General features: G+C 40.2%; 57 protein-coding genes and 2 tRNA genes (1 of these 59 only partly in view). 25 read left to right on the forward strand and 34 right to left on the reverse strand.

Going from position 1 to position 56,415, the window contains the following annotated elements; genetic code table 11:
- The first annotated feature begins 15 nt into the window (after positions 1-15).
- Together rplU and rpmA are read left to right on the forward strand one after the other, a co-directional pair.
- Positions 16-327 carry a 50S ribosomal protein L21 gene (gene rplU, locus ACR2F3_RS05185; RefSeq protein ID WP_432709005.1) on the forward strand — a complete coding sequence of 104 codons (312 nt, stop codon included), beginning with the start codon at positions 16-18 and terminating at the stop codon, positions 325-327.
- A gap of 53 nt (positions 328-380) precedes the next feature.
- Positions 381-683 carry a 50S ribosomal protein L27 gene (gene rpmA / locus ACR2F3_RS05190; protein ID WP_432708914.1) on the forward strand — a complete coding sequence of 101 codons (303 nt, stop codon included), beginning with the start codon at positions 381-383 and terminating at the stop codon, positions 681-683.
- 86 nt (positions 684-769) lie between these two features.
- On the opposite strand, the gene ACR2F3_RS05195 is transcribed toward rpmA, so the two are convergent.
- The 3 genes from ACR2F3_RS05195 to rnr all read right to left on the reverse strand — a co-directional run bounded on the left by ACR2F3_RS05195 (position 770) and on the right by rnr (position 4,634).
- On the reverse strand, positions 770-1,381 hold the full coding sequence (locus tag ACR2F3_RS05195; protein ID WP_432708915.1) for an HAD family hydrolase: 612 nt from the start codon (positions 1,379-1,381) through the stop codon (positions 770-772).
- Positions 1,382-1,518: 137 nt separating this feature from the next.
- Complete coding sequence (locus tag ACR2F3_RS05200) at positions 1,519-2,490, reverse strand: polyprenyl synthetase family protein (RefSeq protein ID WP_432708916.1); 972 nt, start codon at positions 2,488-2,490, stop codon at positions 1,519-1,521.
- 17 nt (positions 2,491-2,507) lie between these two features.
- Positions 2,508-4,634: a ribonuclease R gene (gene rnr, locus ACR2F3_RS05205; RefSeq protein ID WP_432708917.1), complete on the reverse strand. Its 2,127-nt coding sequence runs from the start codon at positions 4,632-4,634 to the stop codon at positions 2,508-2,510.
- A 105-nt stretch (positions 4,635-4,739) separates the two neighbouring features.
- On the opposite strand from rnr, the gene ACR2F3_RS05210 reads away from it, so the two are divergent.
- Entirely contained in the window at positions 4,740-5,657 is a 918-nt protein-coding gene (locus ACR2F3_RS05210; protein WP_432708918.1) for a mechanosensitive ion channel family protein, read from the forward strand.
- On the opposite strand, the gene ACR2F3_RS05215 is transcribed toward ACR2F3_RS05210, so the two are convergent.
- Entirely contained in the window at positions 5,619-7,334 is a 1,716-nt protein-coding gene (locus tag ACR2F3_RS05215; RefSeq protein WP_432708919.1) for an ABC transporter ATP-binding protein, read from the reverse strand. The genes ACR2F3_RS05210 and ACR2F3_RS05215 overlap by 39 nt on opposite strands.
- 62 nt (positions 7,335-7,396) lie before the next feature.
- Here ACR2F3_RS05215 and ACR2F3_RS05220 point away from each other — a divergent pair, with 62 nt between their 5' ends.
- Genes ACR2F3_RS05220 through ACR2F3_RS05230 form a run of 3 tightly spaced genes read left to right on the forward strand, consistent with a single transcriptional unit; the run spans position 7,397 to position 10,186 of the window.
- Positions 7,397-8,710 (forward strand): nicotinamide mononucleotide adenylyltransferase, encoded by a 1,314-nt coding sequence (locus ACR2F3_RS05220; RefSeq protein WP_432708920.1) that lies wholly within the window; start codon positions 7,397-7,399, stop codon positions 8,708-8,710.
- Between the two features lie 60 nt (positions 8,711-8,770).
- Positions 8,771-9,067 (forward strand): ArsR/SmtB family transcription factor, encoded by a 297-nt coding sequence (locus ACR2F3_RS05225; RefSeq protein WP_432708921.1) that lies wholly within the window; start codon positions 8,771-8,773, stop codon positions 9,065-9,067.
- Between the two features lie 18 nt (positions 9,068-9,085).
- Positions 9,086-10,186 carry an NADH:flavin oxidoreductase gene (locus ACR2F3_RS05230; RefSeq protein WP_432708922.1) on the forward strand — a complete coding sequence of 367 codons (1,101 nt, stop codon included), beginning with the start codon at positions 9,086-9,088 and terminating at the stop codon, positions 10,184-10,186.
- A gap of 53 nt (positions 10,187-10,239) precedes the next feature.
- Here ACR2F3_RS05230 and ACR2F3_RS05235 read toward each other — a convergent pair whose 3' ends face one another.
- Positions 10,240-10,731, reverse strand: coding sequence for a YajQ family cyclic di-GMP-binding protein (locus tag ACR2F3_RS05235; protein WP_432708923.1), 492 nt, complete (start codon positions 10,729-10,731; stop codon positions 10,240-10,242).
- A 91-nt stretch (positions 10,732-10,822) separates the two neighbouring features.
- Between ACR2F3_RS05235 and ACR2F3_RS05240 the strand changes: the two genes are divergently transcribed.
- The 3 genes from ACR2F3_RS05240 (at position 10,823) to ACR2F3_RS05250 (ending at position 14,396) form a co-directional block, all read left to right on the forward strand.
- On the forward strand, positions 10,823-11,374 hold the full coding sequence (locus ACR2F3_RS05240; RefSeq protein ID WP_432708924.1) for a hypothetical protein: 552 nt from the start codon (positions 10,823-10,825) through the stop codon (positions 11,372-11,374).
- An 80-nt stretch (positions 11,375-11,454) separates the two neighbouring features.
- Positions 11,455-13,515, forward strand: coding sequence for a polyphosphate kinase 1 (ppk1, locus tag ACR2F3_RS05245; protein ID WP_432708925.1), 2,061 nt, complete (start codon positions 11,455-11,457; stop codon positions 13,513-13,515).
- Positions 13,515-14,396: an exopolyphosphatase gene (locus ACR2F3_RS05250; RefSeq protein ID WP_432708926.1), complete on the forward strand. Its 882-nt coding sequence runs from the start codon at positions 13,515-13,517 to the stop codon at positions 14,394-14,396. Before ppk1 ends, ACR2F3_RS05250 begins: the two co-directional genes overlap by 1 nt.
- On the opposite strand, the gene ACR2F3_RS05255 is transcribed toward ACR2F3_RS05250, so the two are convergent.
- The 11 genes from ACR2F3_RS05255 to ACR2F3_RS05305 are packed head-to-tail and all read right to left on the reverse strand — an operon-like array spanning position 14,365 to position 24,220.
- Positions 14,365-14,856 (reverse strand): 4'-phosphopantetheinyl transferase family protein, encoded by a 492-nt coding sequence (locus ACR2F3_RS05255; RefSeq protein WP_432708927.1) that lies wholly within the window; start codon positions 14,854-14,856, stop codon positions 14,365-14,367. The genes ACR2F3_RS05250 and ACR2F3_RS05255 overlap by 32 nt on opposite strands.
- On the reverse strand, positions 14,843-15,106 hold the full coding sequence (locus ACR2F3_RS05260; RefSeq protein WP_432708928.1) for an acyl carrier protein: 264 nt from the start codon (positions 15,104-15,106) through the stop codon (positions 14,843-14,845). The genes ACR2F3_RS05255 and ACR2F3_RS05260 overlap by 14 nt, the downstream gene beginning before the upstream one ends.
- A complete protein-coding gene (locus ACR2F3_RS05265) occupies positions 15,093-16,376 on the reverse strand; it encodes a beta-ketoacyl-[acyl-carrier-protein] synthase family protein (protein WP_432708929.1) in 1,284 nt (427 codons plus the stop codon). Before ACR2F3_RS05265 ends, ACR2F3_RS05260 begins: the two co-directional genes overlap by 14 nt.
- Entirely contained in the window at positions 16,369-16,815 is a 447-nt protein-coding gene (locus tag ACR2F3_RS05270) for a 3-hydroxyacyl-ACP dehydratase FabZ family protein (protein WP_432708930.1), read from the reverse strand. Before ACR2F3_RS05270 ends, ACR2F3_RS05265 begins: the two co-directional genes overlap by 8 nt.
- A 12-nt stretch (positions 16,816-16,827) precedes the next feature.
- Positions 16,828-17,877, reverse strand: a complete 1,050-nt coding sequence (locus ACR2F3_RS05275; protein WP_432708931.1) for a type III polyketide synthase — start codon at positions 17,875-17,877, stop codon at positions 16,828-16,830.
- On the reverse strand, positions 17,855-18,589 hold the full coding sequence (locus ACR2F3_RS05280; RefSeq protein ID WP_432708932.1) for a methyltransferase domain-containing protein: 735 nt from the start codon (positions 18,587-18,589) through the stop codon (positions 17,855-17,857). The genes ACR2F3_RS05275 and ACR2F3_RS05280 overlap by 23 nt, the downstream gene beginning before the upstream one ends.
- Positions 18,579-19,694, reverse strand: a complete 1,116-nt coding sequence (locus tag ACR2F3_RS05285; protein ID WP_432708933.1) for an NAD(P)/FAD-dependent oxidoreductase — start codon at positions 19,692-19,694, stop codon at positions 18,579-18,581. The genes ACR2F3_RS05280 and ACR2F3_RS05285 overlap by 11 nt, the downstream gene beginning before the upstream one ends.
- A gap of 57 nt (positions 19,695-19,751) precedes the next feature.
- A complete protein-coding gene (gene pgl, locus ACR2F3_RS05290) occupies positions 19,752-20,477 on the reverse strand; it encodes a 6-phosphogluconolactonase (protein ID WP_432708934.1) in 726 nt (241 codons plus the stop codon).
- Positions 20,478-20,482: 5 nt separating this feature from the next.
- The gene (gene zwf / locus ACR2F3_RS05295; protein ID WP_432708935.1) at positions 20,483-21,994 is read right to left on the reverse strand and encodes a glucose-6-phosphate dehydrogenase; all 1,512 of its coding nucleotides are present in this window, start codon (positions 21,992-21,994) and stop codon (positions 20,483-20,485) included.
- Between the two features lie 9 nt (positions 21,995-22,003).
- Positions 22,004-23,416 (reverse strand): NADP-dependent phosphogluconate dehydrogenase, encoded by a 1,413-nt coding sequence (gene gndA / locus ACR2F3_RS05300; protein ID WP_432708936.1) that lies wholly within the window; start codon positions 23,414-23,416, stop codon positions 22,004-22,006.
- A 39-nt stretch (positions 23,417-23,455) separates the two neighbouring features.
- A complete protein-coding gene (locus tag ACR2F3_RS05305) occupies positions 23,456-24,220 on the reverse strand; it encodes an ROK family protein (RefSeq protein WP_432708937.1) in 765 nt (254 codons plus the stop codon).
- Between the two features lie 350 nt (positions 24,221-24,570).
- Between ACR2F3_RS05305 and ACR2F3_RS05310 the strand changes: the two genes are divergently transcribed.
- Together ACR2F3_RS05310 and ACR2F3_RS05315 are read left to right on the forward strand one after the other, a co-directional pair.
- Positions 24,571-24,927 (forward strand): response regulator, encoded by a 357-nt coding sequence (locus tag ACR2F3_RS05310; protein WP_432708938.1) that lies wholly within the window; start codon positions 24,571-24,573, stop codon positions 24,925-24,927.
- Entirely contained in the window at positions 24,928-27,120 is a 2,193-nt protein-coding gene (locus tag ACR2F3_RS05315) for an ATP-binding protein (protein WP_432708939.1), read from the forward strand.
- A gap of 73 nt (positions 27,121-27,193) precedes the next feature.
- Here ACR2F3_RS05315 and ACR2F3_RS05320 read toward each other — a convergent pair whose 3' ends face one another.
- The 3 genes from ACR2F3_RS05320 to ACR2F3_RS05330 form a co-directional block, all read right to left on the reverse strand.
- Positions 27,194-29,749, reverse strand: coding sequence for a TonB-dependent receptor (locus ACR2F3_RS05320; protein ID WP_432708940.1), 2,556 nt, complete (start codon positions 29,747-29,749; stop codon positions 27,194-27,196).
- 440 nt (positions 29,750-30,189) lie between these two features.
- A complete protein-coding gene (locus tag ACR2F3_RS05325; protein ID WP_432708941.1) occupies positions 30,190-31,050 on the reverse strand; it encodes an aldo/keto reductase in 861 nt (286 codons plus the stop codon).
- 226 nt (positions 31,051-31,276) lie between these two features.
- On the reverse strand, positions 31,277-31,669 hold the full coding sequence (locus tag ACR2F3_RS05330) for a hypothetical protein (RefSeq protein ID WP_432708942.1): 393 nt from the start codon (positions 31,667-31,669) through the stop codon (positions 31,277-31,279).
- 320 nt (positions 31,670-31,989) lie between these two features.
- Between ACR2F3_RS05330 and ACR2F3_RS05335 the strand changes: the two genes are divergently transcribed.
- Positions 31,990-32,634, forward strand: a complete 645-nt coding sequence (locus ACR2F3_RS05335) for a hypothetical protein (protein ID WP_432708943.1) — start codon at positions 31,990-31,992, stop codon at positions 32,632-32,634.
- Positions 32,635-32,917: 283 nt separating this feature from the next.
- Here the strand turns inward: ACR2F3_RS05335 and ACR2F3_RS05340 are convergent.
- Together ACR2F3_RS05340 and ACR2F3_RS05345 are read right to left on the reverse strand one after the other, a co-directional pair.
- Positions 32,918-33,005: transfer RNA gene (locus ACR2F3_RS05340), tRNA-Ser, on the reverse strand.
- 92 nt (positions 33,006-33,097) lie between these two features.
- The gene (locus tag ACR2F3_RS05345) at positions 33,098-35,140 is read right to left on the reverse strand and encodes a M13 family metallopeptidase (protein WP_432708944.1); all 2,043 of its coding nucleotides are present in this window, start codon (positions 35,138-35,140) and stop codon (positions 33,098-33,100) included.
- Between the two features lie 149 nt (positions 35,141-35,289).
- Between ACR2F3_RS05345 and ACR2F3_RS05350 the strand changes: the two genes are divergently transcribed.
- Entirely contained in the window at positions 35,290-35,562 is a 273-nt protein-coding gene (locus ACR2F3_RS05350; RefSeq protein WP_432708945.1) for a hypothetical protein, read from the forward strand.
- A 71-nt stretch (positions 35,563-35,633) separates the two neighbouring features.
- Here ACR2F3_RS05350 and ACR2F3_RS05355 read toward each other — a convergent pair whose 3' ends face one another.
- Together ACR2F3_RS05355 and ACR2F3_RS05360 are read right to left on the reverse strand one after the other, a co-directional pair.
- Positions 35,634-36,008: a response regulator gene (locus ACR2F3_RS05355; RefSeq protein WP_432708946.1), complete on the reverse strand. Its 375-nt coding sequence runs from the start codon at positions 36,006-36,008 to the stop codon at positions 35,634-35,636.
- Positions 36,009-36,197: 189 nt separating this feature from the next.
- On the reverse strand, positions 36,198-36,635 hold the full coding sequence (locus ACR2F3_RS05360) for a hypothetical protein (RefSeq protein WP_432708947.1): 438 nt from the start codon (positions 36,633-36,635) through the stop codon (positions 36,198-36,200).
- Positions 36,636-36,901: 266 nt separating this feature from the next.
- Between ACR2F3_RS05360 and ACR2F3_RS05365 the strand changes: the two genes are divergently transcribed.
- Entirely contained in the window at positions 36,902-37,435 is a 534-nt protein-coding gene (locus ACR2F3_RS05365; protein ID WP_432708948.1) for a DinB family protein, read from the forward strand.
- A 184-nt stretch (positions 37,436-37,619) separates the two neighbouring features.
- Positions 37,620-38,324 (forward strand): hypothetical protein, encoded by a 705-nt coding sequence (locus tag ACR2F3_RS05370; protein ID WP_432708949.1) that lies wholly within the window; start codon positions 37,620-37,622, stop codon positions 38,322-38,324.
- 293 nt (positions 38,325-38,617) lie between these two features.
- Here ACR2F3_RS05370 and ACR2F3_RS05375 read toward each other — a convergent pair.
- The 5 genes from ACR2F3_RS05375 to ACR2F3_RS05395 form a co-directional block, all read right to left on the reverse strand.
- Positions 38,618-38,705, reverse strand: a tRNA-Ser gene (locus ACR2F3_RS05375).
- Positions 38,706-38,789: 84 nt separating this feature from the next.
- Entirely contained in the window at positions 38,790-39,785 is a 996-nt protein-coding gene (locus tag ACR2F3_RS05380; protein WP_432708950.1) for a YihY/virulence factor BrkB family protein, read from the reverse strand.
- Positions 39,786-39,794: 9 nt separating this feature from the next.
- Positions 39,795-40,202: an acyl-CoA thioesterase gene (locus ACR2F3_RS05385; protein WP_432708951.1), complete on the reverse strand. Its 408-nt coding sequence runs from the start codon at positions 40,200-40,202 to the stop codon at positions 39,795-39,797.
- Between the two features lie 3 nt (positions 40,203-40,205).
- Positions 40,206-41,243, reverse strand: a complete 1,038-nt coding sequence (mltG, locus tag ACR2F3_RS05390; RefSeq protein WP_432708952.1) for an endolytic transglycosylase MltG — start codon at positions 41,241-41,243, stop codon at positions 40,206-40,208.
- A 7-nt stretch (positions 41,244-41,250) separates the two neighbouring features.
- Positions 41,251-42,039 carry a PASTA domain-containing protein gene (locus tag ACR2F3_RS05395; protein ID WP_432708953.1) on the reverse strand — a complete coding sequence of 263 codons (789 nt, stop codon included), beginning with the start codon at positions 42,037-42,039 and terminating at the stop codon, positions 41,251-41,253.
- Between the two features lie 210 nt (positions 42,040-42,249).
- Here ACR2F3_RS05395 and ACR2F3_RS05400 point away from each other — a divergent pair, with 210 nt between their 5' ends.
- The gene (locus tag ACR2F3_RS05400) at positions 42,250-43,236 is read left to right on the forward strand and encodes a D-alanine--D-alanine ligase (protein WP_432708954.1); all 987 of its coding nucleotides are present in this window, start codon (positions 42,250-42,252) and stop codon (positions 43,234-43,236) included.
- Here ACR2F3_RS05400 and ACR2F3_RS05405 read toward each other — a convergent pair.
- Positions 43,233-44,636 (reverse strand): MATE family efflux transporter, encoded by a 1,404-nt coding sequence (locus ACR2F3_RS05405; protein ID WP_432708955.1) that lies wholly within the window; start codon positions 44,634-44,636, stop codon positions 43,233-43,235. The genes ACR2F3_RS05400 and ACR2F3_RS05405 overlap by 4 nt on opposite strands.
- 25 nt (positions 44,637-44,661) lie before the next feature.
- Entirely contained in the window at positions 44,662-45,081 is a 420-nt protein-coding gene (locus ACR2F3_RS05410; protein WP_432708956.1) for an acyl-CoA thioesterase, read from the reverse strand.
- 118 nt (positions 45,082-45,199) lie between these two features.
- Here ACR2F3_RS05410 and rpsO point away from each other — a divergent pair, with 118 nt between their 5' ends.
- The 5 genes from rpsO (at position 45,200) to ACR2F3_RS05435 (ending at position 50,653) form a co-directional block, all read left to right on the forward strand.
- Complete coding sequence (rpsO, locus tag ACR2F3_RS05415) at positions 45,200-45,478, forward strand: 30S ribosomal protein S15 (protein ID WP_432708957.1); 279 nt, start codon at positions 45,200-45,202, stop codon at positions 45,476-45,478.
- A 116-nt stretch (positions 45,479-45,594) separates the two neighbouring features.
- Entirely contained in the window at positions 45,595-47,742 is a 2,148-nt protein-coding gene (gene pnp, locus ACR2F3_RS05420) for a polyribonucleotide nucleotidyltransferase (protein WP_432708958.1), read from the forward strand.
- Between the two features lie 76 nt (positions 47,743-47,818).
- Complete coding sequence (gene rpe, locus ACR2F3_RS05425; protein WP_432709006.1) at positions 47,819-48,490, forward strand: ribulose-phosphate 3-epimerase; 672 nt, start codon at positions 47,819-47,821, stop codon at positions 48,488-48,490.
- A 140-nt stretch (positions 48,491-48,630) separates the two neighbouring features.
- Positions 48,631-49,698 carry a 3-phosphoserine/phosphohydroxythreonine transaminase gene (serC, locus tag ACR2F3_RS05430; protein WP_432708959.1) on the forward strand — a complete coding sequence of 356 codons (1,068 nt, stop codon included), beginning with the start codon at positions 48,631-48,633 and terminating at the stop codon, positions 49,696-49,698.
- A 4-nt stretch (positions 49,699-49,702) separates the two neighbouring features.
- Positions 49,703-50,653 carry a D-2-hydroxyacid dehydrogenase gene (locus tag ACR2F3_RS05435; RefSeq protein ID WP_432708960.1) on the forward strand — a complete coding sequence of 317 codons (951 nt, stop codon included), beginning with the start codon at positions 49,703-49,705 and terminating at the stop codon, positions 50,651-50,653.
- Between the two features lie 81 nt (positions 50,654-50,734).
- Here the strand turns inward: ACR2F3_RS05435 and ACR2F3_RS05440 are convergent, their stop codons facing one another.
- Genes ACR2F3_RS05440 through ACR2F3_RS05450 form a run of 3 tightly spaced genes read right to left on the reverse strand, consistent with a single transcriptional unit; the run spans position 50,735 to position 52,219 of the window.
- Entirely contained in the window at positions 50,735-50,890 is a 156-nt protein-coding gene (locus ACR2F3_RS05440) for a hypothetical protein (protein WP_432708961.1), read from the reverse strand.
- A 1-nt stretch (position 50,891) separates the two neighbouring features.
- Entirely contained in the window at positions 50,892-51,404 is a 513-nt protein-coding gene (locus tag ACR2F3_RS05445; protein WP_432708962.1) for a hypothetical protein, read from the reverse strand.
- A 29-nt stretch (positions 51,405-51,433) separates the two neighbouring features.
- Positions 51,434-52,219 (reverse strand): SAM hydrolase/SAM-dependent halogenase family protein, encoded by a 786-nt coding sequence (locus tag ACR2F3_RS05450; protein WP_432708963.1) that lies wholly within the window; start codon positions 52,217-52,219, stop codon positions 51,434-51,436.
- 101 nt (positions 52,220-52,320) lie between these two features.
- Between ACR2F3_RS05450 and ACR2F3_RS05455 the strand changes: the two genes are divergently transcribed.
- The 4 genes from ACR2F3_RS05455 to ACR2F3_RS05470 all read left to right on the forward strand — a co-directional run bounded on the left by ACR2F3_RS05455 (position 52,321) and on the right by ACR2F3_RS05470 (position 55,635).
- Positions 52,321-53,280 carry a PhoH family protein gene (locus ACR2F3_RS05455; protein ID WP_432708964.1) on the forward strand — a complete coding sequence of 320 codons (960 nt, stop codon included), beginning with the start codon at positions 52,321-52,323 and terminating at the stop codon, positions 53,278-53,280.
- Positions 53,281-53,309: 29 nt separating this feature from the next.
- On the forward strand, positions 53,310-54,266 hold the full coding sequence (locus ACR2F3_RS05460; RefSeq protein ID WP_432708965.1) for a phosphoribosylaminoimidazolesuccinocarboxamide synthase: 957 nt from the start codon (positions 53,310-53,312) through the stop codon (positions 54,264-54,266).
- Between the two features lie 65 nt (positions 54,267-54,331).
- The gene (locus ACR2F3_RS05465; protein WP_432708966.1) at positions 54,332-54,721 is read left to right on the forward strand and encodes an STAS domain-containing protein; all 390 of its coding nucleotides are present in this window, start codon (positions 54,332-54,334) and stop codon (positions 54,719-54,721) included.
- Positions 54,721-55,635, forward strand: a complete 915-nt coding sequence (locus tag ACR2F3_RS05470; protein ID WP_432708967.1) for a ribonuclease Z — start codon at positions 54,721-54,723, stop codon at positions 55,633-55,635. Before ACR2F3_RS05465 ends, ACR2F3_RS05470 begins: the two co-directional genes overlap by 1 nt.
- 75 nt (positions 55,636-55,710) lie before the next feature.
- On the opposite strand, the gene ACR2F3_RS05475 is transcribed toward ACR2F3_RS05470, so the two are convergent.
- A protein-coding gene (locus tag ACR2F3_RS05475) for an MlaD family protein (protein WP_432708968.1) crosses the window boundary here: on the reverse strand, positions 55,711-56,415 show its 3' portion. 246 nt of this gene lie beyond the right edge of the window; 705 of the gene's 951 nt are visible here — the last part of the coding sequence; the start codon falls outside the window, past its right edge; the stop codon is at positions 55,711-55,713.

A 56,415-nucleotide genomic window follows, 5' to 3' on the forward strand; every position in this document is an offset into this window, starting at 1 on the left:
AATAATTATTTAACAATGTACGCAATAGTAAATATAGCAGGACAGCAATTCAAAGTTGCAAAAGACCAGCACCTTTTTGTACACCGTTTGCAAGGAGATGAAGGCGCTAGTATTGAATTTGACAATGTATTGTTGGTTGAAAATGGTGGTACAATTTCTGTAGGAACTCCTGCATTAACTGGCGTAACTGTTACAGCTAAAATCGTGTCTCATTTAAAAGGTGATAAAGTTATCGTTTTCAAAAAGAAACGTAGAAAAGGTTACAAAAAGAAAAACGGACACCGTCAGTATTTCACTAAAATCCAGATCTCTGGTATCAGTTTATAATTATTGTTAAACATCAATTGCCAATTAATACGGTAGTTAATAAAATATAAATCATGGCACATAAAAAAGGAGCCGGTAGTTCCAGGAACGGACGTGAATCGCATAGCAAGCGTTTAGGTATTAAAATATTTGGTGGTCAAACTGCCATTGCTGGAAACATTTTAGTACGTCAACGTGGTACAAAACACCATCCTGATAAAGGCGTAGGTATTGGTAAAGACCATACTTTGTTCGCTTTAGTAGATGGTACAGTAATTTTCAAAAAGAAACAAGATAACAAATCTTACGTTTCTATCTTACCTGCAGCAGCTGTGACTGTTCCAGTGGTAGAATCTGAAGCTGCATCTGCAGAATAAGTTATTTTAAATAGCATAAAAAAGAGGCAATTTCCTATAAGGAAATTGCCTCTTTTTGTTTACAATCAGTGTCTAGCCATAAGCGCCTAAGAACGAGTTTCTTCAAGGATCTTTCTAGTGCTGAGGAAGCCTTGATGATGATAACTACATATACCAAGGTTTAAAGCTGTTTGTACAATCATTTGCCGGTCGTCAAAGTAAAGACACTCTTCGTGGCTTACCTGGGCAATCCCCATCGCTAAGGTAAAGATTTCTGGGTCTGGCTTGCGCATACCTACTTCGCAGGAGGAGATGAAAGCATCAAAACAATCATGTAAACCAAATTTCTGTATTCGGTAATTATTGATTTCTCGACCCTCATTGTTTATTGAAATTATACTAAAACCACAAGTCTTTTTCCATTCTTTTAGCCAAGGTAAAAAGTCTGGTAATGCAACGGACTGTGCGAAAATGAAGTCCTTAAATTCTTGTTTTGAAAAGCTTCGCGGATGATAAAATACAACTGTATCCAGGTAATCGTCAAGGGTGATTTTTCCTATCTCATAAATATTGAATATAAAATTATGGAGAATTTCCAATTCCTCATGATCGAGATTGAATTGCTTACATGCCAGTTTTCGGGAATGGTATCCCCAGCCGTTGTTTAGCAAAACACCACCAACGTCAAAAAAAAGAACTTTAATCTTGGAACCTTTCATGATAAAATAACAGTTATCCCACTTATAAGTTTGCGTTAGGCTGTTACGAATGTGAAACACATGTTAAATTAAGGGGGAGTAATTTTACAAAAAAAAGGCTTCTGCGTTATACAGAAGCCTTTTGTGAATGCTAAGATCTAACTCTCCCGGTGCATTAATGCATTTGCCAATGTGATCAATTCTTTCTTTTGTTCGTCTGGTACCTTGATCTTTGCTAAAGCAGCAAAAGCCTTGTCCAGATAATCTCGCATTTGCTGTGAGGCTAATTCTTTCACATCATACTCGTCATACAGCGCTTTAATGCTGTCAATTTTCGCTGGTAGGGTAGTGGTGTTTTGCGCATGAGATGCTAATGCAGCCAGGTCTTTCTGTTCTGCCAGTTCCTGTAGCTTTAGCAACAAGTATGTTTTTTTGTTGGCAATAATATCACCCCCTATTTGTTTACCGAATTTTTCAGGGTCTCCGTATACATCGAGGATGTCATCCTGTAACTGGAATGCAATGCCAAGATTTTCACCGAAGTCATATATAAGACAGGCATCTTCTTTACTGGCACCAGCAACGATGGCTCCAATTTTCATAGCGCCACCTACTAAAACTGCAGTTTTAAGCCTGATCATGTCTATGTATTCGGTAATGCCCACATCTTCACGCATTTCAAACTCCATGTCCAGTTGCTGGCCTTCGCAAACACCTTGTGCGGTAGCATTAAAGGTGTCAAGGACGTCTTTTAAGACCTCCACTTTCACTTTTGTTAGTTGTTTGTTGCTTTCTACCATCATCACATCGCCACTGAGGATAGCATTGTTGGTGCCCCATTTTTCATGTACTGTTTGCTTTCCACGACGAAGCGGCGCATTATCCATAATATCATCATGTATGAGTGTGAAGTTATGGAAGGTTTCAATGGCTAATGCCGCTGGTATTGCTTCCTCAATGTCGCCTTTAAATAAGTCGGCAGCGAGTAATACAAGTGCCGGGCGTATTCTTTTTCCGCCCAGGTTCATGATATACGCGATTGGGGCGTACAAGTTTTTCGGATGATTTGGATAGTCCATCGCTGCGATGGCTTTTTCAATCCGACTTTGTAATTCAAAAAGTGTGTACATTCTTTCTTGCCGTGTTCTTAATTAATCAGGGTGAAATCGATCATGCGTTTAGAAAGGTCTACTTTCTTCACTTTAACCTGCACTTCGTCGCCCAGTTGATATTTCTTCTTTTTGCGTTGTCCTATAATACAGTAGTTCTTCTCGTCTAACACATAAAAATCATCAGCAATATCTCTTAGTCTAACCATACCCTCGCATTTATTATCTGTAAGCTCTACATACATTCCCCATTCGGTCACACCCGAGATGATACCTGCATAGGTATTGCCAACATTTTCTTCCAGGTATTCTACTTGTTTATATTTAATGGAGGCACGTTCAGCATCAGCAGCACGTTTTTCCATTGCCGATGAATGCGATGAGGCGATTTCAAACTGCTCTTCATCTCCTGATTTTTCTCCATTTAAATAGCTTGCCAGCAACCTGTGCACCATTACATCAGGATAACGCCTGATTGGTGAAGTAAAATGTGTGTAATGGTCAAAAGCCAAGCCGTAATGACTGGTTTTTTTTGTGGTATAAATTGCTTTCGCCATTGAACGGATAGCGAGTTGGGTAAGTACGTTCTGCTCTTTTTTACCTTCCACATCTTCCATCAGGAAATTAAGTGATTTTGCAATCTCCTTATCTGATTTCATGTTAATTTTATAACCGAAACGCGCTGCAAATAAAGCGAAGTTATTCAGTGTTTCCAGGTTAGGTGAATCATGTGATCGGTAAACGAAGGTATATTTCTGTTTTCCTTTTCCTTTTTTTGACACAAATTCTGCAACCTTTTTGTTGGCCAATAACATGAAGTCTTCTATCAGTTTATGGGCATCTTTCCGCTCTTTTACGTAAACGCCAATGGGTTTTCCATTTTCATCCAGTTTGAACTTCACTTCAGTACTTTCAAAACTTATAGCGCCTGCTTTAAATTTTCTTTCTCTCAGGATATAAGCCAGTTCGTTTAGCTTTAGTATCTCCTCTACGTGTTTTCCCTCCTTGTTTTCAATTACTTCCTGGGCTTCTTCATAGCTGAACCTGGTATTGGAATTGATTACCGTTCGGCCAAACCATTCAGAGTGGATGTTTGCTTTGTCGTCAATTTCGAAAACTGCGGCAAAACAAAGTTTATCTTCATTTGGACGTAAGGAGCACACGCCATTACTTAAGCGTTCGGGTAACATAGGAATTACCCGGTCAACAAGGTATACTGATGTAGCGCGGGAATATGCTTCTTTGTCTAAAGCACTATTAGGAGTAACATAGTATGATACATCGGCAATATGCACTCCGATTTCATAATGTCCATTATCTAGTTTTTTGAAGGATATTGCATCATCAAAGTCCTTGGCATCCGCAGGGTCAATGGTGAAAGTTACGGTATCTCTGAAATCTCTACGACCCTCAAGATCCTTTTCAGAAACTTGTTCAGGTATGTTGTCGGCTTCCTTTTCTACTTCTGCAGGGAATGCCAAAGGGAAACCGTATTGTGCAAGGATCGCATTCATTTCTGTATCGTTTTCCCCTTGTTGACCAAGTATATGGATCACTTTACCAATAGGATTTTTTGCTTCCTCAGGCCAATCAGTAATGCTCACCTGTACCTTCTGTCCATTTTTAGCGCCATTAAGATCTGTCAAAGGAACAAAGATGTCGTGTAGCATTTTACGGTCATCGATAGCAACAAACGCGAAACGTTCTGAGATACGGATAACACCAATGAAGTCTGTTTTTGCACGCTCAATGATTTCAACCACTTCGCCTTCATTTTTACGGCCACTTTTCTTTGCAAAAATATAGACCTTTACTTTATCCCCGTGCAGGGCATTATGAAGCTTGCGAGCTGATACGTAAATGTCTTTTTCAAATTCGTCGTCTGGTACCACATAGCCGGAGCCATCTGCAGTAATATCCACCCTGCCAATGATGAACGTTTTCAGATCTTTTAACAGGAATTTCCCCTTTTCAGGTTCTATAAATATGCCTTTATGTGTTTGTTCTTTTAAAACTTCTAAAATCGTTTCTCTGGAAGCACTGTCAGTAATGTTTAATTGCGCAGATACTTGTTTGTAATTAAGTGGCTCTTTGCTTTTGCTCAACACATCGCCAATCAATTGTGTGAGGACCTGGGTTAAGTTTGATGTTTTGTTTTTTGCCATAACTAATTTATGAATCACCCGAAGGTAACAATTTGATGGGATATAATGCGGTTTTTGCTACATTTGTTAGTCTGTTTAAGGTACCTAAGTGGTTAATAATTCGATATGTTTACGGTAAAAGAAAGAAAGACAAGGAATGAATTTATAGTCATTCTTGTTAAAGCGGTTATCTATGCAGCGCTGGTTTATTTCCGGATTTACAAACCATCATTATATGATGAATCTATTTTTATTCAGCAGTTAACCAGTGGACTTTTTATTTTCCTGGGTCCAAGTCTGACAGTTTCGCTTTTGCGACTGGTTATCATAGTCTGGTATATTAAAAAGCACCGGCTCAAGTCAAATATCAAAGACAACTTTATCCTTGGCATAGATCGCATTGAATCTATTTTGAATGTTGTGTTCTTTGCACTTGCTTTTATAGTGTTTATGGGAAATGACCCTAAAGCATTTTTAACCAGCATCACTATCGTTGCAGCTGCTATTGCACTGACTTTTAAAGATTATATCACCAACATGATTAACGGATTAATTATCATGTTCTCAGACCAGTTGTCGTTAGGTGATCACATCAAAGTGGGGGAGATTGAAGGAAAGATTCTTGATATTACATTAATCAACATGATTTTGCAGAACGAAGACAATGATATGGTGATTATTCCAAACTCGGTGGTATTCAGTTCGGTTATTGTAAACCAAAGCAAACAAAATATCAGGAAACTGAGTGTCGAGTTTCACATTCTATTACACTTTGGTTACACTCCCGAATACTTGGAAAACTATCTGAAAAAGGTTGTGGTTGGTTATGCTGACTATTTGGTTCTGGATGGCTTGTCGATTAAAACCCTTTCTATAAATAAAGACGAAGCGACGTTTAAGGTTCAGGTATTACTAAACAAATACGACAAGCAGAAAGAGAGAGAAATCAGGCGTGAAATATACACTGCAATTATGAAGCTTTCTCAGAAACAAAACCAGGTTGGCTCAGCGGAAATAACCGATCCCGGGAATCGCATCAATTAACTTCCTGGTATAAGCCTCTTGTGGGCGATTGTAAATATCGTCAGGAAATCCTTGTTCTATTACCTGCCCTTTATTCATCACGATCATGCGGTCAGAAATATGTTTTACCACCGCCAGGTCATGTGAAATAAAAATATAGGTTAAGCCCATTTCCTGTTGCAGTTGTTTAAGCAGATTTAATACTTGCGCCTGTATCGATACATCTAATGCGGAGACCGATTCATCACAGATAATAAATTTAGGCTCAAGAGCAAGAGCACGCGCAATAACAATGCGTTGTCGCTGTCCACCAGAAAATTCATGTGGATAACGATCGTAATGCTCCTCTTTCAGGTTAACCTTGTTCATTAGATGTAATACATGTGCCTTACGTTGCTGGTCGTTGCCAAAAAGCTGGTGTACCTGTAAAGGTTCTATGATTGCTTGCCCTACGGTTAGTCGTGGATTTAAAGCAGAGTAAGGGTCCTGGAATATAATCTGCAGGTCGCGCCTGGTTTTACGAAGGTCGTTACCATTCAACTTCAATAAATCTTTGCCCAAGTACCTGACGGTTCCAGATGTAGGCTCCGTTAACCTTAATATACTTCTGCCAAGAGTGGTTTTACCACAGCCTGATTCTCCAACGAGTCCTAAGGTTTCACCAGGGTATACCTTAAAGCTGATGTTGTTAACCGCTTTTATGTAGATTTCGGTACGATTAAATAGCCCTTTGTTAACCGGGAACCAGGTACATAGGTTCTCTACTTCAAGCAGAGGCGCTTGCTGATACAGCTGCTTCCTTCTTTCCTTAATTTCTTCTGTAGTGTAGGTGTTACTTTCCAGAAGATGTTTTACACTTTTTTCCTCGCTACCCTGCATAAAATCAGTTATGGTAGGCAATACTTTAAGTTGACGTTCAGGTGCTGGCCGGCAGGCGAGCAAACCCTTGGTATAAGGATGTTTTGGGTTACTGAAAAGATCGGCCGAATTACCCTGTTCTACAATTTCGCCATGATACATTACTGCTACTTCATCTGCAACCTCATTAATCACAGCCAGATCATGAGATATGAAAATCATCCCCATTTGGCGTTCCTCCTTTAATTTCAGCAACAACTGCAAAATTGTTTTTTGAACGGTTACGTCCAAAGCAGTCGTGGGTTCATCTGCAATTAATAATTCCGGATTACAGCTTAAAGCCATGGCAATCATTACCCGCTGCTTTTGCCCTCCAGACAACTGGTGAGGGTAGCGTTCAAGCATCTGCTCTGGAAAAGGCAATTGCACTTCTTTAAACAAGCTGAGGGTTTTTGCTTTAGCCTGAGTTTTATCTATATGCTGGTGAAGCATTATTGCCTCAATCACCTGAAAGCCACAAGTAAACACCGGGTTTAGTGATGTCATTGGCTCCTGAAAAATCATAGAGATTTTGTTTCCCCGGTAATGCCTGAGGTCAGCTTCACTAATGTTTAACAGGTTAATGTCGTGAAATTTAATATCCCCCTTAATTTCCGTGTTACTTTGTGGAAGAAGGCGCATAATGGAAAAGGAGGTTACAGACTTTCCAGAACCTGATTCTCCAACAATACCGAGCACTTTTCCTGGATCAACTTTAAAGCTGATTTTTTTAACAGCCTTGACCAAAGTATGATCTTCCTCATTACGAAACTGAATTTCTAAATTGTTTACGTTTAACATCAGATTAGCAAGATAAACAAATTTCTGTCTGTAATTAGGCTGGTTTGTCCTATTTTTGCGCCATGGAAAGAGAAATTCTGGATACAAAGCGTAAAGCCTTAAAGATAAATTTAAATCAAAAGATTTACGGAACCTTTGCTGAAATAGGTGCAGGACAGGAAGTTGCCAGGAACTTTTTTACCGCCGGTGCAGCATCAGGAACGGTAGCAAAAACAATGTCCGCTTATGACATGACATTTAGTGACGCTATTTATGGTGCAGAAAAAAGTGGTAGATACGTAAGTCAGTCGCGTTTGACCAAGATGCTTAACCACGAATACGACCTGTTAAACGAGCGGCTGAGCGGTGAAAAATACGATGATAGAACCTTTTTTGCCTTCGCAGATACGGTTACTACCTTAAATTATAACAAATCTAATGACCCTCATGGTTGGATTGGTATAAAGTTTCAGTCTGAGCGTGGGGGTGAGCCAAATGAAATATTTTTCCATGTTCGTCTACTGGATACTGATGCAGCTCTGCAACAAAATGTTTTAGGCATCATTGGTGTTAACTTGGTTTATGCGGCTTTTTACTTCAATCATGATCCTAAAACCATGATAGAGTCTCTTGCCGATAACCTGACAGTTGGCTCGGTAGAGATTGATCTAATCTCTGTTCATGGTCCGGCATTTAAGTCTGTTAACAACATCCTGTTGAACCTTTACCTTATTGTAAAGGACTTTTCCAACGCGGCTATCTTCAATTCGGATGGACACCCGTGTTTACCAAAGGATCTTTTGTATAAAAAAGATATTATGATTTTGCGTACTAAGTATGCTCAGAAATCAAACCCTAATTTTAGCATGCTAAATAAGGCGGTAGAACAATTCGTAAGAACCGAATCAGTGAAACAGGAAAATCTGAGGGTTTTAATTGAGGTACTTTTATCAAATGTTTTAACTACCGAGGAAAACTGGACGGAGAATCTCGATTTAGAAGCAGTAGCCAAACGTGCAGAAGAAATGTGCAAAACTGGTAACCTTGTTATTGTTTCCAACTTTGCACGTCACAATAAGCTGGCTAAGTATCTGGATCGTTGCAAACCTAAAAGTGTCGGCATTTCTACCAATATAAATAACCTTAAGTTTGTATTTAACTCCAGTAATTTCGGCGAAAACTACAGTAGTCAGCTATTAAGCTATGTGAGTGATATGTTTAGTAAAAACGTGAAACTTTTTGCCTATCCTTTCTTGGACAAAAAAACAAATAAAGTAATCACCAGCGCCAATATGCCGGTTACCCCTGATGCTAAACCTTTATTTGACTTCCTAATAATTAATGGATATATCACTGATATCAGAGATTATAGTGAAGGCGATGTGAAAACTGTTTAAATACTGTCATAACAATGCTGTTAATTGGGATATCGGAAAATATCGATATACATTTGTAGCATGGATCAATTAGAAATCTTTAAGGCATTGTCTAATAAATCCAGGTTGCAGATTTTGCAATGGCTTAAATCGCCGGAATTGCATTTTCCCGACCAGGAGAATGGATATGACCATGGGGTATGCGTTGGGCAAATACATAAAAAAGCTGGTTTAACCCAATCTACGGTATCTGAATACCTGGGCGTATTACAACGTACAGGTTTAATCGAAGCTACCAGGGTAGGCCAGTGGACCTATTATAAGCGAAATGAAGCCGCATTTCAGACCTTAACTAAGCTGATCGAAAAAGACTTATAAACAGTATTGAATATCATTATGAAAACAGATAGCTTATTTAGACCTTTTAGCTTCAAGTCATTAAATATAAAAAACAGAATCGTCATGGCCCCAATGACGCGATCTTTTTCCCCTGATGGGGTACCTACACCAGAAGTTGCCGCTTATTACCGTCGCAGGGCGGAAGGAGAAGTTGGTTTAATTCTTTCTGAAGGTACAGTGATCGACCGTCCGGCATCATCAAACGACAAAGACATCCCCCATTTCTATGGTGAAGCCGCTTTAAACGGTTGGCAACATGTAATCAATGAAGTACATGAAGGTGGTGCACAAATGGGGCCACAGATCTGGCATATGGGTGTGATGGAAAATCACTACTCAGGGTGGTTGCCAAGTGGGCCGTTTGAAGGTCCATCAGGATTGTTTAAACCAGGTGTTAAGCAAGGCGTAGCAATGACCGAAACGGATATTGCTGATGCTATTGCTGCCTATGGCCGTTCAGCCGCCGATGCAAAACGTCTGGGCTTTGATTGTGTAGAAATTCATGGTGCCCATGGTTATCTGATAGACCAGTTTTTCTGGGAAGGCACCAACGAGCGTACAGATGAATATGGCGGCGCAACTTTGCCATTACGCAATCGTTTTGCCATTGAAGTAATTAAAGAAGTTAGGAAACAAGTTGGTGAAGATTTTGCCGTTATCATTCGACTATCTCAGTTTAAACCTCAGGATTATAACTTTAAACTAGCAAAAACGCCTCAGGAAATGGAAGCATGGCTAAACCCATTGGCAGAAGCAGGGGTGGATATTTTCCATTGCTCACAACGCCGTTTCTGGGAACCTGAGTTTGCAGGTTCTGATTTAAATTTTGCCGGTTGGGCAAAAAAGATAACTGGTCAGCCAACCATTACCGTAGGTTCTGTTGGGTTAACTGGCGAATTTTTGGCTGCTTTTGCAGGGGAAAGTTCCGAACCAAGTTCTTTAGACGAATTGTTAAAAAGAATGGACCGTGGAGAATTTGATTTGGTTGCAGTAGGCCGTCCATTGTTGGCCGATCCGAATTGGGTAGAGAAGATTAAAGACAACCGTACAGATGAGCTGAGAGGCTTTACGAAAGCTGCGTTGTCAGAGTTAATATAAACAATAAACAAGTGAAATGCGGCTTTTCTACATCATGAAAAGCCGCTTTTTTATTAGTTTCGCATGTTGATAAATTGTAAAGGCTGACCAAAATCTTCGCTTTTACATAGAGCGATTACACGCTGCAAGTCGTCTATGTTTTTACTTTGTACACGCACCTGGTCATCCATCATAGAGGCCTGTACTTTTAATCCGCTGGCTTTAATTTTTGCCACTATTTTTTTTGCTGTTTCTTTATCGATTCCCTCTTTTACCGTAATCTCTTTTCTTATCATGTTTCCAGAGGCATATTGCTCTTTTCCGAAGTCAAGACTTTTTGCATCCAGGTTTTGTTTAGTCATCCTTGATATAATGGAGTCCTGAATGGCCTTCAGACGCATGTCATCTTCAGTAACGATGGTAATGATATTTGTTTTTTTATCATGTTCTATCGTGCTCTTTGAAGTACTGAAATCATAACGGTTTAAAATCTCTTTTTTTGCGTTGTTCATCGCGTTGTCGAATGTCTGTGGATCGACTTTACTTACAATGTCAAAAGTGGGCATGATAATAGCTTTAGAATGAAAAATTGTTAAATTTATAGTCAACGGGCAATCCTGTAAAAATATAGATCTTATGAAAACCAATAAGTCAAAAGTGCAAAAAAAAGTTGCCAAAAAAGCAGTAAAAAGGGATTTAGAAAAAACTTTAAGGAAAAGATTCCTGGAAGTAATTAGCCAGTTGGGCCTAGATGCCGAAAAAGTTGGTGATGATATTTCTAAAACTGGAAAAAAGATTGCGAAAAAATTAGCAAAAAGTGTAAAAAAGGTAAAACAGACAGTTGGTTTGGAAGAAACACCCAAAGTTAAAAAGGACAAAAGATTACCCAATACCCAAAAGGAAAAAACCGATGTTAACCAAGATAAGTGGACTACAAAACCTGAAGATGCCGGTAAACCAGTAAAAGCTAAAAGGGGCAGGAGGCGAGTTGAAAATGTTGACGGTGTAGTTCCTAAAGCAAAACCTATTGCACAAAGCGTTAAGGTTACGCCGATTAGCTCAGAAGCACATGTTAAAAAGGCTTTAACAAAAAATGGACCTGCTAATACAACTACCCCTGTAGTAAAAAAACGGGCTTCTAGAACCAAACCTAAAACTGAGGTATTTCCCCAAGATCCAGAGATGCCAGAAACGACCGAGCCTGCATAAGCCATAATTAATATATACTTAACATTAAAATATTCAGTTTTGAGACATTCGATATTGAACTGATATTATATTCTATCTACATGGCGAAAAAGAAAGTTCCTTTTCTAAACAGAGAAATCAGCTGGTTGTATTTTAACGAGCGGGTGCTCCAGGAGGCGGCAGACGAGTCGGTTCCTTTAATAGAAAGGATTAAATTCTTGTCTATATTTTCGTCAAACCTCGATGAATTTTATCGCGTTAGGGTGGCTACAATTAACCGGCTGGCCAACTTAAATGAAAAATCAAAAGCTTTGCTGGGATTTAACCCTAAAAAAGTACTCAATGAGATAAAAAATATTGTAGTTAAACAGGAACGTCGCTTTGAGCAACTCTTCCAGGCCACACTCATTAATGAGTTGGCTCAAAACCGAATATTTATTCTTAATGATACCCAGCTTAATGTATCAAGGGGCGAGTTCGTGCGAAATCACTTCAGAGACCGCATACTATCCAACCTGGTTCCAATTTTAATTGATCTGGACAAACCTTTCCCCGAGCTAAAAGACCGTTATTTATACTTTTTTGTACGGGTTTTTAAAAAAGGATCAAAACATCAGCGTTATGCTTTAATTGAACTGCCTCAGGATTTGCCAAGATTCTTAATATTACCGGAAACAAATGGTTTAAAATTTATTATCCTGGCTGAAGATATCATCAAATACTGCATGGATGATATTTTCTACATATTTGATTATGATGAACTTGATGCCTATTCTATTCAGGTAACGCGTGATGCGGAATTGGATATTGACAAAAATATCAGCGATAAATTTATTGAGGAGCTCAAAGCAAGTCTTGAAAAAAGGCGCAAGGGTAAACCCATGCGTTTACTTTATGATACCGAAATGCCATTTGATATGTTAAGCGTATTGGTGGCTAAAATAAAGATTGAAGCCGAAAGTTTAATTCCAGGTAACCGTTACCACCGTTTTGGCGATTTCATTCGTTTTCCTAACGTCGGCTCTCCTTCGCTGGAATACCCACCAACGCCTCCACTAAAAGTATTTGGTTTACACCGTACAGAAAGCATTATTAATAAAATTGCTGCCAAAGACTACCTTATCAATCTTCCTTACCAGTCGTACGATTATATTATTCTTTTTTTGAGAGAAGCGGCCATCGATCCTAAGGTTACAGAGATAAATATTACCCTCTACCGCCTGGCAGAGAACTCTAGGGTTATAAATGCCTTGATCAATGCGGCTAAAAATGGGAAATTGGTAAAAGTGGTTGTGGAGCTTAAGGCAAGATTTGATGAAAATGCAAATATTTATTGGTCAAACCGCCTCGAAGAAGAGGGTGTACATGTTAATTACGGTTTAACTGATTACAAGGTGCATTCAAAAATTTGCCTTGTTAAAAGAATAGAACGTGGTCGGGTGATGTATTATGCCAATTTAGCTACAGGGAACTTTAATGAAAAGACTGCTAAGCTCTATTGTGACCACAGTATTTTTACAGCAAAAAAGGAAATAACCCGGGACCTGGTGAAGTTGTTTAAGGCTCTAAACAACCATACCGTCGCTAAAGGCTTCAAACACCTCATTGTTTCCCCGTTGGAATCAAGAAATAAATTTTATCGGTTAATAGACCGTGAAATCAGGAGTGCCAAAGCAGGCAAACCAGCTTACTTGTTATTGAAAGTAAACAGCCTTGCTGATGAAGGCGTGGTGAATAAATTATACCAGGCCAGCAATGCAGGAGTAAAAGTGAAATTGATTGTTCGTGGTATATGTTGTCTGATACCAGGCATCAAAGGTTTCAGCGAAAATATTACTGTTATTAGTATTATTGATAAGTTTTTGGAACATGCGAGGGTTTACATCTTTGGAAATCAGGGTAAGGAAGAAATGTATTTATCCTCTGCTGATTTAATGAGCCGTAATTTTGAACACCGTGTAGAAGTAGGCTTTCCAGTACTTGACGATGATGTCCGCCAGGAAATCAGAGATATCATCGACTTCCAATTACAGGATAACGTTAAAGCAAGAGACATTACCAAATTGAACAATAATCGATACCATAAAAACAGGCTTGGCACCAAGGTTAGGGCGCAGGTGCAGACTTATAATTATCTAAAAAATAAACATCAACAGAATTAATGTTACGATACGCAGCAATTGATATAGGTTCTAACGCCGTAAGGCTTATGATTGCCGATATTACTCATGATGAAGGTGAATACGGTTATAAAAAAAATACGTTGGTTCGTGTACCCTTACGTTTAGGCGATGACGCTTTCCTTGACCATAATATCTCTGTACGGAAAGCAAACGACCTCGTGAAAACAATGGTGGCTTTCAAAAACTTAATGGACGTTTACCAAGTGTCGGCATACCTTGCCTGTGCTACATCAGCTATGCGCGAAGCTAGGAACGGGGCGGAGTTGATTGCAAGAGTTAAGGCAGAAGCAGGACTAGATCTGGAAATCATTCACGGACAAAGAGAAGCAAATATCATCTATCATAATCATATTGAAGATAATCTTGATATCCACAAAAGCTACTTGTATATAGATGTGGGTGGGGGTAGTACTGAGCTTTCAGTTTTTGTCAATAAGGTACCTGTTGCCTCGCATTCCTTTGATATTGGCACCATAAGGATTCTCGATAATCAAGATAAAGAGGAAACCTGGGAAGAGATGCGCGCGTGGATTAAAGAGCAAACTAAAGACCATAAAAACTTGATGGGGATTGGTACTGGAGGGAATATCAATAAATTGTTTAAGCTTTCGAAGGAAAAAGAGGGTACTCCTTTGTCCTTTTTAAAATTAAAGAGCTTGTACAACCATTTAAATAGTCATTCGCTTAAAGAACGCATACAGGTGCTGGGTTTGAATCCCGATCGTGCAGATGTGATTATTCCGGCAGCGGAAATCTTCATCACCATTATGAAATGGACAGGTATTAAGCAATTGCACGTTCCTCGTGTAGGTTTAGCCGACGGTATTATTAACCTATTGATCGAAGAGAACCTGGATTAAGATATACCTGTGCAAGGTAGGCCCCATGATGACTCTGGCAGATGGCTGGAGAAAACAAATCAGTAATATGGGTTGCACCCTGTATAGATACCTTAATTTGTCGCAACATAACCATGCTGTCGGCACATATGGTATGGATAAAAGTATTGTGAAGGCTGCTTCGGGAATAATACTTGCGACCTGCAATAGTAACCTCTCCACTGCTCCTCTGGCCGTCAAGGTCATGTAATGTGCATACTAAAGATGTAGGTGCATAGTTGCGGATGCCCGTCTCTTTAGAATAGATTTTGTAGGCCGCTTCCTTCATACTCCAGAGAAGCCAGACCAATATGTCTGGCGTGGCACTTTTTAAAATCAGATTTTGTTCTGCTGGTGTAAATACTTTGTTAAGGAAGCCTTTTCGCTGCCAATTGCTTTCTTGCTTTGCTGTGCGTAGATCCACGATATCATTTCCGATCATCTTCCTGTAGTTTAAGTTCAACAATTTCTATGGCTGCTTTAACAGTCAGCATTTTCTCCATCGCCGCATTGTCTATCTCAATGCCAAATTCTTCCTCTACATCCAGTACCACGTCAACCAGGTTGGCTGAATTGATTTTTAAGTCTTTTATGAAATCGGTATCCTCGTTTAAGGTATCCAATGCGGTCTTATCCTGCGTGTAAGTGGCTACGATTGGTTTTAGGCGTGCAAGTAATTCAGTTTTCGTCATGATTATATTTTTTTAATAGTAGACAAGCGTTCACATCTCCAAACCCAAAGCTTGCTTTCGCCAGCAGGTTAATTTCCATTGGTAGGCACTGCTGCGGTATTTTGTCACTGGCTACGCAAGCTTCAATTTCCGGGTTCAGATCTTCGCAATTTACATTTGGAAACAAAAAGTCCTCGTTTATCTGTAAAACGGAAGCCACACACTCTATACTGCCAGCTGCACTGAGGCAATGACCCGTCATGCCTTTTAGTGTGTTAATATACGGAAAATCCTGTCCTTTTCTATCAAGGGCGGTGCTCCAGTTTTTCAATTCCGTGCTATCCATCATGGTGGCAGTAAGGTGGCCGTTAATCACGTCTAATTCCCTGGAGTTTACACCTGCATTCTGCAGGGCACGCTTAATGCATTGTTGCACAGCTGTATGATTAGGGGCAGTCATTGTGCCGCCCCCACGTTGACCACCTGAGTTGATATGCCCCCCTAATACTTCTGCATATATATATGCGCCACGTTCTTGTGCGGTACGCAAATTTTCAAGCACAAGCGCTCCGGCGCCACTACCAGGAACAAAACCACTGGCGGTGGCACTCATGGGCCTTGAGCCCGTTGTAGGACTGTGATTGTGTTTAAATGTACAAACCTTCATGGCATCAAATCCAGCCCATATATATGGTCCACTATCGCTCGTGCTGCCGGCGAGCATGCGCAAAGCCTGCCCTGACTTAATCTTTTCGTAGCACATCAATATACTTTCTACGCCTGTGCTGCAGGCGGCCGAGTTGGTACTCACCTGGTTACCCAAGCCCAGCTTGCCGCCTAAGTATGCACTCACACCGCTGTTCATAGTTTGAATAACAACAGTGCTACCAATGCGGCGGGCGTTTAACTGGTCTACTTTATAGATGGCCTCCCTGAATTTGTCGATTCCAGATGTACCCGTACCGAAGATAGTACCACTTTCCCAATCGGGCGCTTCAGCAGGAGATATGGGCAAACCCGCATCGTTCCAGGCTTCCATGCCTGCAATTACACCATAGGTAATGCCGCTGCTATTAAAGTTGCGAAGTTCTAAATCATTGAAGTAGTTAGCGATCAGTGTAGAGGGGAGCGTTGGTATTCCTGCAATCTGGCAAGAAAAATTTAAATCTTCAAGGAGCGGCAGGTGTTGAATACCTGACTTACCTTGCTTAAGGGAGGTTGTGAATTGAGAAATCCCTGCTCCGTTTGGAGCTACCACACCAAGACCGGTTACAACTACCCGATTAGCCATTTAATTTAGTGGTTACCATGCCTGAGATTGTTCCTTTACAAACAACTTCACCTTCCTTGTTTTGCATCTGCACGTTGCAATGTAATTTCTTAAACCTAAAATACACTTTTTCTGCAATCACAGTTACTTTTTCTCCCGGAAAAACTGGCTTTACAAAATCAATAGCGGTAGAGGTTAACATGACATGGCTGCTGCTTCCGCTGGCAACTTCACCGGTAAGGAAAATACCAAGACATACTAAACCAATCTGTGCCATGGTTTCGGTTAGAATAACCCCTGGTGTAACTGGGTGATCTTTAAAATGGCCTTTATAAAAGTCAAGTTCTGGACTGTATGTATAAGTTCCGGTACAGCCATTTTCGTCAATACTTAACAATTCATCTACAAATAAAAAGGGAGGGCTGTAAGGTAACCGGGCTAAAATTTCTTCTTGTTTCATCGAGTATATAATTTACCATTGTAATAAAATACGCTGCGCCGTAAAGCCAGGTCCAAAGCTCAACATTAAACCTTTTTCGCCAGGCGCAGGCTTTTTGTCCATCATGCGTTCTAATACATAGAGTACTGTGGCACTTGACATGTTTCCGTACAAACGTAACACTTCTTTTGTATCATTTATATTTTTGCCTAGCTCGCTAAACAAAGATTCTACAACATGTATAATTTTCTTGCCCCCAGGGTGAAAAATGAGATGGTCGATATCGGCGATGCCAAGGCCATTTCTTTCAAGAAAAGGAAAAATAATAGCGGGAAAATTAGCCTCAATTACTTCGGGAACATCAATATCTAATATCATTTTTAATCCTGTATCCGTGAGCTTAAAACCCATCAGGTTGGTCGACTCGGTAAAATGATACATACTATCGTCAAGAATCACTGGACCTTCATCATCATCACATGATGAAAGCAGTGCGCAAGCCACACCGTCACCAAAAATGGCGGCACTAACCACATTGGTCATAGAATAATCTTTTAACTGGAAAGTGGCCGTTGGGGATTCAACTGCTATTAAGGCCGCTCGTTTACCTGGGTTGGCTTTGAGGAAGTTACGTGCATAGATCATGCCTGCAACACCTGCCGCACAACCCATTTCTGTAACCGGCAGGCGTACAACATCTTGTCGCATCTGCAGGTTATTGATGAGATGCGCATCCAGCGAGGGAATCATGATGCCTGTACAACTCACTGTAATGAGGTAGTCCAGATCCTTAGCCGTCCAATTGGCTTTAGTTAAGGCACCTTGAAGGCACTCGGTACCTAGCTCAATACTTTGTTCCATATAAAGATTGTTCCGGGCTTCAAAAGATGTAAGTGAAAACACCTCCGCTGGCGACATAAAGGAATACCTTTCATCTACGGCCGAGTTCTCAAAAATCTTTTTCACCTTTTTTATAAAGCGATCGTCCTGTCCGTGTAGCCATCCATCTAAAAAAGGGAGAATTTCTGATGTTGTTCTTTTGTTTCCAGGTAAGGTTTTGTTAACTGTGTTTATCTTGACCATAAGTTTTTACTATCCATTGATACCTGAATGCCCATTTCCATTTGATTCTGTCGTTCGCAAACTTCAACTGTTTGGAGTATGCCTGTAAATCTTTCTTTTTAAATCCTCGTAGAATGGAAATGAGTCCGTCCTCCCGCGACATATAATTCAACCTAAACATAAAACATAACGCTTTAAACAGGTAATAAGCAATTGCAGACCGGTGCAGGTCATTAATAACAAATCCCACACGGCTGTGTTTGCTGAAACCTTGCAGTAATGTTAATATATCTTCGTCTTTGAAGTGATGTAAGGTGAGAGTGCAAAGGATAACATCGTATTGCTGATTACCATTCAGGTCTTTAAAAATGTCAGCACAGCGATAGTTGATTTCCGGATAGTTGGTTGATAATTGTTGCGCATGGCTAATGGTAAACGCGTTGGCATCCATACCAGACAGTTCGCAACTTATATTATTATTCCGCGCATAATCTGCAATTGTACGTAGCATATCACCATTCCCGCATCCAACATCAAGTATACGGATTAGGCCTGTGGTTTCCGGTCTGTCTTTCAACAGCTTTTTTACACCGTCAAGGGTAACGGAGTTGCCACCAAGCAATCTGTTTATATCGGCAATTTTATCAAGTGCATCTTTTAAGGTTTCGCCTTCCAGATTAAAGTCGTCCATGATCTCTGGTTCCTGAGATCGGTAGGTAGTGTCAATGGCCATGGGTTTTTTTTATCAAATGGGGTAGTATGAAAGGAAACCTCGCCAAAGCGGCCGTTAGAAGCGAAGACAAGAAGTCGTTTCGCAAAATGGCAGATAGGTGTTTGCCCATGGCCAGTCTTTGGCTAAAATGCCTTTTCCATTCATGAGTATAATGCTGTTCCAAACTCGCACGCGAGGGTTGTTTGTTTTCGAAATGGCGTATGAGTTGGGTGGAGGCAATTTTAGCACCAAGGATGGCCATACTTAGCCCGTTTCCACATAATGGATGTATTAAACCTGCGGCATCACCCACCATTAGCACATGATTTTTGACGGCTTCTTTCTCTTCAAAAGAAATCTGACTAATACTCAAAGGTGCATCGAAAATCATCCGGCTGTTCTCCAGGATGTTTTGCAGATAAGCGTTTTTATACAATACCTGGTGCTGGAAGTCAGCGATGCTGCGGTAGGTTTTAAATGTTTTATAGTCGGTTAAATAACAGATGTTAATGACATCTTTTTCCACCGTCGAAACGCCACAATATCCACCCTCAAAATGGTGCAATGCTACAAGAGATGGGTCGAAACTACCACTGTAATGTGCTTTGACAGCAAGCCATGGAGATTTGTGTTTGATGAACTCCCGATCCAACTTTTGGTCCAGGCCAGCCCTTTTTCCATAGGCACCTATCACGTAAGGAGCTTTGTATATTCCATTTTGTGATGTTGTTACTTCAAAATGGTCTTGCTGGTACTCTATGGCAACAACCGTGTCCTGGACAATGTTGCAACCTTCCTTAAAAGCTTTTTGCATTAGGAATTGGTCTAAGGCATAACGACTTAATCCAAATCCTCCTAAAGGTAGCATTGAGGATATCAATGTGCCTTTGCGACTTGAAAACTCAAATCGGTTTAGCTGTGAAGGTTTTAAGACAGAAGGATCAGCGTTGAGTTCCCTCAAATAGGGCAAAACTTCATTAGAGATGTATTCTCCGCAGACTTTATGTTGTGGGTAGGGGTGTTTTTCGAATAGGGTTACCTTTATACCAGCACGCGAAAGGTGAGTGGCAGCGGTTAAGCCGGCAAGGCCGCCCCCAACAATGATTACGTCGTCTGTTTGAAGCATACCTGGAAAAATCTGTACACACAACACGGTGTGTACAGATTTTGTTTGGCATTACTATTAATTATCCAGTAAAGAGGCCGCGTCTTTGTCAACAAACCAGGTCACAAAACCGTCTACCGGTTTGATCATTTGGGCCGGGAATAAGCTGCTGTCTTTTTTTTCTTGTTCTACTACTTGTTTAACAGCTTTGGCTTTACTTTCACCAAATACCAGGAAAGCTATGTTCTTGGCTTTATTAATTAATGGAGCGGTAAAGCTTACGCGATAGGTAGACAATTTATCAACATAAACAGCATCAACCGCGGACTCTTTTACTTTGAGGATGTCAGTTTTCGGAAACAATGATGCCGTGTGGGCGTCGTCGCCCATACCCAATAAAATAAGATCGAAGTTCAGGTCGCTACCGTCAAAATGTTTGACAATTGCCTTCTGGTATTCAATGGCTGCTTTTTCTGGAGCAAGATCTGTAGGTACATAAAAGATATGATCAGCAGCAATGTTCAGAGGATCCAAGATACTTTCTTTTGCCATGAGTCCATTATAACTTTCATGGTTAGAAGGCACATTACGTTCGTCGCCAAAGAAGAAATAAACCTTAGTCCAATCAATAGCATCTCGATATTCCGTAGCTAAAAGGTGATACAATTCCTTTGGTGAATTACCACCAGTTAATACAAAATTGAAGCAATCCTGCTCCTGTATGCTCTTTTCTGCTATTTTAATAATGTACCTGGCCAGGTCATGAAGTAACTCGTCTTTGGTATTATATATCAGTAAATTCATTTCAATTAATCTTTATTTAAAGGCAATTTGAACCAATGGAAACCATCACGGGCAATGAGGGCCTCGGCATCTTCTGGTCCCCACGAATCGGCAGTGTAGTTAGGGAAACTTAATGATTTTTTGCTTTCCCAGGCATTAATAACCGGCATTAACAATTCCCAGGCACTTTCTACCTGATCCGCACGCATAAACTGTGTTTGGTCTCCGGTCATTACATCGAGTAGTAACGTTTCGTAGGCTTCCGGTGACTCAGAGTCGTATGTCCCTTTGTAATCAAATACCATATCTACAGGGTTTAATACCATATCTAAACCAGGTCTTTTGCCTTGCACCTGTAAACGTATACTCATTTCTGGTTGAATGCTGATGATCAGGCGGTTTTGTTGCCAGTGTTCTGTTACACCCGATGGGAAAATTTGGTGTGGCACATCTTTAAATTGAATGGCAATTAAAGAAGATGTTTGAAACAAACGTTTTCCAGTGCGCACATAAAATGGTACACCCTGCCAGCGCCAGTTATCTACAAAAAATTTGATTGCAGCAAAAGTTTCAGTATTGGAGTCTGCAGCTACACCGTTTTCATGACGGTAGCCTGGTACTTCCTTACCTTCCACCCATCCTTTAGTATATTGTCCTCTTACAGTGCTAAACCGAATATCTTCGGGGCTAAAAGCACGCATGGCTTTCAATACATCAACTTTTTTATTGCGAATTTCGTCAGCATCAAAATTGATTGGCGTTTCCATCCCAATTAGACAAAGGAGCTGCAATAAATGGTTCTGGATCATATCACGTAAGGCACCCGCACTTTCATAATAACCGCCACGGTCGCCAACGCCTAATTGTTCAGTTACAGAAATCTGCACATGATCAATGTAGGTACGGTTCCATAGGGGTTCCAAAAATGAATTCGCAAAACGAAAAGCCATAATATTCTGAACAGTTTCTTTACCCAGGTAATGGTCAATTCTATAAATCTGCTTTTCGGTAAATATGTTGGTTAACAACTGGTTGAGTTCTTTTGCAGTAGCCAAATCTCTACCAAAAGGCTTTTCAATTACAATTCTGCAAGTATCCTCTGTTCCGGCTAGTTTGTAGTCCGAAATACAGGTAGCAATCAATGGAAACAAGTTCGGCGCAACGGCGAGGTAATAAACCACTTGGGTTTCTGGCCCAAATTCGTTTTGAAAAACTTCTATACGTTCCTTCAAACCTTCGAAAGTTTTAGGGGCAGAAACATCAACGGGGGTATAGTATACGTTTTCAGCAAAATTGGCCCATTTGTCTTTTTTTACTTTACCGGTTCTAGAAAAGCTGTTTACGCCCTCCATAATAACGTCTCTGAACTTTTCGTCTGTAAAACTTTTCCTAGAAGTTCCGATAATGGCATATTTTTCTGGCATATAGCCATCGGCAAAGAGATTGTATAAAGCTGGCGCCAGTTTGCGCATATTTAGATCTCCAGTTCCACCAAAAATAACAAAAATGGTAGGTTTTAGATTGATCGTTGTTTTCATAACTTAGTATTACAAGGTAATAGGGTTCCAGATTGCATGAAAAATGCCTTCTTCGTCCGTACGTTCAAAAGTATGTGCACCAAAGAAATCACGTTGTGCCTGGATAAGGTTGGAAGGTAATTTTTCGGTTCTTAAAGCATCAAAATAGGTTAAAGTAGAAGCAAATGCAGCAACAGGAAGTCCATTCTCAACAGATAAGGTAACGATCTTTCTTAAAGATGGTAAAGTGCTTTTAATCTTATCCTGTATGTTTTTATCTGCAAACAAATGCTCCAATGCTGGATCTTTGCTGTAAGCCTGGTAAATATCTTCTAATAACTCGGCTCTAATAATGCAACCACCACGCCATATCTTAGCAATTTCTTTAAGGTTTAAGTCGTATTGGTAGGTCGCTGAGGCTTGCCATAATAAATGTAGTCCCTGAGCATAACAGCTGATCATCGCAAAGTACAATGCTTCTTCAAGCTGCACTTCTAATTCTGCAGCATTATCTGGTATGGTAGTCGTGTGCGGAAACGCGGCTGCCAATTCAACACGAAGATTCTTAAATTTCGAAATATCACGAGAACTAACGGCTTCGTTAATGGTGGGTATAGGTAGGCTTAAATCCATTGATACCTGTGAAGTCCATTTGCCTGTACCTTTGGATTTCGCTTCATCCTTAATCATATCAATCATCAGGTTGCCGGTTTTATCATCTACAAAAGCAAATACTTCGGCAGTAACCTCCATCAGAAAGGATTTCAAACGTCCCTGGTTCCATTTGGCAAAAGCCGCCTGTATCTGGTTGTTTTTATAACCCATGCCATTTTTCATAATGTCGTAGGCTTCAGCAAGCAGTTGCATCATGGCGTATTCTATACCATTGTGAACCATTTTTACAAAATGTCCGGAAGCGCCTGGACCTATGTACGTTACGCAGGGGTCGCCATTTACCTTTGCTGCAATAGATTCTAGTACTTCTTTCATTGCACTGTAGGCCTTTTTGTCGCCACCTGGCATCATGCTCGGACCGAACCGTGCGCCTTCTTCGCCACCAGAAATACCCATGCCGAAGAAATGAAGCCCTTGATCTGCTAAGGCTAATGCCCTGCGGGTTGTATCAGTAAAATGTGAGTTTCCGCTATCAATTATAATATCGCCCTTGTCCAATAATGGAGAAAGCTCAGCAATTACGCTGTCTACTATTGCCCCTGCGGGAACCAATAATACTATTCTCCGGGGTAATTCCAGACTTTGGACAAAATCTTCAAGTGATTCGAAGCCCTTTAAATCGTGTTCTTTCCCAACCTCTTCTAATAGCTTAAGCATCTTTGGGTCCTTGTCGTATCCAGTAACAGCATAGCCGTGATCGGCCATATTTAATAAAAGGTTACGGCCCATAGTACCCAGACCAATCATTCCTAAAGTGTATTTTTTCATAAGTTTGTGCGTTCTTATAACGATTCTATATTAACTTGCTTATAAAGCCGATTTGGCAGGGTGTTTTGTAACCAGGTGGTATTTTTCCTGAACTTTCCATAATTTTGCCCCGCCTTTAATTCCCTCGCGGTTAGAGGCCATTTTCACATGATCTTCCAGCTTGAAGTCTATATATTTGGAATTACCACCGCCTAAAAAGAGTTTATCGAAGTTAAACACTGTTTTATAAATATCTATGACTCTTGCTACCCGTTCGTTCCATTCTTTTATGCCAATTTTTCTCATGGCCTTGTCACCTACATAATCGTCATAATCCTTATTATTAGTTATTGGTAGATGCGCCAATTCTAAATGTGGAAGCAGTTCGCCATCATAAAGTAATGCCGTTCCGAATCCTGTTCCAAAGGTCATTACAATTTCAAATCCTTCACCATCAACCAATGCAAGTCCCTGTAGGTCTGCGTCATTAATTAAGCGTACCGGCTTGCCTATTGAGTCGCTAATCATCTGTGCCAATTCAATACGGTGCCATTTTCCCTTAGCTAAGTTTGGAGCAGTATAAACCACACCTTGTTTAACATACCCGGGAAATCCTACAGAAATTTTTCCGAAAGTACCCATAGTAGCTGCTAACTGCTTAATGACAATTAATACAGCCTCTGGTGTCGATTTAACAGGAGTAGGTAACTTGGTGTACTCTGATAATGCTGTTCCGTCGGGACTTAAAAGGCAGGCTTTAATATTAGAACCTCCTATATCTACAGATAGGATGTTATTTAATGCATTTTCCTGTTTATTAGGCATTTTTTGCTTGTTTAATAATTATTTGATGTATTTAGAATCAAGTTGCTATTTGTCCAATTTAGAACAGCAAAACGCAGGATATGATCTAAAAGTCAAATATAATATTAATGTTGTAATGACGACCTGAATTATATAGTATAGTTTTCTTGCCCCATTGTGGATGAGTTGAGAACTCTTCAATATGATAAGCAAAAATTTTTGTAAAGAGATGTCATAAGTAAGATAAATCCAAGCGTCGAATACCTGTGAGGACAATTCAGAAACCTAAAGTATCAAACATTATGATACACTATAATGTTGTGAATTAACTCACCGATAAAGTTTTAGGTGTACCAAATTACCCTCCAAAAATGAAAAAGCGAATTTTAGTGATTGATGACGATCAGGAGATAGGAGATGTTTTTAAGGCAGTTTTTCCATCAGATAAAAATGAGGTTTTTTTTTATGAACACGCTGATGATATATTTCACCTTTTGTCTTTACATCAGCCCGATATTGTTTTATTAGACTATAATCTTAATAGTCTGAACGGGGGTACAGTTCGTAAACATATCAAGTCGAGCAAACAGTATTCTCATATTCCTGTTATCCTATTGTCGGCATTTCCAAAGTTCATTTATAGCGAAAGCGATATCGGTTATGATGCTTTCCTGGAAAAGCCCTTTGATGTTCAAGAGTTGATAAATATAGTTGAAGCCAAATATTGAATGGATCCTCAAAATGATACTTTTTATAAATCCCTGTTAGCGAAAACTTTTAACGGACTCGTCTTTAAAGTCGAAGGATCAGTGTTTTCTATTTTGGTGGCTGGTGATGAATTTATTAAGTTAACTGGATTTTCCCGTGAGGACTTGTTAAACAGAAGTTTAGCGGAGGCGCCTCCGAGTTTATTTCATTCAGACACCACCCGAGTCTTTCAACAGGTTGTAGATAAAAAACAAACAAGCGTTATACATCCTTTTTCCCTTAATCCTTATGGAGGAGGATCCACTATACAGCTAAGTGCCAGTGTCAGCCCTATATTAAATGCTGCAGGTGAAGTGGGTTATTTGTTATATAGTGCAACCATAACTGATGGCGGGTTAATGCAACTTATTGACCAGGCTCCTTTTGGTATGGGAATATTACGTGGAAAGAGGCTTGTTGTAGAATCTGTTAATACCATGTTGCTCGAACTTTGGGGTAAATCTGAAGACATTGTCGGCTTGCCTTTATCGGCTGCACTGCCAGAACTTCAAGGTCAACGGATTCTAAAGTTACTTGAAGATGTTTATACCTGGGGTGAGCCACTTGTAGGCAACGAAGTTCAAGCTGTGTTGATGCGTAACGGTAACCTGGAAAACGCCTTTTTTAATTTTGTACATCAACCAATTAAAGACCAGACCGGACACACCACTGGGGTGATGATTGTGGCTGCAGAGGTAACGCAATTAGTACAAGTAAAAAGGAAGCTGGAAGAAAGTGTTGCCAACTTCAGGAATGTGGTCATGAATACCCATTACGGGTTGCTCGTGTTAAAGGGTAAAACCTGGACGGTAGAGATCGCTAACCAGCCAATGCTTCAGTTATGGGGAAAAACAACTACCGAGGTGATGGGTAAGCCACTCATGAAAATATTTCCTGAGTTAATCGGACAGCCGTTTCCGGAACATATTCGGGAGGTATATGAAACTGGAAAATCCATTGTTCAGCCAGAAGATGTTTTCTATTATCAAACTACAGAAGGAATTGGCAAAAAGTATGTGAGTTATTTTTACGATCCTATGCTAGATGCTGATGGTAACGTTTACGGTGTTATTGTTGGTGCAGAAGATATCACTACCAGGGTAGAGAATCGGCTTAAAACCGAAAGGGCTGAAGAGATGTTACGTATTGCTATTGAATCGGCAAACTTAGGTACCTGGCATTTCCAGCCAATCACAAAAAGATTAGTAGTATCCGATCGTCTTAAAGAGCTTTTCGGTTACTTGCCCGGTGAGGAAATGACGTACGAAAGTTTTGTTAGACAGATTACGGAAGATTACCGTCCAATTGTACTTCATGCTTTTCGCCACTCTATTTCAAAGGGTGAAAAGTTTAGTGTGGAGTTCTCCATTTTAGATCACAACGATCAAAAAATCAGGTGGATGAGGGCCACGGGTAAAATCTACCGAGACCAGGCAGGGGTTCCAGTTCGGATTTCAGGAATCTTGATGGAAATTACTGAACATAAACAAGATGAAATCAGAAAGAATGACTTTATCGCCATGGTGAGCCATGAACTGAAAACACCGTTAACCTCATTAAAAGTATATGTACAACTTTTAAATATGAAGGCAAAAACCAGCGGTGATGTTTTTACTGTTAAATCACTGGGAAAGGTGGAGGGGCAGGTAAATAAAATGAATAATATGATCAGAAGTTTCCTTGATCTTTCGAGGTTGGAAGCAGGTAAAATCTATCTGGAATATGAAAAATTTACCATAGACAAGTTGGTTGCTGAAATCGTAGAAGAAGTGTCGCTAACGGACAAGAGTCATACGATCTTGTTTTCCAACTGCAAACCTTTATCTGTATATGCCGATCGTGAGAAAATTGGACAAGTGATCAATAACCTTTTAGGTAATGCAATCAAATACTCACGTCCCAATACAAAGGTTACGATACGTTGCGAACATGTGAACGGAATGGCGCAATTCTCCATTAGAGATGAAGGAATCGGGATTTCCAAGGCCGATCAACCCAAGCTGTTTAGCCGGTTTTACCGAATCCAGAATCGAAAGCTAAAAACAGTATCAGGTTTTGGAATAGGGTTATACTTGAGTGCTGAAATTATTAGACTTCATCTTGGAAAGATTTGGGTAGAAAGCGAAGAAGGGCAAGGCTCAGTGTTCTACTTTACCTTACCCTTATCAGAGTAGCAGAATTTGTAATACTGCGCAAAATCCACGCTAATATTACTGCATGTTAGCCCTGTAAATGCATGAAATGGTGTTAAAACGCATAACGTAGGGTAGCACCGAAAGTTCTTTGGTCGCCCAGAACCCCAGCGTAATGGCCTGCATTACCTCCAGCGGGTAAAAGTTGTTCATAATAATTCTCCTCTAATAGATTACGACCCCATACGAAAGCGGAGATACCATAGGGCGCTCTAAATCCTATTCTGCCGTTTAAAATGGTATAACCATCAATATTTAAGTAGGCCGATGGTGAAGGGCTGGATGAGAACGAAGACCGGAATGAGCCATCAATGGCAATAAAGAACTTGGTATCTTTGCTTATGGACTTAATGGGTGTGGAGAATTCTGCCCCCATTGATCCTGCCCATTTTGACACGCCTGGAAGTACACCACCTGAAATATCTTTAAAGGCAACCTGAACACCATTTTCCGTACGTCCGGTTTCTTCTAATGGAAGGGGTGCATTAGTGAATCTGACATATGTAGCCTCTGTGTAGGCTGCAGCGCCATAAAACGAAATCGAATTACTCAGCTTTACGCTGGCATCTATTTCAGCACCCTTTACATTCACTTCCTCGGCGTTAGCGATATAACCTCGGTTAACACCTAACTCAGGCGATTGGACATTGGTCTGGTAATCTTTAATATCAGAGTTATGGAAAGTAAGGTTCATAATTAAGTTATCAAAGAGCGTTGATTTAATTCCGATTTCGTAATGTTTGGTATCTTCAGGCTTAATTACGGCCAGGTCTGTCGCCGCTGCACCATTAACAGTTGGTAAACCAGCCACATTTACACCCACAGGTTTAAAACTAGTCGAATAGGTTGCAAATGCATTGATTCTTCGGCTAGGTTTATAAGCTAAAGTAGCCGAATAAGTAAAGTTTGTCTCGTCAGCATCAGCAACATACTGCTGACTGCTATATACACCGTTTTTTAATGCCAGTAAAGCAGGGTCACTGGTTTCTAAACCGCCTCTGGCTGCACGGATATAGTCTACATCCTTTTGATCATAGTTTAGGCGTACCCCGGGCAAAAGATGCACTTTCTCTATAATCTGCCAATCTATGCTCGCAAATACGGCAGCACTTTGTGATTTGATTGATGCATTAGTATAAATGCCATAACCTTCAAAGAGGCCATGTGTGCTCCAAAGCGGGCTGGTAGAACTTTGGGAAAAACGCCATTGTGCAGATCCAGATTCCTCAGTACCGGTAATTTTAACTTCCTGGTCGATGTAAAATAATCCAATCACACCACTTAAACTTTTTGTGAAGTCGCCTGCGTAGCGAACTTCCTGCGACCAGTTTCTATGTTCGGCTGGGTTCTGTGATTTTGCCAGTGCCTGTAAACCGGTAAAATCTCTGTCGTTGGATGGGTCCCAATCCCAATAACGCCATGCTGATGTTGAGGTGAGGGTTCCGGGACCTATTTTAGCGTCGATGTTAAGGGAAGCACCACCTAATTGATTGCCTGACCTCCATGGTGTATCGTGGTCGATCTCTCGGTCAAAAGCATTTAAACTTGGTAGTGTATAACCGAGATCAGTGGTAATGGCATTAAACTGTCGATATGCTGGTCGGAGGGTGGGCGCAACTCCGGCAACCACTTGCGCATAGCCATCAGGTTTTTGGTCTGTGACATCACCTGATAAAGTAATAGCTACATTTTCTGATATTTTGTAAAGTAGTTGTGCGCGTACGCCCAGGTTATTAAGGTCATTAGTTGCTGAACCGGTCCTCACGTTATCAATCAGGCCATCACGCTGTGTCCCCGAAAAAGAAATACGACCGGCAAGTTTTTTCGTTATTGGCCCTGTAACCGAAGCTTTTGCCTGTATATAACCGTAGTTACCAAAACTTGTTTCAAAGCTGGCTTCAGGTATAAAACTTGCCTTTCGCGTGATGATATTAAAGGCCCCGGCACTCGTGTTTTTGCCGAATAAAGTTCCCTGTGGCCCACGTAAAACCTCTATACGTTCCACATCTATAAAATCTAGCGTAGCTGCGGCCGGACGTGCGTAATAAACACCATCCACATAGAATCCTACACCGGGATCAAGCCCATCATTGGTTAGACCAAAGGGTGAGCCTATGCCACGTATATTGATACCGGTATTCCGTGGGTTTGAGGTGTAGAGCTGTACAGAGGGAATTAGTTCTTTAACCCGGTTAACATTAAATGCACCAGATTGGTCGATTTGTGTACCACCTACTACCGAAATAGGGATAGGCACGTCTTGTAGTACCTCAGAACGCCGGCGGGAGGTAACCACGATCTCATCTAACAAGGCATTTTCTACCAACACCAATTCTACAGGAACATCATCAACCTTTAAAATCTGAAAATCCTGAGGTTTGTAACCAACTGAGCTAACCTGTAGGTAGAAAGGCGTTTCAGGAGTAGTATTAATAATAAACTTTCCATTCTCATCAGCAATTGTGGAAACTGTGGTGCCTCTGATAAGGATTGTAGCATGTGGAACAGGAGCACCGTTACTCCGTTTAATGATGCCGGTGATAGGCCCCTGAGCAAAGGCAAACTTTGCTGTGATTAAAAACGAAAAGAGAAGAAGTATGCTTTTTTTCATGGTTTGTTAGGTAAAGTTGAATTTTGTTTAGGTTTTCAATGCTGTATGTTGAGTTACTCAAAGGCTTATTATAGTTGGATAAGCTTGCAGAAATAAGGGCATAGCAATTCCCGATGGACGTATTTTACGTTCCTTAAATAGTATTCAGAATTACAGAAAATCTTTTATGCCTTAGTACTGTCCGTTGACTTCCTGGGATTGCAACAACAACTTTGGCTGAAAATGAATTGAAAATTTTTGATATATAATTTCAATGGGAGCATGTTTTTAAGATTAATGATACAAATATAAGAGTGTTATTTAAAATTACAATTAAATCTATCGATTTAGTAGTCTTTGTTAAAATAAATCTCATTTTGTATGCATTTGGGTAGTGTGGTAACACCGCAAACACCTAACTAGTAAATTGTTGATGGTGCTAAAGCGCTTCCTTATTCAGGCTACTTCTTTCCAAATACAGGAAATTTGCTTGCCTCCCCATAATTTTCTATGGGATCCATATTTTTAAGAAATTGCATATCTTCATCTGAAATGATAAAATCAACTTCTGCATTGGTTTTCATATGCTCAGGGTTTGCCGTCTTTGGAAGAGGGAGCAGTTCCAGTTGAAGGCAGTAGCGGATACCCAGTTGGGCAACTGAGACATCATATTTTTGTGCAATTTCTATTAGCTGCGGGTTTTTTAATAACACGCCATGGCCAATTGGGGAGTAGGCCTCTACTAAAAGGCCTTTATTTTTGCAATACTGTATTAATTCGGTGGGAGTATTGCTTATATGCGCCAGAATTTGGTTTACCATCGGTTTTACGGAGCAAGCATCCAGAATATTCTCGATGTCGGCCATCTCGAAGTTTGAAACACCAATAGCATGAAGCTTTCCTGCTTGATAGGCCTCCTCTAGTGCTTTCCACGCTTCTTGGTTACCTTCGAAGTAAGGTTTACTTCCATGGAATTCGGCCCACGGTTTAGGGCTGTGAATAATCATCAAGTCAATATATTCCAAACCTAATTTTCCTAGAGAAACATCAATTGAGGCAACAGCTTCTTTGTATGACTTGACTTCAGCTGCAAGCTTTGTGGTCACAAAAATATCATCCCTGTTTACCCCGCAGGCTTTTATTCCTTCTCCAACGCCATTTTCGTTCTGGTAAGCCTGGGCAGTATCAATATGTCTGTATCCAATTTTTACTGCATCTATTACAGTTTGGGCAGCTTTATTGTCATTGATAAACCACGTGCCCAGACCCAGCTTTGGAATTTTCAACCCATTAGATAGCGTATACTCTTCCTGTAAAATCATAACACTTTTAGTTTTTGATTAGATTCAAAATCAATCTCTACTAAGATTAATCAACCTGCACCTGGAGGCATATGCAACCTCACTCACTAAGATTACGGGTATGAGCTACAATTTACGAAAACAAACTCGCAACTTGGATTTTTATGATCACGTTTTTACCAGATTGAAAGCTTGCTCCTTACGATGTTATCATAGCAAAGATTCAATGGCTATACTTGTGGTGTTTTCATGACAACCGCTCTTGTAATAAATCATACCAATGCTTATTACTGGTGGAAAAATAATTGAAGTCAATAATAAGGTAGACCACCCTGGTGGTTAACGCTAATGTTGTAAAAGTTATTTTTAATGGCTGCCATGTAGTACCGAAATTCTTAACGTAGGCTCTTTTATAATTCTTGTCAAAGCCTAAATAAATTTGGGTGATAGCTATTAGCGCTATTTCTAAAGTGTCTGATTCTGATTCTAAACAGATACGCCCATTTTCAAGGCCAATTAGTCCGGCATGACTGTGTAAAGGTTTTACTCCGCTAAATAAATTTCCAATTTTATCTAAAAAATTGAGGTGTTTAAAATCATCATCATAAAGCCAAAGTGCATTACCCATTTTTGGAATCATAAAATTAAGTCTGATTTAATTGTTTTAAATGTATGAAATTTTATTACAGATGGCGATTTAAGATAAGGTCAGGAGCACTATTATTTCGCCTTTAAATTTTTTAAAAAAATTATAACACAATACAAAATATTATAAAACTTAATGGCTTTAAGTGAAAGTATTACAAAAAAATAAATATTAATACTGTTTTTTAAAATATTTCAAACTTCGTAATAATCAGAGTGTTTTACTTCAAATAGGCAAGCTCAGGAAAAAAAAATGGTCAGTGCAGATGACCTTCACGGAGTTTTGATTATTGAAGTAAACTTAAAAATTCTGTTATGAAACAAAAAAGAATTTTAATGGCATTTGTATTAGGTGCAATGCTATTAAGTTGCAGTACATCAACCAAAATTACAGGTTCCTGGGTTGATCCTGCCGCAAAGGGAATGGTGGTAGCTGGAAAGACCGTGTTTATAGCATGTCTTACCAGTAACATTGAAGTCCGAACCAAGTTGGAAAATGCACTCGCGCAGCAAGCAGCCCTGAGGGGTATTAAGGCGGTTGAAAGTTCGAACTTTTTCAGTCCCGACTTTTATAAGACCAAACCTACTGAACAGGAGCTTGCAAACCTTATTAAAGGCACAGGCGCGGAAGCTATTCTAACTGTATCTTTAATTAAGAAAGAAAGTGAAACCCGCTATGTTCCGGGTTCGGGAGTTTATGCGCCATATCCTTACTATGGTTGGTATGGTGGCTTTTATAGTTATTATAATTATTGGTATCCTATGTTTTATGACCCAGGATATTATGTGACTGACAAAATTTACTTTTTAGAATCTAATTTATACGACGCGGCGACGGGTAAATTGTTGTGGTCTGCACAATCTCAAACAGTTAGCCCAGGTTCAATAGATAGTTTTGTTAAATCTTATCCTAAAGTTCTGGTTGATCAGTTAATTAAAGATGGTGTTTTATCTAACTAACAACCTTATTTTATTTCGAAACTAACACTATGGGAAAGAATAAGAACATTGATTTCATAACGCTAACGGAGAATCCTCTGGATTCGAAAGCAGGAAATCAATTGGCTTTTCCATAACCCAAAGATGACAATATCAGAGTAAAGAAACACCATAGTATCTGATAACACTGGAAGAGCCTGTATCATAAATCATGATCAGGCTTTTTTTTGGTATAACCAGTGCGTTCATAACCAAAAAAGCCTGAAATCTTACGATTCCAGGCTTTTTGTAGGTTTTGATACCTTGGCGGAGAGTGGGGGATTCGAACCCGCGGACCTGTAACAGTCAACAGTTTTCAAGACTGCCGCAATCGACCACTCTGCCAACTCTCCGCTGCAAAAGTACGAATCTATATCGTTTTTACAAACGTTGTGAGATGAATAAACTATACTTATTGACAATCAGGGTAATAAAATGTTATCTGCTACCATATTTTCACTCTTTTCTCTGGCGCCAGGTATAATGAGTCAGATGGTTTTACATTAAAAGCACTGTAAAACTCAGGAATATTACGAACCACACCATTTACACGGTAGTTTGCCGGCGAGTGGGGATCTGTGTTTACCTGGTTTCTCAAGGCCTCGTCATTGGTTTTGTTTAACCAAACTTGTGCCCATCCAATAAATACACGTTGGACGCCTGTAAATCCATCCAATACTGGGGCAGGTTTGCCGTTTAAACTGTTATGGTAAGCTTTTAAGGCAATACTCAAGCCACCAAGATCCCCAATATTTTCACCTAGAGTAAACGTTCCATTAACCTTCAGATCTGGGAACACCTGGAATTCGTTGTATTGTGCAACCAAAGCATTGGTTCTTTTTTTAAACTCACTTTCATCTGTGGCGGTCCACCAATTACGCATCACACCATTGCCATCGAAGGTACTTCCCTGATCGTCAAAACCATGACCAATTTCATGTCCAATTACGCCACCGATACCGCCATAGTTTACGGCATCTTCCGCTTCCATATCAAAAAATGGAGGTTGTAATATGGCTGCGGGAAACACAATTTCATTTAAGGTAGGATTGTAATAGGCATTTACGGTTTGTGGTGTCATGCCCCATTCTGTTTTATCAACCGGTTTGCCTAATTTATTCAGGTTACGGTAGTATTCAAATTCTGCTGCACGTTTATTGTTTCCATACAGGTCGTTTTCAACAATCTTCAGACTGCTGTAATCTCTCCATTGATCAGGATAGCCTATTTTTGGTGTAAACTTGCTTAGTTTATCCAGCGCTTGTTTTTTCGTTTCTGCACTCATCCAATCCAGTTCTTTAATACTGGATTCGTAGGCTTTTAATAAATTATCTACTAATTTCAGCATACGTTCCTTTGCTTCTGGCAAGAAGTGTTTCTGCACATACACCTTTCCAACCACTTCGCCCAGGTTACCGTTTACTACACCCACTGCCCGGCGCCACGCAGGTTTTTGGGTTTTTATACCATATAAGGTATTGGAGTAGAAATTAAAGTTTTCCTGGTCCATTGCTGAAGTAAGCGAGGTGGCAGCACCTGTGGTTGCGCTCCACTTTAAATAGTTTTTCCAGGTGGAAAGAGGGGTGTTTTTTAATATCGTATTCAGGTCTTTTGTATAGGCTACTTGTGTAATAACAATACTGTCCTGGTTTTTAATACTGGCTTCGGTAATTAAGGTGGTCCAATCGAAGTCGGGCGTTAAGGTTCTCAGGTCCTTGATCAGGTATTTATTGTATAAACCAGCCATGTTTCTAGTTTCTTCTTTTGTCATCTGTTTTCCAGCAATAGCCGTTTCAAGGGCCATAATTTCTTTGGCTTTTGTTTTTGCATCGGGTAAACCAGCTAATCTGAGCATGTTTTCTATATGGGTAACATACTTCTCACGTAAAGCCACGGATTTAGCGTCAGTCTGCAAGTAATATTCCCTGTCTGGTAAACCTAAGCCGCCTTGCCAGGTATAAACCATGTATTTCGTGGGATCTTTAAAATCTTCTGTTACACCCAGGTTAAACGGAATCATGTTGCCAATCTTGTTGGCATAAGAAAAATAGGCGGCCAGATCTTTAGCGTTCGTCAGGGCGTCAATTTTTTTAAACTCTTCTTGCAAAGGTCTAAGTCCTACACCGTCACGCACCTTCATGTTCATAAAAGAGGCGTAATAATCGCCAATCTTTTGTTCCTCACTACCTTCTTTAGGATTGCCTTTTGACGCGTTTTCAATAATGGTTCGAACATTTTCCTGAGCCTTGTCGTTGACGATCGAGCCTGCCCCGTAGGATGCCTTATCTGACGGGATGGTGCTTACTTTCGACCAGCCACCATTAACATACCTGGTGAAGTTGTCGCCGGGTGACACCGTAGTGTCCATGTTTTTCAGGTAAACACCCGAATTAAGGCCATCATTGTTTTTGGGAAATTGGAAAGCTACCGTCAATAGGAGCGATCCAGCTACCAGAGGTATCCAAAGGGATTTTTCTAACTGCTTCATTAGGAATTAGTTTATGTTATTTATATCTAATTTAACTAAAAGATTTGCAAAATCTAATTGCATAAGCAGTGGTTAGTTAACATTAATGTTCGCAAATTGTTAAAACCTAAGCAACTCATCCTTGTTAAATAGAAAAAACACGAAATGTTATGGAAAATCAACAAGAAAACCTGAGCCAAAATGAAGAATTAGATCAAGAACAAACCTTAGATTCGGCATCTTTAGCTACCGACGGGCCGGTGAGTCAAAACGAAGGTGATGGAGGCGCTGATTTAAATGAAACTGGTGTTTCGAACGATCTGGCAGACGATGACGAGGATTTTGAAATCACTCCGGATGATGACAATGCGACCAATGTTAATGAGGAAGATCTTGATGCCCTAGACGGCGACGAGGAAGAGGAGGATGGAACGTTCTCATAATGCCGGTAATCAAAAAAGCCTCCGCGTACCATGGTAAATGGTTCGCGGAGGCTAGTTAATTAATACACCAGTTAAATAGAAACAGGTGTTTTACGAATAATCTGCTTAATTTTCTTAATGAGGTCCTGAATATCAAAAGGCTTGGATACGAACAGGTCACACCCATAATTTCCCAATGATTTAATCACCTTATCATAAGCAGATAAAATGATGACAGGAATATTCTTAGTAGATTCTTTCTTTTTGATGGCTGAACACATTTCGCCACCATTTACACCCTCCATAATATAGTCTACAATTACCAGGTCCGGTTGGTACACCGTCACCAAAGATAAAATGTCTTCGGTGTAACTGGTTGTCTTAACCTCAAAACCAAAATAAGCTAGGGCAGAAGATAAAACTTCAAGCAAATCCAGGTCGTCGTCGATTAACAATACTTTATTCATAGTTTTCCAGGCGTTTTTAAGTTGTTATGAACAACGATAAACACAATGTTATATCGATACTACAAATTTAGCCAACTTTATTAAATCCTTTTTAGTAAATATACCTGATTTTCAGGGAGGTATATACCTACATTGTTTCTGGATATTGCAGTGTTCGTATTGGAAACGTTGGAACCTTAATTTTAGTATTTATTGGTCTTTTGGTAATATTAAACCAGATATTCCGGTCACTACTTCCTCTTCCTCGTCTTTTGATTTTTTACCTTTTTTCTTTTTTCCACCGCGCAATTGTTCCTCCAGATACAAGTCGTATTCAGCTTGTTGTTCTGGCTTCAGTATATTTCTGATGCTCGCAGAAACGTCATTTTGCTTTTTGATAAACTTGGTGTAATCATCTTCGATGGGGGCACCTGTTTTTTGTTTTTTGCCCATTGCAATCTGGTCTTTAGTCAATTCCAGCGTATAGTTGTAAATAATATTTTTTTGTGTGGAGTTTAACTTTAGCCTTTTTTCCATCGCTGCAACCCCCTTTGTCGCAATCTCAGTAGCGGTAGGTACTTTTTGTGCATGTACTGAATGTGTAATGGCTAAAAGAGCGATCAATATTAAAATATTTCTTTTCATCATTTTTATTTTATCTATTTTGCTTATCGGATGGCTGTGTTCCTATCACCCGGCTAACAGGTGTAAATGTAAGCTATTTCTAAAAGATTTTAAATGAAGAAAGGTAAACTTACGTTGCACTTTAGGTTCTTGGTAAGAACGGCCTTTCGACGTAGCTGATACCACAGTTGTACTGAGTGCCGTACAATCGTCGATGTTGTTAGAAACGACAATGCGGACGTGTCTGCATTTAAAATACATAATTTTAGTGATAATAAATTTAAACAGACATGAAAACAGTAAAAAAAATCACAGCCCTATTTTTATTTATGCTGATGGTAAGTGGTGCCGCTAAGGCTCAAAATCAATCCATCACTGAGGCGGTTAAGGAATGGGAAAGGGCAAAAGCTTACACCAAGGAGTACCTTGATGCAATGCCTGACTCGGCTTTTTCTTTAAAGCCCACGAAAGAAATGCGCTCTTTTGCAGACCAGATGCTTCATATTGCCGATGGTAATTATGGTTTTGGTAGCTCAGCCACTGGCGAGAAAAGTCCTGTTGCCATGGGGCTTGAAAAGGGAACCGATAAATCAAAAGCTACTGTGACCAAAGAAACCCTGGCGAGTTATGATTTTATCATCAATGGATTAAAAAAGATGTCGGCCGCCCAATTGCAAGAGCCAGTGAAGGTTTTTGATAGGTTTGAATTAACAAGAGAACTCGCCATGGCAAAGGCATTTGAACACCAAACTCACCATAGAGGTCAAGGCACTGTGTATTTGCGTATGGTTGGTGTTACACCTCCTGCAGAAAAGTTGTTTTAATTGATTTTTGGCCAGGTATAGTTCCCCAAATTTAACTTGTAAAGACTTCCAATAAGGAAGTTTTTTTAGTTTATAAGCAGTTTTAATTAGTTACTTGAATACTCAAAACACTTGTGGAAATAGAAATATACCAATTAAAAAAATGCTTAGCTTTATTATCAATTTTGGATGTAAAAGGAAACTTATGAAAAGATTTTTGGGATTATTCTTTATGTTATGCTGTGTCATACCCTTTAATGTGCAAGCACAATCAGGTAAAATTAATGGTGCCTGGGAATTCACGGATAGAGGAAGCAGGCACCTGCTCCTTGTTCAGGATAGTATCTACTTTTATACCATCCATCAGGATAAGGAATTTCTGGCAAGCCAGGGCGGTAAGGTCCAGGTTAATGGTGATAAACTTACCGGAGCAGTATGGTACAATACCGCAGACTCCTTAAATGTAGGGCAGGATTTTGAATTTCCTTTTACGTTAACCGGCAAGCAGCTTTCCATTACGACACCAGACGTTCAACTGAATTTTACCAATGTTGATGAAGGCAAAGCACCACTTGCCGGGGTGTGGCGAATAACTGGCAGGATGCAGGATGATGGTAAAATTGCCCCCATCCACCAAACTGGCACCCGTCAAACCTATAAATTGCTTACCGGTACAAAGTTTCAATGGGTAGCAATGGATCCAGCTAAAAGGCAATTTTCAGGCACTGGAGGTGGCTCGTATACTTTTAAGGATGGAAAGTACACAGAGAATATTGAATTCTTTTCCCGTGATAACAACAGGGTTGGGGCTTCACTTTCATTTGATGGCCAGTTAAAGAATGGGGATTGGCACCATAGCGGGTTAAGCAGCAAAGGAGCGAAGATTTATGAAGTTTGGAGCAAGAGGTAATTAGGACGGTCGTGATTAGGGGATGTTTCCCTGTTAAGAACGACCTGCAGATCTGGATACGTACTGTTATAGCCGAGGTTTTAGGGCATTATCATAAAAGGGATATCCGTTCAAAATAGTAAGGCGCATTAGGTTCTTCTAGTATCGCATTACTCAACAAACTTAAAAACCTCTTAGCCCATAAACTTTTGCCATGATCCAAACTTATTCGATTAATGAGAATTTTGATGCCTGATTATAACAAAAAAGCCTGAAATCTTAAGATTCCAGGCTTTTTGTAGGTTTTGATACCTTGGCGGAGAGTGGGGGATTCGAACCCGCGGACCTGTAACAGTCAACAGTTTTCAAGACTGCCGCAATCGACCACTCTGCCAACTCTCCGGTGCAAAAGTACGAATACCCATCAATTCTGCAAATTACGTTGTTTAATTTTTGCCGATATTTTGATAACGTGTTTAAAATGAGCTAAAAAATTTTTTTACCCTTGACGTTTTCTTCCGGTTGAACTGGCTTTTTGAATACATTAAAGTTTGGTCTGATGATTTTAACGCTTCTTTTACTCAAATCAACACTGGCATTCAGTTCAAAGCCCACCAATAAAATCAGAGAGTTTAGGTAAAGCCAGATCATAATCACCAGCAGGGTGCCAATGGAGCCGTATAACTTATTGTAGGATCCGAAATTGTTAATATAAAAACTGAAGGCCCAGATACTAAGAAAAGCAAGGATAGTGGCTAACCAGGAACCGGCACTGAATAAATGCCATTTCTTGACATGGGCCGGGCCATAGCGGTATAAAATGGAGATGGTGATAAAGTACAAGGCGCCCAATAGGGTCCATCTGGTTATCTGTATTACATAGTAAGTGAACTTTCCTTCTATGCCCAAGCCATTTTGGATGTAGTTTAAGGCAATTTCGCCTACAATCATGGCACCAATACAGATGAATATAGAGACAACGATCACAAGGGTTAACACAATAGCAATGATGCGCCGCTGAAACCAGGAGCGTGTTTCCATAATTAACGAAGATTTGTTGAAAGCCATCATCAGACTATCCACACCATTGGTGGCAAATAATAGTGCGAATAAGAAACCGAAGGATAGTAATTTTCCGTTCTGGATTTTAACAATTTCAGTAATGGTGGATTCAAAAGCGTCAAATGCCTTATGTGGTAAAATTAAAGCCACAATCGTCATTAGCTGATCCTGAAAGCCAGCTGGTAAAAAGGGAATCAGTGTAAATAAGAAGATAATGCCCGGAAAAATAGCAAGCATGAAATTATACGACAAAGACGACGCTTTGTTGAGTAAAGATTCTTTCTGAATCTCTACCAGAAAGAAAGCAGCTACAGTATAAAGTGGCAGGGGACTAAAACCAGGCAATACATAGACTTTTGTCCAGTCTATAAATAAAGAATATACTTTTATTTTAAGTAATTGCTTGTGTAACCAATCCATCTATTAAATTTACTTAAAAAATTGCTTTATTCTACACATAAAGTTTTCAGGAGGTGAACATGGTTTTTTCTTTTCCATGTCAAAGAACACCAGGGTAGTGTGACCGAGGTTAATCAGTTCGCCGTCTTCATTAAATAGTTCATAATCAAAATGGATGCGCACACCAGGTAGTTTTGATACAATAGTTTTTATGGTTATGATCTGGTCGTAAAATGCGGGTTTAATGAATTTGCTTTTCAGCTCAAGCAATGGCATCATCACGCCGGCTTCCTCCATAGATTGGTAACTCATGCCCAGACTCCTTAACATCTCAACACGCCCAACTTCATAATATTGCGCATAATTACCGTTGTAAACGTAACCCATTTGATCCGTTTCACTATATCTCACCCTTATTGTCGTTTCGTGTACAAACATCTTTTATCTGAATATTTTGCGTTGGTTTAAAGCATCTCTGTATTTTTTCGCGTTAATTTCATGTTGTGTCCGGTTCTCTGCAAAATTGTGGTAACCAGAGAAATCCTCTTTTGCACACATGTACAAGTAATTGTTATCATCTTTATTTAATACAGCATCTACTGCTGCAATACTCGGCATCATAATGGGGCCCGGAGGTAAACCCGCATATTTATAAGTATTATATTTCGAGTCTTTTTTTAGCAATGCATAGGTAACTCTTTTCACGGTGAAATCGCCATTGGCAAAAATCACGGTTGGATCTGCCTGTAATAAAATACCACGTTTCAATCGGTTTAAGTATAAACCGGCAATAATGGGCATTTCCTTGTCATAAATTGCTTCACCATCTACAATAGAGGCTAAAACACTAACCTGAACAGGTGTTAGGTTAAGTGCTGCTGCTTTCTCTTTACGTTCAGCGGTCCAGAACTTTTCATATTCGGCTTTCATTTTATGGAAAAACTCTTCCGGATTGGTATTCCAGTACATTTCATAGGTGTTAGGAATAAACATGGTGTAAATGTTTTCCTGTGTAAAGCCATGTTTTTCAACTAAAGCAGCTGAATCTAAAACCTTGATAAAAGCCAGGGAATCGGCTTCCAGTTTATTTGCCAGGTAACCTGCGAAATCTTCTTTACGACGAATATTCTGAAACTTTAGGTTTACCGGTTCCTGATTGCCAGATTTGATCATGTTGATGATATGGCGATTGGTCATGCCTTTTTTAACACGGTAGCGGCCTGGTTGAATGCGTAAAGCCAGATCCATTTGCTTTGCAGCCTCCTGGAAAGTTTCCATCTTTTTTAATGTACCACTTTTAGCCATAGCGGCATAAACATCTTCCAGGTCAGAACCGGTATTGATATATACATAACCGGCATCATCTGTAACATTAGGGGCAAAATACACGGTGTAAAACTTAAACCCGATTATTGCACCTATTACAAGTACTACCGAAGCAATGATGATAATAGTTTTTTTAATTCCTTTTTTGTTCATAGTGTGGTTAGTCAATAAAATCAGGTTCAGATGGTTTTTCAGCCAATATAATATTTACCGGTGTCCCGATTTTAACTTTTGTTAAAGTGTCAGACAGAATAGGTGTTTGCAGCACAATAACCGCATTTGCAGTGTCGGTTATTGTTCCCTCGTAGCTAATGGTCCCCATGCTTAACATCGATCCTTTAAGAGAGAACCTCGCTTCATCAACAGTAAGGCCAACCAGATTAGGAATGTCAACCTCTTCATTTCCACGTCCATCACCCAATACCAGATCAATTCTGGAGCCTTTTGGCAAAACATCACCAACTGAAACTGCCCGTCCACCGAATAATGCTTCTAATACTACATCTCGGCTAACATCTGCCTTGTAGGTGGTATCACCAATTTTCAGACCAAAACCGCTTAAAATAGATTCCACTTCACGTAACGATTTAAACTCTACATCTGGGAAATTTACGTTGGGTGCCTGAGAGGTATTGATGGTGAGGTATATGGTTCTATTGTCTTTTACAAAGGTGTTCGCTTCGGGGTCCTGATCTATCACAAGGCCTGGTGGCTGATCCATAATGTATACTGAATCAACTTCATAGCGGAGACCCATGCTTGTTAATTTGCTTACGGCCTGCTCAATATTTGTTCCTTTTAATGTAGGTACATAAAGTCCCTGGCCATGTTTGGTGTAGTACCGAAGACTAAAAAATGCGATAAATAAGATAGCTAAAGCCGTGAAAATGGCCGCAAGAAGGTTATTTCTAAAAGATTTGGTCTTTAGATAAGATAGGAACTTACTCATGGCCTCAAAAATAGGCTAAAAAAATATTTTATCTGAATTTAAATAACATCTGCATTTCATATTATATTTTTGGACATACAATTATGGTATTGATATTATATTTTAGCTCCATAAGCTATTAATTATATGATAATGCAAGGGAGTTTATTACCACTTTGCAAATAAGCATTATTGGATATGCTCATTATTAGAAGATAAAACATAAAACGAATGAAAAAAACAATAGCCCTGCTTACCGGTGGCACAACAGGAGAATGGGTAGTGTCTGTAAAAAGTGCGGCAACTATAGCACATCACCTTGATCCTGATAAATTTGATGTCTATAAAATTATGCTTACCCAACAGGGCTGGTTTTATGAACCTGCCGATTCCGTAAAGGTGGAAGTGGACCGCAACGATTTCTCCCTGCACATCAAAGGACGTAAAATTACGTTCGATGGCGTATTTATTGCTATTCACGGTTCACCCGGCGAGGATGGAAAATTACAAGGCTACTTCGACATGTTAAACCTGCCTTATACTACCTGCGATGCCATGACATCGGCCATTACCATGAACAAAGGGTACACTAAAGCCATTGTACAGGATATTGACCAATTATTTGTGGCTAAGTCAGCACAGATTTTTAAAGGCGGTGACTATAAGATAGAACAGATAAAAAAGGATTTAATGCTTCCATATTTTGTGAAACCCAATAATGGGGGAAGTAGCATTGGCATGAGTAAAGTGACCAATCAATATGATCTACAGGGCGCATTAGATAAAGCTTTTAAAGAAGATAGCCAGATTCTTATAGAAGAGTTTATCTCGGGTCGTGAATTTACCGTTGGCGTGGTTAAAATAGATGGCAAAGTTACGGTACTACCCATTACAGAAGTTGAAACTGCTAAAGAGTTTTTTGACTTTGAAGCCAAATATACACCGGGCGTGGCTAAAGAAACCACACCTGCACATTTAGGTGAGGAGACCGTGCAAAGGGTTGGTAAAATTGCAACTGACGTTTACCGAAAATTAAACTGCCGAGGTGTGGTGCGTATTGACTTTATCCTAAAGGGGGGAGAGGGTGATTTCTATTTTATTGAAATCAACACCATTCCCGGGCAGACCGCTACCAGTTTTATTCCGCAACAAGTGGCTGCAGCGGGTATGAAACTGAATGATTTTTATACCAAGCTGGTTAAAGAAACCATTGGTTAAACCTTAATGGTTTTCCATTTGCCTTTTTTAAATAGAAAGTAAGCTACAATAGCAATACCTGTTTCTGAGACAGGTATTGCTATAAATACGCCGGTTGGTCCCATGTTAAAGTATTGCGCCAGAAGGTAGGCGAAAGGGATTTGAAATAACCAGAAGCCGAAAAAGTTTACCCAGGTTGGGGTCCAGGTATCACCAGCTCCATTAAAAGTGCTAATCAGCACCATCTCTACACCATAGAATATATAACCTGCACATAATATATACAAGGCCCGGGAAGCAATGTCCTGTACCTGTATGTTGTTGGTGAAAAATGAAATGACATAAGGTCCGGCGATAAAAGTAAATAACATCACGCCAACCATATAGGCTACATTATACTTCATAGTCGTCATCACCGACTTATAAGCGCGATCTATTTTGGCGGCCCCAAGATTTTGTCCTACCAATGTGGCTGCTGCATTACTCAAGCCCCAGGCGGGTAATAAAAAAAACATCATGAGCCTTAAAGCTGTCTGGTAACCTGCCGAGCCTTCGTCGCCACCGGTAGTAGCCACCAGCTGCGCCAGAAATACCCAGCTGCAAGAGGCAATGATAAACTGAAATATTGCGGGGGTGGCAATTTTCAATAAAGCTATGATCTGTTCTAAATGAGGTTTAAAATACTTCAACTTTAAACGAACCATGTGTTCACCGTTCCACAAGTGATAGATTTGATAGATTACCCCTATACCACGGCCTGTTGTGGTGGCCAAGGCTGCTCCGGTTAAACCGAATGCCGGTATCGGGCCAAAGCCGTTAATCAGGATGGGGCAAAGTATGATATTGGCAATGTTGGCAATCCAGAGGCTTTTCATGGCAATAGCCGCATTACCTGCGCCACGGAAAATACCGTTAATTAGAAACAGCAGGATGATCACAATGCTGCCTGCCATCATAATCCGGGTAAAGGTAGTTCCATGAGCTGCGGTTTCATCCGATGCACCCATAATCAGCAGAATATCTGTTGCGTAAATAAAGCCAAAAATGCTGACCAGCAGGTTAATGGCAAGTGCGATTAATATTGCCTGTGCGCCAGCCTTAGCCGCTGCTGCGGGACTTTTCTCACCAACTCTTCTAGCCACCACGGCTGTGGCAGCCATACTCATGCCAATGGCAATGGAATAAACGATGGTGAGTACAGATTCTGTTAAACCAACCGTTTGTATCGCGTGGCTGCTATTTGGCAGGTGCCCCACGAAGTAAAGGTCGACCAGAGCGAATACCGATTCCAAGGCCATTTCGAGCATCATCGGGATGGCCAGCATCACCACGGCTTTATTCATGCTGCCGGATGTATAATCCATTTCTTCGCCTTTTATAGCTTGCTTAAGAAATGTTAATGCACTGGATACCTTGCTCATAACCTAAAATTATGATTATTTTAGGTTATACACTATAGGTGGCAATCATTTCATTGGTTACTTTCATGCCTTTGCCCGAATTGATATCAATCATCACATAATCAAACCATCCATCGGAAGCGATTTTTTTTGTGCTTTTATTCTCAATTTCGAACTGTACCCGGCAGCCCTTTTCATTTATGGTAAGTATTCCAGTGCGTACTAAGGCGGTATCGCCTAAAATCATCGGGCGTTTAAAATCAACATAGGCCGTTCTCACTACCCAACCATAACCGGCCTTAAGGAAATCTTCCATCGGCATTTTATAAAAGCGATCCATTTGTTCGTACCTTGCTGCAAGTACATAATCAAAGTATTTACTGTTATGTACGTGGTTAAACATATCTATATCATCGGGTCTAACGGTAATTTCACTCTCGAATATGCTGTATTGGTTCTTTTCCATATAACTATTTTTACAAAAGTAGCAGAAATAGTAGGAGTAAGAATATTGGTTATAATTAAAACTTACAGTATCTTTGCACCTAATTAATTAATTATAGACACTTTAGTACCATTCAAGAATGTATTTAAGTAAAGAAAAGAAAGCCGAAATCTTTTTACAACACGGCGAAGTAGAAACCAACACTGGTTCTGCAGAAGGTCAAGTAGCGTTATTTACATACCGTATTGCGCATTTAACAGGTCACTTAAAGAAAAATCGTAAAGATTTCTCTACTCAATTGGCACTTCAAAAACTGGTAGGTAAACGCCGTGGTATCCTGGCTTACTTATTCAAAAAAGATATTAGTCGCTATCGTGCTATCATCAAAGCTTTACAGCTAAGAGATATCATCAAATAATCGTACTCATGTCATAGAAAGCCATTCTTACGGGGATGGCTTTTTTAATTTGCAAATAAAATAACTACATAAATCCGGTGTGTAGAAAGAGGAAAACACACCATAACAAGTTTTAAATGAATGTAATAAAAAAATCGTTCGACCTGGGTGACGGACGAATTATTGAAATCGAAACAGGCAAGTTAGCTAAACAGGCTGACGGTGCTGTCGTTGTAAAAATGGGTGATACCATGCTTTTAGCTACAGTAGTATCTACAGTAGGTGCAAAGTCTGGTGTTGATTTCTTACCACTTTCTGTTGATTATCAGGAAAAATATGCGGCTGCAGGTCGTATTCCTGGTGGTTTCTTACGTCGTGAGGCTAGATTATCAGACTATGAGGTGTTAATCTCTCGTTTGGTTGACCGCGCGTTACGCCCGATGTTCCCTTCTGATTATCATTCAGATACACAGGTGATGATCACTTTGATTTCATCTGATAAAAATATCACGCCCGACTGTCTTGCTGGTCTGGCTGCATCTGCTGCAATTGCTGTTTCAGATATCCCTTTCGACGGACCAATCTCTGAAGTACGTGTTGCACGTATCGATGGTAAGTTTGTTATTAACCCTTACTTAAGCGACTTAGAACGTGCTGATATCGATTTATTGGTAGCAGGTACTGAAAAAGACATCGTGATGGTAGAAGGTGAAGCCAATGAGATTTCTGAAATCGAAATGGTAGAAGCCATTGAATTTGCACACAAAGCAATTGTGATACAAGTTCAGGTTCAAAAAGAACTGGCTGAAGCTGTTGGTAAAACTGTTAAACGTACTTATTCTCATGAAGACAGCAACCCTGAGCTTAGAGAGCAGGTATATGCAGCTACTTATGATAAGGTTTACGCAGTTGCGAAAGCTCAACTTCCTAAGCAGGAACGTGGTGACCAGTTTGGCCAGATTTTAATGGACTTCATCGCTTCATTAGGTGAAGATATTGATGATGTAACTGGCTTCTTGTCTAAAAAATACTTCCATGATGTACAATATGATGCGATCAGAAACCTGGTTTTAGATGAAGGAATTCGTTTAGATGGCCGTGATGTTCGTACCGTACGTCCAATCTGGAGTGAAGTAGGTTACCTGCCTTCTGCGCATGGTTCTGCTATTTTCACCCGTGGTGAAACTCAATCTTTAACCACCGTTACTTTAGGTTCTAAAGACGATGAGCAAATGATTGATGGTGCATTCGTTAATGGATACAACAAATTCTTATTGCACTATAATTTCCCTGGATTCTCAACTGGTGAGGTTCGTCCGAACAGAGGTGCTGGTCGCCGCGAAATCGGTCATGGTAACTTAGCCATGCGTTCCCTAAAAAGAGTTTTACCTGGATTAGAGGAAAATCCTTACACCATTCGTATCGTTTCCGATATCCTTGAATCTAATGGTTCTTCGTCAATGGCTACTGTTTGTGCAGGTACTTTAGCACTTATGGATGCGGGTATTAAAATCAAAGCACCTGTTTCAGGTATCGCTATGGGCTTAATTACAGACGAGAAAACTGGTAAATATGCTATCCTATCTGATATCCTTGGTGATGAAGATCACTTGGGTGATATGGATTTCAAGGTTACAGGTACTGAGAAAGGTATCGTTGCCTGCCAGATGGACTTAAAAATCAATGGTCTGAAATGGGAAGTGTTAACTGCTGCCTTGTTACAAGCTAACGAAGCACGTTTACACATCTTAAATGAGATGAAGAAAACACTTGCTGAGCCTCGTGAGGACTACAAAGAGCATGCACCACGTATTGTATCTCTTACTATTGATAAAGAATTTATTGGTGCTGTTATCGGTCCAGGTGGTAAAATTATTCAGGAAATGCAACGTGAAACCGGCGCTTCTATCTCTATTGAAGAGGTTGGAAATAAAGGTATCGTTGAAATCTTTGCAGATAACAAGGCTGCTATTGATGCTGCAGTAGGCCGTATCAACGCCATTGCTGCTAAACCTGAAATTGGTGCTACTTACGAAGGTAAAGTAAAATCAATTATGCCATTTGGTGCGTTCGTTGAGATCATGCCAGGTAAAGATGGTTTATTACACATCTCTGAGGTAGACTGGACTCGTTTAGAAACGATGGACGGTGTTTTCAAAGAAGGTGAAAAAGTAACTGTTAAATTATTGGATGTTGACAAACAAGGTAAAATGAAACTTTCAAGAAAAGCTTTAATGCCTCGTCCGTCAAAATCAGAAGGTACAGCAGAAAATAAACCTGCATAATCCTTTTTTATAACTATCCTTAAAAACCTCGCTTTAGCGGGGTTTTTTCGTTTAAAAGAATTCTTATCTTTACATGATGAGACATTTAATAGCCCCTTCCATACTTGCCGCCGACTTTGCAAATCTGCAACACGATATCGAGATGATTAATTCAAGTGAAGCCGATTGGTTTCATGTTGATGTGATGGACGGCGTATTTGTTCCAAATATTTCTTTTGGCTTTCCAGTGATAGATGCTGTTAAAAAGCATGCTACCAAGCCCTTAGATGTACACCTCATGATCGTTAACCCCGACCAGTACATAGAACGATTCGCCCAGGCCGGTGCAGCCATCATAACCGTACATTATGAAGCATGCACTCATTTACACCGCACCATACAGTTAATCCAGCAGTCGGGCTGTAAAGCAGGTGTTGCCTTAAATCCACACACGCCAGTGAGTCTGCTTAAAGATGTTCTGGCCGATTTGGACCTTGTACTGATCATGTCAGTTAACCCTGGTTTTGGCGGTCAGAAATTTATTCCCCGCACCCTTGCCAAAGTTGATGAACTGAAAGCAATGGCCATGAAAGTTAATCCCGAATTGTTTATTGAGGTGGATGGAGGAGTAGGCATGCAAAATATCGATATCCTTATAGATGCAGGCGCAAACGTCCTTGTTGCAGGTAATGCGGTGTTCGCCGCTGAATCGCCCGAAGAAATGATTCGCAGTATGAAAAACATTGATACGGGCAGTATTAGGCTTTAATCAGCCAAAAAGACTATTAACTTGGTGGATTTTGTGCATTTACGATGCTTCCTCATCTTGAGGAATGTGTCAAAAGTTGAAAAATCCCCAGCTTTAACGTCAAAAACTACTACATTTACGCTTAATAAAAAGCATATAAAATGAAACATAATTTTGGCGCAGGCCCCTGTATTTTACCACAGGAAGTATTTAAACAAGCATCAAGAGCAATTTTAGATTTTAAAGACGGCTTATCTATCCTTGAAATCTCTCACCGAACGCCAGAATTCGAAAGCGTAGTTAAGGAAGCCGAAAAACTTGTTAAAGAATTGTTGAATGTACCGGATGGTTATTCCGTTTTGTTTTTGCAGGGCGGTGCAAGTTTGCAATTTGCTATGGTACCGATGAACTTATTAGCAGACGGACAAACCGCCAGTTACCTGGAAACAGGTGTTTGGGCTAAAAAAGCAATTAAAGAGGTAGCGCCATTTGGTAAAGCGCATGTTGTAGCCTCTTCCAAAGACGCTAACTTCACCTTTATTCCTAAAGATTTCACTATCCCTGAGGAAAGCGCTTATTTTCATTACACTTCCAATAATACCATTTACGGAACAGAACTTTTTGCCGTTCCGGAAACTTCTGTTCCTGTAGTATGCGATATGTCGTCTGATATTATGAGCCGCGTAATCGACGTGTCGAAGTTTGACTTGATTTACGCAGGTGCACAGAAAAACATTGGGCCTGCTGGCTTAACAGTTGTCATTGTTAAAGACGAAATCCTGGGCCGTATTGACAGAAAGATCCCTTCTATGCTGGACTATAAAGTTCACGCTGAAGCCGGATCAATGTATAACACACCACCGGTTTTCTCTATTTACGTAGCCATGTTAAACCTGCGCTGGTTAAAAGCTAAAGGTGGTGTTGCAGAAATAGAAAAAGAGAACATCATCAAAGCGAAAGCTTTGTACACTGAAATTGACAGGAACTCTTTATTTAAAGGTACTTGTGCTGTAGAAGACCGTTCAAGAATGAACGTTTGTTTCGTGATGAACAATCCTGAACTGGAAAAACCATTCCTGAAGTTTGCGGAAGATAATGGTATAGAAGGAATTAAAGGCCATAGAAGTGTAGGTGGTTTCAGAGCATCGATGTATAATGCATTGGCAAGCACAAGCGTACATGCTTTAATTGAGTTAATGCAGGATTTCGAAGAAAAAAATAAGAAATAGATTAATGGTAAAAATATTAGCAAATGACGGTATAGATCCCGTTGGTAAAGCATTATTAGAACAAGCAGGTTTTACGGTAGATACCGAAACTGTACCTCAAGATAAATTAATTGAAGCCTTACAGCACTACGACGCCATTACCGTAAGGAGTGCTACGAAAATTCGCAAGGATCTGATTGACCAATGCCCTAACTTGCGCCTGATTGGCCGTGGTGGGGTAGGCATGGACAATATCGATGTTGACTATGCAAGGGAAAAAGGCATTGCCGTAGTAAATACTCCTGCTGCTTCTTCGCATTCCGTAGCGGAACTGGTATTTGCTCATTTGCTTACCGGCGCAAGGTTTTTGCAAGACGCAAACCGCAAAATGCCTGTAGAAGGTAATACAAACTTTAATGGTTTAAAAAAGGCCTATGCGAAAGGCATTGAACTTAAAGGTAAAACTTTAGGCGTAATAGGTTTTGGGCGTATCGGTCGTGCAACAGCTGCCATCGGCTTAAGGTTAGGCATGAACGTAATTGCCTACGATTTATTCCCTTTCAGTGGCCACATTACCCTGAATTTTCAGGGTGACGTGTCTGTGGACATTCCCGTAGAAACTGTTTCTTTCGAAGAAGTAATCAAAAATAGTGATTTCATAAGTTTGCATACACCTTTTGCAGATAAACCTATCTTAGGTGAGGCAGAATTCGAAATGATGAAACCAGGTGTTGGTGTTGTTAATTGTTCAAGAGGTGGAACAATTGATGAACTCGCATTAATCAATGCGTTAGACAGCGGGAAAGTTGGTTTTGCTGGCTTAGATGTCTTTGATAATGAGCCTACGCCACGTGCAGCATTGTTATCGCACCCGAAAATTTCTCTCACTCCACATATCGGTGCTGCAACTAATGAGGCACAGGAACGTATTGGTGAGGAACTTGCGGCGTTGATCATCGAACACTTTAGCAAATAAGCTTTAGCTAAAAAAAAGGAACGGCCAAATGTCGTTCCTTTTTTTTATCGTCTTTACGTCAAGTACCATGGTGCCTTTACTTTACCGAAGAGCGTTGGTTAACACCCAGTAGCGATAACCAATAATGGCCTTCTGGAAAGTGGTTAATTTCATGGGATCCTTGTGATAATAACTGGGTAACAAGATCTTGTTGATCTTTACCAACGCTTTAAACAGACTTGTTTTCAGTGCTTTCATGTTATGCCTTTCTTAATTTCCTTATTTTACCATACATGATGATCACCGTACCAAAAAAGGCTATTGCAAGGCAGGCAATCACATAGTGCAGAAAGGTTTGCTGACGTTCAGATTCAGCAACCACTAGCTTTAAACTTTCATTTTTATCCTGAAGTTTTTTTATAGCCTGCATGTAACGCTGTATGCGATCATTATATGCCTCCGCGGTGTTTTGAACCTGCTGCACCTGCATTTCTTTATATTCCATCAGAATCTTAAGCTCCCTGAAGATGTTGTTATCATTCAGCGCAATCTGCCTCAGGATTTCATTAGAGTTCTTAATATCCTTTTTTGTTTGCATTCCGAATATGCCGGTTCTTGCATTCAAACTTTTCTGATATTGTCCAAAACGGGCACTTCGTTGCGCAAGTAGGGAATTAATCTTATTTCTCTGAAGTTCATAAGCTGAACTGTCTTGGGCGAGCACAGTGGCAGGCAACACAAAGAAGAAAAGTAACAGCAAGTATCTCATCATGGCGTTTGTTTTAAATTATAAAGCAAAATCTATGCCTGCGAGTGAAACTCCACCCTCACAATATCATTGAGGTGCAGCCCCAGTAGACCACTGGCTTTACCTTTGTTGATGGCAATTTCCAGGTGATTACTTATACCAAAAAGGCATAATTTCTCGCCTTCAGGTACCTCATTATAATGCCAGCTTAACTGGCTTATGGTCTCACTTTTTCTAAAGTACAGGGTGAAGTCGCGGTTACGTTGTACTTTAGTAAACAGTTCTTTTGTAATATTGGTAATCACGTTACAAAAATTGTCTATATAAATCACACTTCCCCTGATCATGTCTGGTTCCAGGACAGGATTAAGCAATGACCTTTCCTCAACGTTTCCGGTAGGCAGACCAATCTCTTTTAGTTTACCGCCCTTTGCCAGATGTATGGCTGCCTTAACAAAAATATCAACGAGTGGAAAGTGCAGGTATTTCAGGTCCTGCATAATATTAAGCTCCACCAGTTCGTCGGGCTTCCCATCAAAAAGAAGGGAGAAAATACCATTATCGGCACCTACAAAATAATGGTCGTTATATTTCAAAGCGATGTAGCGTGTATGCTCACTAAACACTGAATCAATACCAATCAGGTGCACCGTTCCTTTAGGAAAATAGGGGAATGCATTTTTAAGAACAAATGCAGCATATGATATGTTAAAGGATGGAACATTATGGGTAATATCCACAATATTAGCGTTCGGCATGATCGTCAGGATACTGCCTTTTAAAGCAGCCTGATAAAAATCCTTGGAACCTAAATCTGTTGTTAAAGTGATAATAGCCATTAAAAATTGAATATTTATTCTTAATCTTGCGTAAGCAGCAAGCGCCTACAAATATTCACTTTTTAAATCAAAATATACACGTCTATAAAAAAAACAATATTTTGAACGAAATACAATTAACATTGGAATCTGTAGATCCCGCACAATTTTGGGGGACAAATAATGAACATTATGAACTAATAAAACGTGCTTTTCCTAAGCTTAAACTGGTTGCCCGAGGTAACGATATTAAAGTTTTAGGAGACCAGCAAGAGTTGATTGGTTTTGAATTGAAATTTAAGGAACTGGTAGCACACCTGGAGAAATATACTTCTCTCAGTCCGATGCAAGTAGAAGCCCTATTATCCCTCAGGAAGCAGCCCGCCAGTCCGGCGCCCGGCGTAAATACCCATTCGGGTGGAGGTGAAGTTATTGTGTTTGGAACACATGGCATCCTGGTTAAAGCGCGCACCGCCAACCAGCGGCGCATGGTGGAAAGCATTGCTCATAACGATGTCTTATTTGCCATTGGCCCTGCGGGAACCGGAAAAACCTATACAGCAGTAGCACTCGCAGTAAGGGCACTCAAAAACAAAGAAATTAAAAGAATTATCTTAACCCGTCCGGCAGTAGAAGCAGGAGAGAGCCTGGGTTTTTTACCCGGCGACCTCAAAGAAAAGGTAGATCCTTACTTACGCCCGCTCTATGATGCCCTGGATGATATGATCCCGGCAGAGAAATTAAAACTCTACCTCGAAAACAGAACGATAGAGATTGCTCCCCTTGCATTTATGCGCGGTAGAACTTTAGATAACTGTTACGTCATTTTAGATGAGGCACAGAACTCTACCGATTTACAGCTTAAGATGTTTTTAACCCGTATGGGGCCATCAGCAAAATTCATTGTAACCGGCGACGTCACACAAATCGACTTGCCTAAAAAACAAATGTCAGGGCTCTTTAACGCCCTTAAGATTTTAGACAATATTCCTGGTATCGATGTTATTTATCTTACCGGAGAAGATGTAGTACGCCATAAGCTGGTTAAAAGAATTCTTAAAGCCTACGGCGATATACAATAACTAACAAATGCCGCGAGTTGGCACACACCATGAAAGCAATAAAAGAAACAAATTTTAATTTTCCAAAACAGACTAACTTCTATAAAGGTAAAGTACGCGATGTGTACACCATTGATAATCGCTTTATGGCGATGGTGGTTACCGACAGGATTTCTGCATTTGATGTGGTTTTACCAGAAGCCATCCCATTTAAAGGGCAGGTTTTAAACCAGATTGCCGCTAAGTTTTTAGCTGCCACTCAAGATATTCTTCCTAACTGGGTAATCCAGGTGCCAGATGAAATGGTTACTGTTGGCCGCATTTGTGAGCCTTTCAAGGTAGAAATGGTCATCAGAGGTTACCTTGCAGGTCATGCCTGGCGCGAATACAGTGCCGGTAAGAGAAGTGTTTGCGGTGTTAGTCTGCCCGAAGGATTGAAGGAGAATGATAAACTTCCTGAACCTATCATTACGCCAACGACAAAAGCTGCCGTTGGGCACGATGAAGATATTTCACGCGAGGATATCCTGGCCAGAGGCATCGTTTCCCTGGCTGATTATACCCAGCTGGAAACTTTTACCCGTGCGCTTTATCAACGCGGTACAGAAATCGCAGCTGAGCGTGGATTAATCCTGGTGGATACGAAATACGAATTTGGTAAAGTAAGTGATACCATTTACCTGATCGACGAAATCCATACGCCTGATTCTTCGCGATATTTTTATGCCGAAGGTTATCAGGAACGCCAGGCCAATGAGGAGCCCCAAAAGCAATTGTCTAAAGAATTCGTACGTAAGTGGTTAATTGAAAATGGTTTTCAGGGCAAAGAAGGGCAAACTGTTCCCGAGATGACGCCGGAAATCATCACTTCAATTTCAGACCGTTATATAGAACTATACGAGCAAATCACCGGAGATAAGTTTGTGAAAAATGATGCAGAAGACGTGCTAAACCGCATCGAGCAGAATGTGTTAACTTGTATTAACGATCTGATTACTGCAAGCTAACGATCCGTTTCAGCCGATAAGAAAAATGAATCGTTTTTTTCGTATATAATTTAAACTACATGACCATGAAATTTTCAATAGATAAAAATGAGAAATATGTGGTGATCACCTTGAACGAAAGCAGTTTCAGTAACGAGATTACCCCACAGTTGAAGTCTGAATTTATTTTGTTGAATACAGAAGGCTTTTCCAATATCATCCTGGATTTATCCCAGGTGTTACACTGCGACGATTCTCAGGACTTAAGCAGTTTGCTTTTTGCCGACCGCCTGTGTAAAAAGGTCAATGGATTGTTTGTTATTGCAGGTGTGCAACCGGAAATACAAAAAATCCTTGAACTTTCGGGCCTTACACAAAGCCTGAACATGGTTCCGAAACTGAAGGAAGCAGTTGATCTCATTTTTATGGACGAGATAGAGAAAGAGATGTTGGGAAATTTTGATGAGGAGAGTTAATGAGTTTTCAGGTAACCATACTGGGTTCTAGCTCCGCAACACCAATTTACAACCGTAATCCTTCAGCCCAGCTGCTTCATTGCAAAGATAAATTTTATCTGATTGACTGCGGTGAAGGAACGCAGCAGCAGTTAAACAAATTTAACCTCAAGGCGAGTAAAATAGATTATATTTTTATCAGCCACTTGCATGGCGATCATTATTTCGGGCTGATTGGCCTACTGTCGAGCATGCACCTGAACGGTCGTGTAAAAGCGTTGAAATTATTCGGTCCGCCTGCCTTGCTGGAAATCCTGGAGCTGCAATTCAAACATTCAGAAACTGTAATTCGTTTTCCGCTTGAATTTACGCCGGTTATCGCAGATGCCAGTCGCTTAATTTTTGAGAACAATGATTTGATTGTGGAGACTATCGTGCTTAATCACCGTATTCCCTGCACAGGATTTAAATTTACCGAACAGGCCAGGCCGCGAAAGCTCAACGTAGAGAAGCTGGAAACCGTTGAGTTGCCCATCACTTATTATCCGCTGTTGAAAAAAGGTCTTGACCTGATATTACCTGATGGAAGGGTGTTTTTAAATCAGGACTATACCAGGGATCCTATACCGCCTAAAAGTTATGCCTATTGTTCAGATACGCTGGCCGATGGCAGTTACCTGCAGGCAATAGGGCACTGCACGGTGCTGTATCACGAAGCCACCTTTTTACATGAACTTATAGACCGTGCCAACGTTACTTTCCATTCTACTGCTTTACAGGCCGCACAAGTAGCTGTAGAGGTTGGAGCAGAGCAATTGATCATAGGGCACTTTTCTTCGCGTTACAAGCTGTTACAACCCTTGTTAGAGGAAGCCAGAACAATTTTTCCTAACACGGTGCTGGCCATTGAAGGTAATACCTATACAGTAGCCTAAAATATCAACCCTACAAAAAAACGCCTTGGTTATTGCCAAGGCGTTTTTTTGTAGAAGTTTTTTTATAGAGAGGGGTTAGTTATCTTTTTTACCACCACCAAATATAGAGAAGTGAACGTAGCGTTTAGGATTTTCCTTTAAGTCTATAATCAGGTTATCCAGGTTTTTTGATGCGTTATTTAAATTATCATACATCTCTCTGTCATTAACCAGCAGACCTAACGAACCTTCGCCAGAATTTACCTTTCTCACCACACCTTGCAACTCAGCAATAGCCTTGTTGGCATCATCAACAGTTTGTTTAAAGTTTGCTGCTGCCACTTGATCGCTCATGGTATGAATGTTATTCAAAATAGAATTGATCTTCTGGTTATTGTTTTTAAGGTTATTTGAAATAGATTCAATATTCGCCATGATGGCCGAAATTCTTGATCCTTCAGATCCTACCAATCGATCTACTTTTATAGACGTGGCTTCCAGAGAGGCGAGGGTAGAGGCTATGCTACTGAAACTTTTGTTCACGTTATTCTGAAACTCCGGATTCATGATGGAATTTACACTGGTTAAAATGGAATCCATTTTATCAATAATCTGCTCCGCTTTTTTCTGCACGGGCTGTACTGCTTCCATCAGGTTCTTCTCCACATTCGCTTTTAAAGTATCACCATCCTGGGCAAACACTCTGGAATTACCCAGTTCCATGATAATGGCTTTACTGCCTAAAAGATCCGTACTTTCTAACCGGGCAATGCTGTTGGTTGGAATTTCATATTCGCCGTT

The sequence above is a fragment of the Pedobacter sp. genome (genome assembly GCF_045627485.1).
Taxonomy (GTDB): domain Bacteria; phylum Bacteroidota; class Bacteroidia; order Sphingobacteriales; family Sphingobacteriaceae; genus Pedobacter.

What these genes read in the sequence shown, in the direction of transcription:
- rpe (WP_432709006.1), top strand. Translation starts at nt 47,819, where the DNA reads ATGAGACATTTAATAGCCCCTTCCATACTTGCCGCCGACTTTGCAAAT.
- ACR2F3_RS05345 (WP_432708944.1), bottom strand. Translation starts at nt 35,140, where the DNA reads ATGAAGCAGTTAGAAAAATCCCTTTGGATACCTCTGGTAGCTGGATCG.
- ACR2F3_RS05330 (WP_432708942.1), bottom strand. Translation starts at nt 31,669, where the DNA reads ATGATTCCAAAAATGGGTAATGCACTTTGGCTTTATGATGATGATTTT.
- ACR2F3_RS05285 (WP_432708933.1), bottom strand. Translation starts at nt 19,694, where the DNA reads ATGCTTCAAACAGACGACGTAATCATTGTTGGGGGCGGCCTTGCCGGC.
- rplU (WP_432709005.1), top strand. Translation starts at nt 16, where the DNA reads ATGTACGCAATAGTAAATATAGCAGGACAGCAATTCAAAGTTGCAAAA.
- ACR2F3_RS05385 (WP_432708951.1), bottom strand. Translation starts at nt 40,202, where the DNA reads ATGTTTGTACACGAAACGACAATAAGGGTGAGATATAGTGAAACGGAT.
- ACR2F3_RS05335 (WP_432708943.1), top strand. Translation starts at nt 31,990, where the DNA reads ATGAAACAAAAAAGAATTTTAATGGCATTTGTATTAGGTGCAATGCTA.
- ACR2F3_RS05260 (WP_432708928.1), bottom strand. Translation starts at nt 15,106, where the DNA reads ATGACGAAAACTGAATTACTTGCACGCCTAAAACCAATCGTAGCCACT.
- ppk1 (WP_432708925.1), top strand. Translation starts at nt 11,455, where the DNA reads ATGGCGAAAAAGAAAGTTCCTTTTCTAAACAGAGAAATCAGCTGGTTG.
- ACR2F3_RS05445 (WP_432708962.1), bottom strand. Translation starts at nt 51,404, where the DNA reads ATGATGAGATACTTGCTGTTACTTTTCTTCTTTGTGTTGCCTGCCACT.
- ACR2F3_RS05265 (WP_432708929.1), bottom strand. Translation starts at nt 16,376, where the DNA reads ATGGCTAATCGGGTAGTTGTAACCGGTCTTGGTGTGGTAGCTCCAAAC.
- ACR2F3_RS05315 (WP_432708939.1), top strand. Translation starts at nt 24,928, where the DNA reads ATGGATCCTCAAAATGATACTTTTTATAAATCCCTGTTAGCGAAAACT.
- ACR2F3_RS05305 (WP_432708937.1), bottom strand. Translation starts at nt 24,220, where the DNA reads ATGCCTAATAAACAGGAAAATGCATTAAATAACATCCTATCTGTAGAT.
- ACR2F3_RS05395 (WP_432708953.1), bottom strand. Translation starts at nt 42,039, where the DNA reads ATGAGTAAGTTCCTATCTTATCTAAAGACCAAATCTTTTAGAAATAAC.
- ACR2F3_RS05440 (WP_432708961.1), bottom strand. Translation starts at nt 50,890, where the DNA reads ATGAAAGCACTGAAAACAAGTCTGTTTAAAGCGTTGGTAAAGATCAAC.
- rpmA (WP_432708914.1), top strand. Translation starts at nt 381, where the DNA reads ATGGCACATAAAAAAGGAGCCGGTAGTTCCAGGAACGGACGTGAATCG.
- mltG (WP_432708952.1), bottom strand. Translation starts at nt 41,243, where the DNA reads ATGAACAAAAAAGGAATTAAAAAAACTATTATCATCATTGCTTCGGTA.
- ACR2F3_RS05280 (WP_432708932.1), bottom strand. Translation starts at nt 18,589, where the DNA reads ATGGCCATTGACACTACCTACCGATCTCAGGAACCAGAGATCATGGAC.
- ACR2F3_RS05230 (WP_432708922.1), top strand. Translation starts at nt 9,086, where the DNA reads ATGAAAACAGATAGCTTATTTAGACCTTTTAGCTTCAAGTCATTAAAT.
- ACR2F3_RS05325 (WP_432708941.1), bottom strand. Translation starts at nt 31,050, where the DNA reads ATGATTTTACAGGAAGAGTATACGCTATCTAATGGGTTGAAAATTCCA.
- ACR2F3_RS05350 (WP_432708945.1), top strand. Translation starts at nt 35,290, where the DNA reads ATGGAAAATCAACAAGAAAACCTGAGCCAAAATGAAGAATTAGATCAA.
- ACR2F3_RS05470 (WP_432708967.1), top strand. Translation starts at nt 54,721, where the DNA reads ATGAGTTTTCAGGTAACCATACTGGGTTCTAGCTCCGCAACACCAATT.
- ACR2F3_RS05225 (WP_432708921.1), top strand. Translation starts at nt 8,771, where the DNA reads ATGGATCAATTAGAAATCTTTAAGGCATTGTCTAATAAATCCAGGTTG.
- ACR2F3_RS05410 (WP_432708956.1), bottom strand. Translation starts at nt 45,081, where the DNA reads ATGGAAAAGAACCAATACAGCATATTCGAGAGTGAAATTACCGTTAGA.
- ACR2F3_RS05355 (WP_432708946.1), bottom strand. Translation starts at nt 36,008, where the DNA reads ATGAATAAAGTATTGTTAATCGACGACGACCTGGATTTGCTTGAAGTT.
- ACR2F3_RS05255 (WP_432708927.1), bottom strand. Translation starts at nt 14,856, where the DNA reads ATGATCGGAAATGATATCGTGGATCTACGCACAGCAAAGCAAGAAAGC.
- ACR2F3_RS05405 (WP_432708955.1), bottom strand. Translation starts at nt 44,636, where the DNA reads ATGAGCAAGGTATCCAGTGCATTAACATTTCTTAAGCAAGCTATAAAA.
- ACR2F3_RS05235 (WP_432708923.1), bottom strand. Translation starts at nt 10,731, where the DNA reads ATGCCCACTTTTGACATTGTAAGTAAAGTCGATCCACAGACATTCGAC.
- rpsO (WP_432708957.1), top strand. Translation starts at nt 45,200, where the DNA reads ATGTATTTAAGTAAAGAAAAGAAAGCCGAAATCTTTTTACAACACGGC.
- ACR2F3_RS05220 (WP_432708920.1), top strand. Translation starts at nt 7,397, where the DNA reads ATGGAAAGAGAAATTCTGGATACAAAGCGTAAAGCCTTAAAGATAAAT.
- rnr (WP_432708917.1), bottom strand. Translation starts at nt 4,634, where the DNA reads ATGGCAAAAAACAAAACATCAAACTTAACCCAGGTCCTCACACAATTG.
- gndA (WP_432708936.1), bottom strand. Translation starts at nt 23,416, where the DNA reads ATGAAAAAATACACTTTAGGAATGATTGGTCTGGGTACTATGGGCCGT.
- pgl (WP_432708934.1), bottom strand. Translation starts at nt 20,477, where the DNA reads ATGAATTTACTGATATATAATACCAAAGACGAGTTACTTCATGACCTG.
- ACR2F3_RS05365 (WP_432708948.1), top strand. Translation starts at nt 36,902, where the DNA reads ATGAAAACAGTAAAAAAAATCACAGCCCTATTTTTATTTATGCTGATG.
- ACR2F3_RS05270 (WP_432708930.1), bottom strand. Translation starts at nt 16,815, where the DNA reads ATGAAACAAGAAGAAATTTTAGCCCGGTTACCTTACAGCCCTCCCTTT.
- ACR2F3_RS05320 (WP_432708940.1), bottom strand. Translation starts at nt 29,749, where the DNA reads ATGAAAAAAAGCATACTTCTTCTCTTTTCGTTTTTAATCACAGCAAAG.
- ACR2F3_RS05465 (WP_432708966.1), top strand. Translation starts at nt 54,332, where the DNA reads ATGAAATTTTCAATAGATAAAAATGAGAAATATGTGGTGATCACCTTG.
- ACR2F3_RS05200 (WP_432708916.1), bottom strand. Translation starts at nt 2,490, where the DNA reads ATGTACACACTTTTTGAATTACAAAGTCGGATTGAAAAAGCCATCGCA.
- ACR2F3_RS05460 (WP_432708965.1), top strand. Translation starts at nt 53,310, where the DNA reads ATGAAAGCAATAAAAGAAACAAATTTTAATTTTCCAAAACAGACTAAC.
- ACR2F3_RS05380 (WP_432708950.1), bottom strand. Translation starts at nt 39,785, where the DNA reads ATGGATTGGTTACACAAGCAATTACTTAAAATAAAAGTATATTCTTTA.
- zwf (WP_432708935.1), bottom strand. Translation starts at nt 21,994, where the DNA reads ATGAAAACAACGATCAATCTAAAACCTACCATTTTTGTTATTTTTGGT.
- serC (WP_432708959.1), top strand. Translation starts at nt 48,631, where the DNA reads ATGAAACATAATTTTGGCGCAGGCCCCTGTATTTTACCACAGGAAGTA.
- pnp (WP_432708958.1), top strand. Translation starts at nt 45,595, where the DNA reads ATGAATGTAATAAAAAAATCGTTCGACCTGGGTGACGGACGAATTATT.
- ACR2F3_RS05310 (WP_432708938.1), top strand. Translation starts at nt 24,571, where the DNA reads ATGAAAAAGCGAATTTTAGTGATTGATGACGATCAGGAGATAGGAGAT.
- ACR2F3_RS05400 (WP_432708954.1), top strand. Translation starts at nt 42,250, where the DNA reads ATGAAAAAAACAATAGCCCTGCTTACCGGTGGCACAACAGGAGAATGG.
- ACR2F3_RS05360 (WP_432708947.1), bottom strand. Translation starts at nt 36,635, where the DNA reads ATGATGAAAAGAAATATTTTAATATTGATCGCTCTTTTAGCCATTACA.
- ACR2F3_RS05215 (WP_432708919.1), bottom strand. Translation starts at nt 7,334, where the DNA reads ATGTTAAACGTAAACAATTTAGAAATTCAGTTTCGTAATGAGGAAGAT.
- ACR2F3_RS05250 (WP_432708926.1), top strand. Translation starts at nt 13,515, where the DNA reads ATGTTACGATACGCAGCAATTGATATAGGTTCTAACGCCGTAAGGCTT.
- ACR2F3_RS05450 (WP_432708963.1), bottom strand. Translation starts at nt 52,219, where the DNA reads ATGGCTATTATCACTTTAACAACAGATTTAGGTTCCAAGGATTTTTAT.
- ACR2F3_RS05435 (WP_432708960.1), top strand. Translation starts at nt 49,703, where the DNA reads ATGGTAAAAATATTAGCAAATGACGGTATAGATCCCGTTGGTAAAGCA.
- ACR2F3_RS05210 (WP_432708918.1), top strand. Translation starts at nt 4,740, where the DNA reads ATGTTTACGGTAAAAGAAAGAAAGACAAGGAATGAATTTATAGTCATT.
- ACR2F3_RS05275 (WP_432708931.1), bottom strand. Translation starts at nt 17,877, where the DNA reads ATGGTCAAGATAAACACAGTTAACAAAACCTTACCTGGAAACAAAAGA.
- ACR2F3_RS05195 (WP_432708915.1), bottom strand. Translation starts at nt 1,381, where the DNA reads ATGAAAGGTTCCAAGATTAAAGTTCTTTTTTTTGACGTTGGTGGTGTT.
- ACR2F3_RS05370 (WP_432708949.1), top strand. Translation starts at nt 37,620, where the DNA reads ATGAAAAGATTTTTGGGATTATTCTTTATGTTATGCTGTGTCATACCC.